Annotated in this window: 50 protein-coding genes (1 of these 50 running past the window's edge); 22 read left to right on the top strand and 28 right to left on the bottom strand. The window is 59.6% G+C overall.

Annotation, left to right across the window (positions count from 1 at the left end; translation table 11 throughout):
* The 17 genes from HB630_RS20200 to HB630_RS20120 all read left to right on the top strand — a co-directional run.
* Positions 1–63: the final stretch of an acyltransferase gene (locus HB630_RS20200; protein ID WP_213774051.1), read on the top strand. The gene continues 1158 nt to the left of window position 1, outside the view; the window shows 63 of its 1221 coding nt (coding positions 1159–1221); the start codon falls outside the window, past its left edge; the stop codon is at positions 61–63.
* Between the two features lie 518 nt (positions 64–581).
* A complete protein-coding gene (locus HB630_RS20195) occupies positions 582–2000 on the top strand; it encodes an outer membrane beta-barrel protein (protein WP_213774050.1) in 1419 nt (472 codons plus the stop codon).
* A complete protein-coding gene (locus tag HB630_RS20190; RefSeq protein ID WP_213774049.1) occupies positions 1981–4296 on the top strand; it encodes a polysaccharide biosynthesis tyrosine autokinase in 2316 nt (771 codons plus the stop codon). The genes HB630_RS20195 and HB630_RS20190 overlap by 20 nt, the downstream gene beginning before the upstream one ends.
* Positions 4293–5681, top strand: a complete 1389-nt coding sequence (locus tag HB630_RS20185; protein ID WP_249780945.1) for a VpsF family polysaccharide biosynthesis protein — start codon at positions 4293–4295, stop codon at positions 5679–5681. The genes HB630_RS20190 and HB630_RS20185 overlap by 4 nt, the downstream gene beginning before the upstream one ends.
* Before the next feature lie 14 nt (positions 5682–5695).
* Positions 5696–6775, top strand: coding sequence for a glycosyltransferase (locus HB630_RS20180; protein ID WP_213774048.1), 1080 nt, complete (start codon positions 5696–5698; stop codon positions 6773–6775).
* Positions 6776–6800: 25 nt separating this feature from the next.
* On the top strand, positions 6801–7874 hold the full coding sequence (locus tag HB630_RS20175; RefSeq protein ID WP_249780944.1) for an acyltransferase: 1074 nt from the start codon (positions 6801–6803) through the stop codon (positions 7872–7874).
* A gap of 3 nt (positions 7875–7877) precedes the next feature.
* A complete protein-coding gene (locus tag HB630_RS20170; protein ID WP_213774047.1) occupies positions 7878–9317 on the top strand; it encodes an oligosaccharide flippase family protein in 1440 nt (479 codons plus the stop codon).
* Between the two features lie 251 nt (positions 9318–9568).
* Entirely contained in the window at positions 9569–10363 is a 795-nt protein-coding gene (locus tag HB630_RS20165) for a WecB/TagA/CpsF family glycosyltransferase (RefSeq protein ID WP_213774046.1), read from the top strand.
* Entirely contained in the window at positions 10360–11640 is a 1281-nt protein-coding gene (locus HB630_RS20160; protein WP_213774045.1) for a glycosyltransferase family 4 protein, read from the top strand. The genes HB630_RS20165 and HB630_RS20160 overlap by 4 nt, the downstream gene beginning before the upstream one ends.
* Before the next feature lie 9 nt (positions 11641–11649).
* Positions 11650–12876 (top strand): glycosyltransferase, encoded by a 1227-nt coding sequence (locus HB630_RS20155; RefSeq protein ID WP_213774044.1) that lies wholly within the window; start codon positions 11650–11652, stop codon positions 12874–12876.
* 8 nt (positions 12877–12884) lie between these two features.
* Positions 12885–13292, top strand: a complete 408-nt coding sequence (locus tag HB630_RS20150) for a hypothetical protein (protein WP_213774043.1) — start codon at positions 12885–12887, stop codon at positions 13290–13292.
* Between the two features lie 9 nt (positions 13293–13301).
* Positions 13302–14408, top strand: a complete 1107-nt coding sequence (locus HB630_RS20145) for an endo-1,4-beta-xylanase (protein ID WP_249780943.1) — start codon at positions 13302–13304, stop codon at positions 14406–14408.
* 123 nt (positions 14409–14531) lie between these two features.
* Positions 14532–15275 carry a hypothetical protein gene (locus tag HB630_RS20140; RefSeq protein WP_213774041.1) on the top strand — a complete coding sequence of 248 codons (744 nt, stop codon included), beginning with the start codon at positions 14532–14534 and terminating at the stop codon, positions 15273–15275.
* A 10-nt stretch (positions 15276–15285) separates the two neighbouring features.
* Positions 15286–15582, top strand: a complete 297-nt coding sequence (locus tag HB630_RS20135; protein ID WP_213774040.1) for a hypothetical protein — start codon at positions 15286–15288, stop codon at positions 15580–15582.
* A gap of 323 nt (positions 15583–15905) precedes the next feature.
* Positions 15906–17990, top strand: a complete 2085-nt coding sequence (locus tag HB630_RS20130) for an FUSC family protein (protein ID WP_213774039.1) — start codon at positions 15906–15908, stop codon at positions 17988–17990.
* The gene (locus tag HB630_RS20125; RefSeq protein ID WP_213774038.1) at positions 17987–18184 is read left to right on the top strand and encodes a DUF1656 domain-containing protein; all 198 of its coding nucleotides are present in this window, start codon (positions 17987–17989) and stop codon (positions 18182–18184) included. The genes HB630_RS20130 and HB630_RS20125 overlap by 4 nt, the downstream gene beginning before the upstream one ends.
* A 15-nt stretch (positions 18185–18199) precedes the next feature.
* On the top strand, positions 18200–19102 hold the full coding sequence (locus tag HB630_RS20120) for an efflux RND transporter periplasmic adaptor subunit (RefSeq protein WP_213774037.1): 903 nt from the start codon (positions 18200–18202) through the stop codon (positions 19100–19102).
* Positions 19103–19271: 169 nt separating this feature from the next.
* Here the strand turns inward: HB630_RS20120 and HB630_RS28685 are convergent, their stop codons facing one another.
* The 19 genes from HB630_RS28685 to HB630_RS20030 form a co-directional block, all read right to left on the bottom strand.
* Positions 19272–19433: an invasion associated locus B family protein gene (locus HB630_RS28685; RefSeq protein WP_276571618.1), complete on the bottom strand. Its 162-nt coding sequence runs from the start codon at positions 19431–19433 to the stop codon at positions 19272–19274.
* Entirely contained in the window at positions 19394–19900 is a 507-nt protein-coding gene (locus HB630_RS20115; protein WP_346656115.1) for an invasion associated locus B family protein, read from the bottom strand. The genes HB630_RS28685 and HB630_RS20115 overlap by 40 nt, the downstream gene beginning before the upstream one ends.
* A 100-nt stretch (positions 19901–20000) precedes the next feature.
* Entirely contained in the window at positions 20001–20705 is a 705-nt protein-coding gene (locus HB630_RS20110; protein ID WP_213774451.1) for a hypothetical protein, read from the bottom strand.
* Positions 20702–21508 carry an energy transducer TonB gene (locus tag HB630_RS20105; protein ID WP_213774036.1) on the bottom strand — a complete coding sequence of 269 codons (807 nt, stop codon included), beginning with the start codon at positions 21506–21508 and terminating at the stop codon, positions 20702–20704. Before HB630_RS20105 ends, HB630_RS20110 begins: the two co-directional genes overlap by 4 nt.
* Positions 21505–22011, bottom strand: coding sequence for a TonB system transport protein ExbD (gene exbD / locus HB630_RS20100; protein WP_213774035.1), 507 nt, complete (start codon positions 22009–22011; stop codon positions 21505–21507). The genes HB630_RS20105 and exbD overlap by 4 nt, the downstream gene beginning before the upstream one ends.
* A 4-nt stretch (positions 22012–22015) precedes the next feature.
* The gene (exbB, locus tag HB630_RS20095; protein WP_276571617.1) at positions 22016–23101 is read right to left on the bottom strand and encodes a tonB-system energizer ExbB; all 1086 of its coding nucleotides are present in this window, start codon (positions 23099–23101) and stop codon (positions 22016–22018) included.
* A 21-nt stretch (positions 23102–23122) separates the two neighbouring features.
* Positions 23123–23446, bottom strand: a complete 324-nt coding sequence (locus tag HB630_RS20090) for a hypothetical protein (RefSeq protein ID WP_213774034.1) — start codon at positions 23444–23446, stop codon at positions 23123–23125.
* 350 nt (positions 23447–23796) lie between these two features.
* The gene (locus HB630_RS20085; RefSeq protein ID WP_213774033.1) at positions 23797–26202 is read right to left on the bottom strand and encodes a TonB-dependent receptor; all 2406 of its coding nucleotides are present in this window, start codon (positions 26200–26202) and stop codon (positions 23797–23799) included.
* Between the two features lie 224 nt (positions 26203–26426).
* Complete coding sequence (locus HB630_RS20080) at positions 26427–27362, bottom strand: FecR family protein (protein WP_213774032.1); 936 nt, start codon at positions 27360–27362, stop codon at positions 26427–26429.
* A gap of 98 nt (positions 27363–27460) precedes the next feature.
* Positions 27461–27967, bottom strand: coding sequence for a sigma-70 family RNA polymerase sigma factor (locus tag HB630_RS20075; protein WP_213774031.1), 507 nt, complete (start codon positions 27965–27967; stop codon positions 27461–27463).
* Between the two features lie 140 nt (positions 27968–28107).
* On the bottom strand, positions 28108–28314 hold the full coding sequence (locus HB630_RS20070) for a hypothetical protein (protein ID WP_213774030.1): 207 nt from the start codon (positions 28312–28314) through the stop codon (positions 28108–28110).
* Entirely contained in the window at positions 28311–29507 is a 1197-nt protein-coding gene (locus HB630_RS20065; RefSeq protein ID WP_213774029.1) for a PepSY-associated TM helix domain-containing protein, read from the bottom strand. The genes HB630_RS20070 and HB630_RS20065 overlap by 4 nt, the downstream gene beginning before the upstream one ends.
* 195 nt (positions 29508–29702) lie before the next feature.
* A complete protein-coding gene (locus HB630_RS20060; RefSeq protein WP_213774028.1) occupies positions 29703–32156 on the bottom strand; it encodes a TonB-dependent siderophore receptor in 2454 nt (817 codons plus the stop codon).
* Positions 32157–32275: 119 nt separating this feature from the next.
* Positions 32276–33232 (bottom strand): FecR domain-containing protein, encoded by a 957-nt coding sequence (locus HB630_RS20055; protein WP_213774027.1) that lies wholly within the window; start codon positions 33230–33232, stop codon positions 32276–32278.
* 101 nt (positions 33233–33333) lie between these two features.
* Complete coding sequence (locus tag HB630_RS20050; protein ID WP_249780942.1) at positions 33334–33843, bottom strand: sigma-70 family RNA polymerase sigma factor; 510 nt, start codon at positions 33841–33843, stop codon at positions 33334–33336.
* Positions 33844–34038: 195 nt separating this feature from the next.
* The gene (locus HB630_RS20045; RefSeq protein ID WP_213774025.1) at positions 34039–34743 is read right to left on the bottom strand and encodes a TonB family protein; all 705 of its coding nucleotides are present in this window, start codon (positions 34741–34743) and stop codon (positions 34039–34041) included.
* Between the two features lie 680 nt (positions 34744–35423).
* Entirely contained in the window at positions 35424–37871 is a 2448-nt protein-coding gene (locus HB630_RS20040; protein ID WP_213774024.1) for a TonB-dependent siderophore receptor, read from the bottom strand.
* Between the two features lie 158 nt (positions 37872–38029).
* Positions 38030–38989 carry a FecR domain-containing protein gene (locus HB630_RS20035; RefSeq protein ID WP_213774023.1) on the bottom strand — a complete coding sequence of 320 codons (960 nt, stop codon included), beginning with the start codon at positions 38987–38989 and terminating at the stop codon, positions 38030–38032.
* A 96-nt stretch (positions 38990–39085) separates the two neighbouring features.
* Positions 39086–39589, bottom strand: a complete 504-nt coding sequence (locus tag HB630_RS20030) for a sigma-70 family RNA polymerase sigma factor (protein WP_213774022.1) — start codon at positions 39587–39589, stop codon at positions 39086–39088.
* Positions 39590–39936: 347 nt separating this feature from the next.
* On the opposite strand from HB630_RS20030, the gene HB630_RS20025 reads away from it, so the two are divergent.
* Positions 39937–40560, top strand: a complete 624-nt coding sequence (locus HB630_RS20025; RefSeq protein ID WP_213774021.1) for a hypothetical protein — start codon at positions 39937–39939, stop codon at positions 40558–40560.
* A 382-nt stretch (positions 40561–40942) separates the two neighbouring features.
* Here the strand turns inward: HB630_RS20025 and HB630_RS20020 are convergent, their stop codons facing one another.
* Genes HB630_RS20020 through HB630_RS19990 form a run of 7 tightly spaced genes read right to left on the bottom strand, consistent with a single transcriptional unit; the run spans position 40943 to position 48993 of the window.
* Positions 40943–42835 carry a GMC family oxidoreductase N-terminal domain-containing protein gene (locus HB630_RS20020; protein WP_213774020.1) on the bottom strand — a complete coding sequence of 631 codons (1893 nt, stop codon included), beginning with the start codon at positions 42833–42835 and terminating at the stop codon, positions 40943–40945.
* Positions 42771–43592 carry an SDR family NAD(P)-dependent oxidoreductase gene (locus HB630_RS20015; protein WP_213774019.1) on the bottom strand — a complete coding sequence of 274 codons (822 nt, stop codon included), beginning with the start codon at positions 43590–43592 and terminating at the stop codon, positions 42771–42773. Before HB630_RS20015 ends, HB630_RS20020 begins: the two co-directional genes overlap by 65 nt.
* A gap of 36 nt (positions 43593–43628) precedes the next feature.
* On the bottom strand, positions 43629–44432 hold the full coding sequence (locus HB630_RS20010) for a glucose 1-dehydrogenase (RefSeq protein ID WP_213774018.1): 804 nt from the start codon (positions 44430–44432) through the stop codon (positions 43629–43631).
* A gap of 31 nt (positions 44433–44463) precedes the next feature.
* Positions 44464–45183 carry an ABC transporter ATP-binding protein gene (locus HB630_RS20005; RefSeq protein WP_213774017.1) on the bottom strand — a complete coding sequence of 240 codons (720 nt, stop codon included), beginning with the start codon at positions 45181–45183 and terminating at the stop codon, positions 44464–44466.
* A 20-nt stretch (positions 45184–45203) separates the two neighbouring features.
* Positions 45204–45959, bottom strand: a complete 756-nt coding sequence (locus HB630_RS20000) for an ABC transporter ATP-binding protein (protein WP_213774016.1) — start codon at positions 45957–45959, stop codon at positions 45204–45206.
* Entirely contained in the window at positions 45956–47803 is a 1848-nt protein-coding gene (locus HB630_RS19995; RefSeq protein ID WP_213774015.1) for an ABC transporter permease, read from the bottom strand. The genes HB630_RS20000 and HB630_RS19995 overlap by 4 nt, the downstream gene beginning before the upstream one ends.
* 14 nt (positions 47804–47817) lie before the next feature.
* Complete coding sequence (locus HB630_RS19990; protein ID WP_346656121.1) at positions 47818–48993, bottom strand: ABC transporter substrate-binding protein; 1176 nt, start codon at positions 48991–48993, stop codon at positions 47818–47820.
* Between the two features lie 366 nt (positions 48994–49359).
* Between HB630_RS19990 and HB630_RS19985 the strand changes: the two genes are divergently transcribed.
* From HB630_RS19985 to HB630_RS19970, 4 genes are all read left to right on the top strand, one after another.
* A complete protein-coding gene (locus tag HB630_RS19985) occupies positions 49360–50280 on the top strand; it encodes a LysR family transcriptional regulator (protein ID WP_213774013.1) in 921 nt (306 codons plus the stop codon).
* Positions 50281–50352: 72 nt separating this feature from the next.
* Entirely contained in the window at positions 50353–51969 is a 1617-nt protein-coding gene (locus HB630_RS19980) for an FAD-dependent oxidoreductase (RefSeq protein WP_213774012.1), read from the top strand.
* 334 nt (positions 51970–52303) lie between these two features.
* Positions 52304–53389, top strand: a complete 1086-nt coding sequence (locus tag HB630_RS19975; RefSeq protein WP_213774011.1) for an ABC transporter substrate-binding protein — start codon at positions 52304–52306, stop codon at positions 53387–53389.
* 266 nt (positions 53390–53655) lie between these two features.
* Positions 53656–54501: a recombinase family protein gene (locus HB630_RS19970; RefSeq protein WP_213774010.1), complete on the top strand. Its 846-nt coding sequence runs from the start codon at positions 53656–53658 to the stop codon at positions 54499–54501.
* A 954-nt stretch (positions 54502–55455) separates the two neighbouring features.
* On the opposite strand, the gene HB630_RS28680 is transcribed toward HB630_RS19970, so the two are convergent.
* Together HB630_RS28680 and HB630_RS19965 are read right to left on the bottom strand one after the other, a co-directional pair.
* On the bottom strand, positions 55456–55590 hold the full coding sequence (locus tag HB630_RS28680; protein ID WP_276571616.1) for a hypothetical protein: 135 nt from the start codon (positions 55588–55590) through the stop codon (positions 55456–55458).
* Positions 55591–55643: 53 nt separating this feature from the next.
* Positions 55644–56336, bottom strand: coding sequence for a cyclic nucleotide-binding domain-containing protein (locus tag HB630_RS19965; RefSeq protein WP_213774009.1), 693 nt, complete (start codon positions 56334–56336; stop codon positions 55644–55646).
* Positions 56337–57671 lie beyond the last annotated feature (1335 nt).

Below are 57671 nucleotides of genomic sequence, written 5' to 3'. Positions count from 1 at the left end.
CGAGTCCTGTCCGGACGATTTCCGATATCATCATCGCTGAAACCGGATGGAACAAGCCGATAGCCACCTTGCATTGCTGCGGCGTGTTTTCCCAAATCATTGTTCCCGAACATCCATCGATAAATCGCGATGGCGATCGTGTCCGCATTTGCAGGAAGCGGGTGTTGCCGTTTCGTCAAACCGGGAACCGACGCCTGCGCTGATATCGACATTCATCAAACCACGATCGACGCATTCACGCAGACGAAGATCTGTGCATCTGCACTTCGTTGAGGCGATCGAACGCACATTTATTAATTAGCTGACACGATGCTCTCGCTTGTGTGAGCGCGATCGGCACCGATCGCCATAGTGTCGTCTCTTTAAGATGAAAATTGTTTTGCGATGCGGAAACTTTTTTTCTGTCACTCACGTTGTTGACCGAGAAGAGTCCTTCCGATCTGACCGCACGCGCTTTGGGGTGATGATGAGCTGTGTCGGCCGGCGTCTCCGTAAGTGGCTTCGCGATGTTTTTTTGGGCAGCGGCTGAAAGCCGACGATGTCGAGTCGTGGTGATTGCCGCCTCCCATAAAGGACAAGTGATGAAGTGTGCGTTTGTATTCTCGCGCGTAACGGCGGGCAAAACTATCGCTCGTCCGGCAAAGTCGCTGCGCCGCCCGGGCTTGACGCTTGCGCCTGTACCGGCAGCGGCCGTCCTGCTTGGCCTCGCTACGCCGGCGAATGCACAGGTGATTCCGACCACGACCGAGGAAGTCACGCCGCCCTGGAATGCACAAAGGATATTCGAGCCATCACCATTGCCGGTCCTGACGGATCCGGAGAACCGCGAACCGATAGCCCCCGAGGACATGCCGGTGACGACGAGACAACAACCAGGATATGAGCCGGTCGGAATTCGCTACGACTCCTGGATGTTCAATCCGTCGTTCAAGGCTGGCGCCTTTTACGACAATAACGTCTTTTCCTCGAACTTCCTGAAGCGCTCAGACATCGCTGCGGTGTTCGAGCCTTCCCTACGCGCGCACACGCTGTGGGAACGACATGGCATCGATTTGACGCTCGATACGCAATCGACGGTCTACAACGCCAATCCCGGGCTCGACCAGACCAATGCCAGCCTCAAAGGCAACGCCTGGTACGAGATCGCCGACGATCTCGCCGTTCTGACCGACTTCCAGATTGCTCATCTGAATGTCGGTGTCGGCTCGCTGAATTCGCCGGCCGGCGCGGTTCAGCCGACGCCCTACAATCTTTTCTCCGGCGACGTCAGTATCCGCAAGGAATTCAACCGCCTGACGACCTCGGTTGGGATTCGCACCGACTCCTACGATTACGGATCGACGCGGGCGCAGGATGGAACCGTCATCAATGAAGACAGCCTCGACGGCCAGATCTATTCCGTTCACGGCCGCGTCGATTACGCCATCTCGCAGACCTTCGGCTGGTTCGCCGGCGCGGAAGGCAATGAACGCAACATCCGCGGCACGCCCTCGCAATCGCTGGACTCACAAGGATACCGCGCGCTGTCCGGCGTGACGCTCGGATTGACCAATCTCGTCAGCGGCGAATTCGGCTTCGGCTATGTGCAGCAGCAATTCGTCGACCGGACGATCGGAACCATCGACGGCCCCTCCTACCGCGCCATGCTGACATGGCGCCCGACGCGCCTGCTCGATGTCCACTTCAAGGCCGAGCAGCTCGTCACAGAAACTTCCCAGACCAGTTCCACCGGCGTGCTCGCCAATGCCCTGCAACTGGGGGCGGATTACGAACTGCGCCGCAACGTCATCCTGTCGGTGGCCGGCGGTTACGAGAGTGACCGTTTCTTCGGCATCGTCCGCAAGGATCATGTGATCACGACCGACGCCCGCGTCAAATACATGCTCAATCGCTACGGCTCGATCTCCGTCTATCACCGCTACACGTCACGCAACAGCGACATTCCCATCTTCAGCTTCGACAAACAGCAGGTAGGCATCAATGTTACAGCGCAGTTTTGACCAGCCCGCCGCGCTGGAGGAACCGGCTGCGCCGGCTGCCGAGAGATGGCCGCAGCCGACCGTTGATCTGCGCGAGATGGCGCGAATTCTGCGCCGGCGCTGGAAGGCGGTCGCGACGCCGGCGCTTGCCCTGACCTTGCTGGCGCTGATCTACGTCCTGATGGCCACGACATTATATACAGCGACCTCGACGGTTTTTGTCGACCCGCGGCGCGCCAGCGCCATCGAGATGAACGAATCGTCGATCTCCGCGTCGAATTTCGGAACCGACGATGCCACCATCGACAGCGAAGCGCAATTGATCCAGTCGATCGCGATCCTGCAACGCGTCGTTGAAAAGCTGAAACTGACCGAAGATACGGAATTCGCACCGCCGCCCGGCGCGCTCGATTTCATCAAGCGGATTTTCAAGAGCGCGAGTTCGGAAGGAGGGGCGAGTCCGGAGGATGCTGCCAAAGCCAGGGCGGTGGACATCCTGCAACGGCGCCTGAAGGTGGCACGCCAGGGAACCACGTTCCTGGTCGACATCAATATCAGCTCGCAATCGCCGCGAAAGGCCGCGCTGATCGCCAACGCCCTCGCGGAGGCCTATTTCGAGGAACAGGTGCGCGCCAAGAACGACGCGACCAAAATCGCGTCGAACTGGCTGAACGGACAGATCGACGCGCTGAAATCGCGGGTCGTCGCCTCGGAAAAGGCGGTCGAGGATTACCGCGCCGCCAATAATCTCACGATGTCGCAGGGTGTCACCGTCAACGACCAGCAGCTCTCGGATCTGAATAACCAGTTGATCGCGGCCCGCGTCCAGACTGCGGAGGCGCGCGCCAAGTTCGATCAAGCCAAACAATTGTCGAAGAGCGGAGACGACGCAGGCGGAATCAACGCAGCAATTTCCTCGGACGTGATCGCCAGGCTGCGCACGCAATACGCCGACATCGCCAAGAACGAAGCGGATCTGTCGAGCAGATACGGCCCGCGTCATCCGGCCGTCGCCAATGTGCGCGCGCAATTGCGCGACACCCAGCGCCTGATCAACGAGGAAATCCATCGGATCCTGGAAAGCACGCAGCATGATTATGACGTCGCGCGCTCACGCGAGGATTCCCTGCAACAGAGCCTCGACCAGTCGCAGGGCGTGTCGACCTCCTCGGGTCAGGCCCAGGTACGCTTGCGCGAATTGCAGCGCGAGGCCGAGGCCAACCGCACACTCTATGAATCCTATCTGGCCCGCTACAAGGAAACCATGGCGCAACAGAGTCTGGAACTTCCGGACTCGCATGTGGTCACCAAGGCCAGCATCCCGATCGCGCCGTCCTGGCCCAAGACCCTGCTGATCGTCGGCGTTGCCGGAATGCTCGGCCTCGGTGCCGGATGCGTTCTCGCCTTTCTCGCCGACTATCTCGACCAGCGGGTGAAGACGCTCGAACAGGCGGAGCAGATCGCCGGCGTGCCGGCGCTCGCCGCGGTTCCCCTCGTCGCCGCCGGCGAACTCGCCCGCCGGGCGAAGCGCGGGCGGAGCGAGCTCGGCCGCTATGATCCAAAAGCCACGACGCTGTTGCCGGCGCCATTGCAGCCGCCGTTGATGCGCTACGCCATCGAGGAGCCCGGTACATTCTTTGCGGAAGCGATCCGCGCCATCCGCCTCGCGCTGCAACGGACCATGAGAATCCAGCCGGTGAAGGTGGTGCTGGTGACATCCGCGTTGGACAATGAAGGCAAGACCACGCTGGCCGCGAATCTCGCCCAGTCGTTCGCCCTGCTGGGCATACGGACCATCCTGATCGATGGCGATCTTCGCAATCCGCAAACCACGCGCGCGCTCTGTCCGCACGCCGAGAGCGGACTGCTGGAAGTCGCCATGGGCCGGACGCCGGTGGAACGGGCCGTCCTGACCGACCCCAGCACGGGGCTCTCGATCCTGCCATCGACCGCCGTCAAACATGCCGACATCATTACGGAACTGATGTTCTCCGAAAAGATCGTCGATATCATCGATTACTTCCGTCACCGCTACGACCTGATCATCATCGATTCGCCGCCGCTGGTGCCGCTGGTCGACGGCCGCGCCCTGGCTGAACTGGCTGACCGCATCATCCTGGCGCTGGCCTGGGATCAGACTCCGAGCGAGGTTCTTTCTTACACCATCGATCTGCTTGCCCCGGTCCATGACCGGATCCTCGGAACGGTGCTGACGCGCGTCGACCTCAGCCGGCTGCGCTTCTACGATTATTATCACAGCTCGGCCTATCTCAAGCCTTACGCCACTTCCGCGCTCACCGCGGAGGCGGCGCAATGATCCAGGCCGGTTCCGCCGCCGGATCGGCTGAACTTGCGACGGCGAATTTACGCCGCGGTACCGTCATGCGCCGGCCGCCCGGCACCGCCGGCAGCAGACCGACAGCAATGGTGCGGCTGATCGACCGGGTCATCACCGGACTGATGCTGCTGGCCGTGACCTGCATCTTTACGGTTTCCTCGGCGATGCTGACGAACTGGAAGATCCATTACCTGACCGCCGGCGGAAATTTCAACGAGAAGCTGCATCCGGCGACGTATTTCACGTTTCTGGCGTTCTTCCTGCTGCTGATCCGCGACGGCGATCCGATCGGCGGACTCGAGCGGATGTTTTCCGGCGCGAGGATCGTCCTGGTCTATTTGCTGTGCTGGCTCAGTCTGCTGGTTGAGATGCTGGTGCTCGAGCGGCCGTTTACGGTGATCATCGACACCTTCCTGCTGCCGCCCGTGCTGTGCCTGGTGATCTGGCGGCTGGCGCCGGTGCAAAGAAAGCCGCTGGTGTGGGCGCTCCACGTCACCATTCTGCTCAACATCGTCCTTGGCTATTACGAATATTTCTCCGGCCACCGCTTGATCCCACTGACGCTCGGCGACGTGGTCGTCCTGGGCGAATGGCGCTCATCGGCCCTGCTCGGCCATCCGCTGACGGCATCCGGCGTCGTCGCGGGCTATATTCTGGCGCTGGTGTTCCGCCCCGCCATTTGTCCGCCGGCCGTCCTGCGGCTGGCGCTCGTCACATTCTCGCTTGCCTCATTGATGGTGTTCGGGGGCCGGACCGCGCTCGTCACCGTGTTGTCCGTCATCGGTTGCGCCGCCGCGCTCGGCGTTTTCCGGGTGGTGCGGGGCGGCCGTGTCCCGCTGCCCAGCGTGATCGCGGCGCTCTGCCTGCTGTTCGTTGCAGCGGCAGCGATCTTCGCCGCACTCGATGTCGGATTCTTCGACAAGATGTTGCTGCGATTTTCCTCGGACAAGGGCAGCACATTCGCACGCTTCGCCACCTTCGACCTGCTTACCCATTTCGATTGGAATGAACTGGTTCTCGGCCCCAATCCGGTCCGGGTGGCCGCGCTTCAGAATACCTATGGCCTCAAATTCGGCATCGAGGATTTCTGGGTCTCCTGCATCCTTCAGTTCGGAATCATCCATACGATCCTGCTCTCGGTCGGATTGACCGCCTTGTTCACCGAGATATTGCGGCGCGCCAGCGGAGCGGCCTGGGCAATCCTGCTGCTGATCCTGACGATCGCGGCGAGTTCAGTCAGCTTCTCGTCGAAAAACATCCAGCTCGCCCAGTTCATCGTTCTGATCACGCTGTTCCTGCCGCGCGAGCGTGTGCCCACATCCGCGACACGTATCCACGTCAAGCCACGGCCTGTTCCAGTCTAGCCCCAGGACAAATCATGCCGATCTATGTCGATCATACCCATCTCGGGCGTCACCTCACCGGTCTGGAGCGCGTCACCCTCGAGCTGTTTTCCCGCAGCGCGCTCGCGCCGCTCGACGTCGTTCCCGTCACGGCGCACGGCGTGGGGCAAATGGTGCTGAAGCAGACCTTCGGGCTGCCGTTGCGCGCAGCGCCATCTTCCTCCGTCCTGCTGTGTCCCGGCTTTCCGCCGAGTCCCCTGCTGCGGCCGTTTGCATCACGCGTCCTTCCCTACATCCATGATATTTTTCTGCTGTCGCGGCCGGGTGACCTCAACCACCGCGCCCGGCTCTATATGGCCGCGCCGTTCAGGCTTGCGCTGCACACCTATCCCCGCTTTCTCGCCAATTCGCGCGATACGCGGCAGAAACTCGCCGCGCATTGCCGTCCGGACGCCGCCATTACGCTCTACCGGCCGCCGGTTCGCAATGTCTTCGACCTGAACACCGCCGATCGTTGCGAACGCCGCGCGCAACCGTTGCGGCTGGTCGCCCTCGGCACGGTGGAACCGCGAAAGAATTTCGTGGCGGCGGCAAGGATCGTCGGCGCGTTGCGTGCCAAGGGATTTCCCGGTGCGACGCTGGATATCGTCGGGCGACGAGGCTGGGGTGATGATTGGCAAACGCTCGAAACACATCCCGCCGTGACGCTGCACGGCTACCAGTCAAGCGAATGCGTCAGGCAGATGCTCGAGGCCGCGGACATCTTCATCTGCACATCGCACGAGGAGGGGTTGGGCCTGCCGCTGCTGGAGGCGCAATATGGCGGCCTTCCGATCGTCGCGCCAGATGCCGCTATTTTTCGCGAGGTGCTCGACGCCTCCGGCATCTTTGTCGATCCCGCCGATCCGGCGGCCGCAGCGACAAAAATCGCGGGCTTCCTGTCCGACCCCGAATGGCAATCCCGTTACATCGCCCTGTCCGTGCAAAACCTGCGGCGCTGGAACGCGCTGGCGAGCGCCGACCACGATGCCGTCATCGGTCTGATTGCCGAACTCGCGGGAGATCAGATGACAAATCGCTCTCTGCATCGCGGGGGCCGGGTTGTCGAGCACTGATCATTTACCTGCCGGACGGTACCAGATGACTTCCTTGGCGGCGCGGGCTTCCCTTCAGTCGGCCTCCGATCAGTGTGCGCGGATAAAAGCAGCGAGCCGCGATCCCGGCATCGACACGATGCGCGGCATCGCCATCCTGATGGTGATCGGCATTCATTCGCTGCGGCAGCCGCTCGATTCGTGGGAGGTCGCGGCCGATGCGGTCCTGCGGCCCTGCGTTCCGGTCTTTCTGTTCGTCTCCGGATATCTCACGGCACTCTCCGGCAAGGTTCCGCTTTGGAAGCGGCTGAAGGCAACGCTCATCCCATACGCGATCGCATTCGTGGCAGCCTACATCTACATGGCGTTGGACAATCCCGGCATGGACCACCGTCCCCAGACGACGCTGGCCCGGTTCGTCCTCGCCTATGTGTTCGTCTATTATTATGTCTTCGTCTATGTCGGCTGCACCATTGCGCTGTGGCTGATCTTTTCCGCGGCCTCATCCGGCATGGAGCAAGCGGAACATGGCAAGAAAACAGAACACGGTCTTGCTACCCTGCTGCTGCTCGCCGTCCTGTTCGGCCTGATCGCCGGAAGCTATCTCGATCCGCTGCTGTACCGCCTGGGATTTTCCGACGCCGTGGTCGAGGAAGTCCGGATGCGCGATATTCCGTTCTGGTTCTCCTTCACCGCGCTCGGAGCCTTGGCCGGCGTCTGCGGCATCCGGCCCGGCCTGCCCGGCATGCGTGCGTGGCTCGCCGGGGCAACTTTTCTTGCCTACATTATATATGTCTCCGTACGGCTGTTCGGCCTGGGCGATGCCGCCGATTACGATTCGATCGCGTTCTTCGGCTACGCCGCGCTGCTCTGTATCCTTCTGCTGGCCCTCGAGGTTGAATCGCCGCTGGTCGCTTCGCTCGGTTCCGGCAGCTACTTCATCTATCTCTGGCATATCTTCATCGTGATGATCCTGCGCGGCTACACGCCGTTGCGCCAGTTGGGGCCGATGGCCGATTCGGCGATCACCTATGCCGTTGCGGCGTCAGGCAGCGTCGTTGCCTTGGTGACGATCAGGGAACTCGCTTCGCCCCGCCTCTGCCGCTGGCTGGGGGCGTGATCGATGCTGCTGCGGAATACACTACTCTATTTGCCCGCCCAGATCGCCGGACCGCTGGCTCAGCTGGTCGCGATGATCGTCTGGACCCACGTCGTCGACGAACCGACGCTGGGTGTCATCACGCTGGTCACTGCGACCCATGAGCTGCTGCAAATCGCCTTTCTCGCCTGGTGGTCGCAATACGCATTGCGCTTCTTCGGGCGCTACCAGGAGCAGGGCGACGCGGCGCGCTTCTACCGCACCGAAAATACGGTCCTGCTCGCGTCCGTCATCATTCAGAGCATCGCCGTCGTCGCTATTCTCCTTCTGGTGATCGCTCCCGATGCCGCGTCCGGACTCGTCGCCGCAACCATCAGCTACGTGATCACACGCACCCTTAATCTCTATATCGGCGAACGTGCCCGGATTCGTCACCAGATCGGCATCTACTCCATTCAGCAGGTCATGGGCCCGGCAGCCGGATTCGTCATCGGGCTGATCCTGATCAAGCTGATCGGGCGGTCGGCCGAATGGCCGTTGGCGGGCTACGCCCTCGCCCAGCTTGCCGCCGCGATCATCGTCCTGCCCCGGATCGGCTATGGCCGCGGATTCTGGCCGCTCGATCGCGAGATCGTCGATCATGCGCTGCGTTACGGCGTTCCGCTCATCATCGGAGGCGCGCTCGGCTGGATCGGCCTCAATGCATCGCGCTTCGTGGTCAACGAAATGCTGGGAGTCGCCGCCGCGGGACTGTTTGCCGTTGGCTACGGCCTCGGTCAGCGCGCGGCAACCTTCGCCGCCATGCTGGTAACGGCCGCCGCCTTTCCGCTCGCCGTGAAGAGCATGGAACTGAACGGAAGCAAGGTCGCCATGCGCCAACTTGCCGACAACAGCGCGCTGTTGATCGCGGTCCTCGCGCCAAGCATCACCGGTATCTTCATGCTGCGCGCGGAGATCGTGCATCTATTGATCGCGGTTCCTTTCCAGAAGGTGACGCTGGCGATTCTTCCGCTTTCGGTTCTGGCCGGCTCGATCCGGAGCTTGCGCGCCCATTTCGTCGACCAGACATTTCTCCTGCATAACCGCACCGGATTGCTCGCCGTAGTGGCGACCATCGATGCTGCCGTAACCGTCGTGCTCAGCTTCGCCTTCGTCCACACTTGGGGGCTGACCGGCGCTGCGGGCGCGACCGTCGTCTCGGCCCTCGCCGCCGCGGCCGCCAGCTTTGCCATCGGATTCTCGAAGTTCGGCCTGACACTGCCGCTCGATCATCTAGCGCCGGTTGCGATAGCCACCTCCGGGATGGCAGCCTTGCTGAATATTCTTCCCGAAGCGCCGTCGCTGATGTTCCTTGCCGCGCACATCGCCGCTGGCGCGGCGATGTATATCGCAACGCTTGCTTTGTTCTATGCACCCTCGCTGTTCCGGATATGGCGCGTACATCAGCAGCATTCTGAATCCTGATGTGACGACGGAACCAAACGCATGCTTGATGATCGGCACATCTCAATCTTCAATCGACGAATGCGTTGCTAATAACTTCAGCACGTCGCGTGACAACATCGCCATCGTTGCGTCGCAATAGTTGGATTTTATGGAAGCTGTTCGTTGAGGATGAATCCTTTCGACATTTGGTACCCACCGCGCAGCCGCGGACACCACGTTTTTAATTTTTTGCATGCGTACCTTCTCACAAATGTCATCGGGAGATCGACATGCTGGACACGCACGCGCAACGGCCACGCAGGCTCACCGTTGATGGAATCGCCATCAACGTCCTTTCCCTCCCGGAAGCGGTTTCGTCGATCGTGTCCGCCGCACAAGGCGGAGATAATTTCAGCGTCTGCACGCTCAATCTCGATCATGTCGCACAACTGCAACAGCGGCCGGACTTTCGCGCCGCCTATCGCCGCGCCCGGTTTGTGACCGCCGACGGTTTTCCGATCGTGATGCTCGGCCGGCTGCTGGGAAGCCGGATCGAGCGAACAACTGGTGCCGATCTGGTGGTGCCTGTCTGTCAGGAGGCGCGGATACGGCACCTTCCGGTATTCATGCTGGGTTCGAACGAACGAACGCTCTCCCTCACGGCAAGCCGTCTGACCGAACGGTTTCAAGGGCTTCAGATCGCCGGCTACTACGCACCGGGTGCAAATTTCGACCCTTATTCAAACGAAGCGAATCTCGCGATCGACAGGATCCGCGCTTCCGGCGCCAAGCTCTGCTTCATTGCCCTCGGAGCGCCAAAGCAGGAAGTGTTTGCCGCGCGCTGCCTCGATGAGCTCAATGGAACCGGACTGCTCTGCATCGGCGCCGCGCTCGACTTCATCGCGGGAACACAAACCCGCGCACCGGCGATCACGCAAAAGATCGGGCTCGAATGGGCATGGCGGATGCTGCACGCACCGCGCCGGCTGGGACCGCGCTATGCGCGTTGCATGGCCGCCGTTCCGCGGTTGGTGGTTCGCACCATCCCCCAGATTGTCAACGCACGGATGAGGAAGGCGGCATGACCTCCACGCTGACATTGTCGTTGCGCGCGCGCAACGCGAACTACGCCCGGCCCCGCTACCAGATTTGCCTGATTCATCCGTTCGATCCGCGCGGTGAGAAAGTCGGCGGCCTCGAGACCTACATCCGGGATTTCATCACGTTCCATCCGGCGGATACGGATCTTCTCTTCATCGGCGTCGACTCCACCGGCCGGCTCAGGCTCGGCGAGATCCACCGGCTCACCTTTCGGGGACGAACATTCGACTTCCTCCCCATCCTGCACTACTCGGACATGCAGGCGCGCGAAGCCGCCCGCAGCATTCGAACCTCGCTGACCGGACAGTTCTTCATGGCGCTGCTGCGCTACTTCGGTCCCATCGCCAGACTGATCCGTTCGCGGCAATGCACAATCGACCTGCGCCGCGTCGAATTCTCCTGGCTGCCTGTGGTGCTCCGATTACCTTTCGTCCAGATGATGCATGGCGAGGGCGCGCCGAAGCTTCAGATGGACTCCCTGCTCCGCAAATACTGGTTCGTTCACCATGCGGGCGAGCGCTTTGCCGTCGCGACCAGCGCAAAATTCCTTTGCGTCAATCCGTTCATCACGGAGCGGTTGCAGAACACCTATCCGCGGCGAAGAGACAAGATCGACACGCTCTGGACCTGGGTCAACACCGACATATTCCAGCCAAAGCCGCTGCCCCGCGATACCGCGCCGTTCCGGATCGTGTTCGCAGGCCGGCTCGACGAATTCAAGAATCCGTCGCTGATGTTCCGCACCATCGATCGCCTGCGGACTCGGCTGAATGGCAACGTTGAATTCCATTATATCGGCACCAGCGATCCGCATCGCTTCGCCGAATTCGTCGCGATCGAGGACATCACCATCCTTCACGGGTTCAAGGATGCGGCGGGAATGGCGGCAACGCTCTCCAATGCACATGCCGGTATCCTCACGTCCGAATTCGAGGGGATGCCCCGTTTCGTTTTGGAAACGCTGGCCGTCGGCCGCCCGGTCGTCGCCGTGCATCTGCCGCAGCTCGAATCCGCCATCCGCGACGGCGAGAGCGGCTTTCTGGTCAAGCGAAGCGGCCCGAATAATGACGACATGGCGGAAGCGCTGGCACAGCGATTTTCCGATCTGCGCGACGCGATCGACGCCGGCAAGATCGACCCCGTCCGAATTGCCGCCGCCATCTCGGACTTCACGCCGGGCAAGCAGCTCGCACGCGTCTTTCGCTATCATCGCGAAATTCAGGACTCACGCGGCATGACGGTCGCCTCGTCGGCGCATTGAGGTATCGCGGTGAACATTCTCCTGCTCACCAGCGAATTTGCGCCCGTAACCGGCGGGATCGGAACCTATGCGCGCGAGATCGCCACCGCCGCGACCGCGCTCGGCGCCGACGTGACGGTAGCCGCGCCCGGCTATGGAAAGGACAACACGGCGGAAGACCGCCGCCTGCCGTTCGAGGTCCGGCGTTATCAAGGCGGGTTGCATTCGATGCGGGACCTGCCGTCCAAGATCATGCTGGCACGACGCCTTGTCGGATCGGAACGCTACGATCTGGTCCATGGCGCCGATTGGCCGTTCTTCATTCCGGTCGCGCTGTCGCGTGGCCTGACGCAGGCGCGGATCATGATGACCGTGCATGGCACCGAGATCAACGAGACCCAGACACCCCTCAAGCGTCTCGCGATCCGATGCGCCGGCGTGTTCGGACCGCGGACCACGATAGCTGCCAACAGCCGGTACACCAGCGAACTGTTCCGCCGGCGATTTACCGTCGACACGCAACGCATCCACGCCATTCCGCTGGGCGTCTCGGATTTCTGGTTTGGCGAGCGACAAGCACGTGCCGTGACCCGCGCCGCGCATGGTATTGGAGCCGACCGGATCGTCATGGTCACGGTAGCGCGGATCACCCGGCGCAAGGGGCATCTGGCGACGCTCTCGGCGCTGCGCACGCTTCCGCAGGAATTGCGCGGGCAACTCACATGGCTGGTGATCGGCCCGGACGGCGAGGCGGACTATGTAAAGGAACTGAGAGACCTCGCCGCGAACGCCGGTTGCGATATTCGCTTTATCGGCCCGCTGCCGGATCAGCAGATCCGCGACATCTACGGCGCGGCCGATTTCTTCTGCCTCACCGGCGTTCCCGAATCCTCCGGCCGCGTAGAAGGATTCGGCCTGGTCTATCTCGAGGCCGGCGCGGCTGGCCTTCCAAGCGTGGCGACTGACATTGGCGGCGTGTCCGATGCGGTTGTTGCCGGCCGCAGCGGGCTTCTCGTATCGCCATCCCCCGCGGACATCGCACGCGCGATCGCACGGCTCACCGAAAACGGCGAGACACGGTCCGCGCTCGCGGCCGGCGCCATCGCACATGCCCGCAGGCTGTCCTGGAAACGCTGCGCCGCCGAAACCTACGGCTTGACGCCGACGACAAGGCGCGACGCCGACAGCGCCTCGGCTCCGCTGTCCGCGATAGAGCGACCCGCCGTCGATCCCGCGCTGCACATTAATCCGGCTTGAGCGAGGACATGAAACAACTGGCTTTCATTGCCGTCCTCCTCACACTCGGCGTCCATGCCGCGCGGGCCGACAGTTGCGACAAGAGCCGTAACTATCTGCTCAGCGATCCCGACGGCGACCTGACCGTTCCGCCGACGACCTATGACGATCTGTTCAAGAAGTGCCTTGCGACCATTGCCATGACGAACGTCAAGGACGCCTACATCCTGAAGGACGGCGGTATCGCCGTGGTCCCGAAGCAGGACAGCGTGGCGGCAACGGCCGCAACACTGTCGCAATTCTGCGAAACCTATCCGCGCGCCACCCTGCACTTCCTCACGGCGAAGGAACGCGTCCGGGTCAAATCGATCGAGGGCATCGTCAAGATATCTTCCACGTCGTCGACATCCTGCCAGAAGATCAAGGGCCTCTCCTGAATGATTTCCATGTCTCGCCGCCGTCTCCTGCAAATGACCGCCGCCGGCCTCGCCGCTGGCGGCGGGCGACTGTCCGCGGGGGCGCCAACGGCAAGTCTTGCTTCGATCGCCGCCAGGAACGGATATGTGTTCGGCGCTGCCGCCGCCGAGGAGGTGATGGACAAGGACCCGGCCTATCGCGACCTCTACGTCACGCAAACCAGGATCGTCACCACCGACATCGCGCTGAAGATGGGGCGGGTCGCGCCGCAGCCGGGGCCGAAGCATTTCGAAAATGCGGACCGGCTGCTGGCTTTCTGCGATCAGCACAAGATCGCGATGCGCGGGCATTGCCTGATCTGGAACGAATGGGTTCCGGTCTGGATCAAGAGCATGAGCGGCGACGAACGGCGCGCGTTTTTCGATTCCTACATCGATGAACTCGTCACGCGTTACGCGGGACGGTTGCAATCATGGGACGTGGTCAACGAGCCGTTCTGGCCCGGACATCGCGCGCCCGGCGGCTTCCGGCTTGGCCCGTGGTACGACGCCTTCGGCACCGACTATGTCCGGCGCGCCTTTGAGCGGGTCGCGCAGCTCGATCCCAAGACAAAACTGGTCTTGAACGAGGCGCAGACCGAGCGCGACGACGAGGTCGGACTGGCCGTCCGTCGCGGGCTATTGAAGTTGGTCGCCGATCTCAAACATGCCGGCGTCAAGCTCGACGTGGTCGGCCTGCAGGGTCACTTGCAGCCGCAATACCCGCACGACCCGGCCCGGTTCGACGAATTCCTTCATCAATTGGCCGATCTCGGCGTCGACATCTACATCACCGAATTCGATGTCTATGACGGCACCTTTCCGGATGACATCGCGGCCCGCGACGCGGCGGTCGCCAGAACAGCGCAGCAATTCCTGGAACCGACGCTTCGCCATCCGGCCGTCAAGGCGTTTATCACCTGGGAACTGGCCGACAAATATTCGTTCTATCGCGGCATGGCCAAGGACAAGACGCGCCTGTCCCGGCCGCTGCCTTATGATGACCAATTACAACCCAAACCATTGTGGAACGTGATCGCGCAGTCATTCGAGAATGCCCGTCGAGCCAAGGCTTCCACAGAGGGCCAGGCTCGCTAGACCATGATCCGGAAAAGTGGACACCGGTTTTCCGAAAAAGATCATGGTCAAACAAAAACATAGAGCGGGATGACGATTCGAAGAAAAATCATCCTGCTCCAGGGAGCCAGAGGGAAACAAAACATGCGGCTTTCAAAGGCAGTCACCGAGACCGCGTTATTGCTGAAGCGCCATACGCCGCGCTTCTACGCATCGATCCGCAACAACGCTCCGCCCGGGCTGCGTTCGATCATCAACGAGCGCATGACCGTGGACAGCCTTGGCACCGACGATCCGAAGCTGGTCTTCACCAATATTTTCCAGAGAAACTGGTGGAACAACGGTGAGAGCCGCAGCGGCTGGGGCGCCGAACTGCAACGAACGGTGTCGATCAGGGCCGAGCTCGAGAAATTCGTGCAGCGCCAATCCGTTCACTCGCTGCTGGACGCGCCCTGCGGCGATTTTCACTGGATGCGGCACGTCCATTGGCCATCCGGCTTCCGCTATGTCGGAGCCGATATCGTTCACGACCTCATCGTCGAAAACCGCCGCAAATATCCCGGCACCGAATTCATGGAACTGAACGTGCTCAGCGATCCGCTTCCCGCGGTCGATAGCTGGCTCGCACGGGATCTCATGATTCATTTCCCGGACGAGGCCGTCCGGGCGGCGCTCGATCAATTCCGGAAATCCACCATTCGCTACCTGTTGGCGACCACCTACCTCAATGCGCGGCAAAATGCCGACATCAGGTTCGGCCAGGTACGGCACATCAATCTGTGCGCGCCGCCGTTCAGCCTTCCGCAGCCATCCGAGATCTTGCGCGAGGACGACGATCCGCAGACCGGGCGCGTCATCGGAGTCTGGCGCCGGTCTGATATCCGGTAGCGCACGCTCGATGACGCTGCGCAGGGAATTCCTCGTCCTCCTGATGCTCGGCGCCAGCAGCGCCTGCCCCGCGGCCGACGTCAAGCCATCGCCTTCGGAGGCGCGGCCGTCGATGCCATTTTCCGGCACCGCCATCATGCAGGACGATGGCGCCATCACCCTGCATCTGCGCCTCACCAGCGACGGCAAGGACATCGACGACAGCCTCACTTACAAGACGACCGACCGCGGCTATGACGATATCGTTCGGCATCTCGGCGGCCTCAATCCCGGTGAAACGAAAAGCTTCAGCCCCTGGAAGGACTGAGCGGTGACGGGCGGCGCCAGCGGGGCAGCACTTCACCCAAAACCGCGATAATGCGAATAAAATCGTAGAATTCCGGCAGCAAGAGCGCAATCGCTTTTCCTCCACACCGGCCAAAGCTTGCGATATCATTTATTCCTATGACGTACGAACGCCGCGATGCCGAACGGCGTGCCAACCGCCACCGTGCAAAAGCACGCCAGCCATGCGGCAGGCGCTGCCACGCTGATTCCGGTTAGCTTCCATCGCCAAGTTGAAGTTGGCTTGCGGCGTCCGCTCTAATAGAGATGTCCATCGATTTTCGAATACCCCGCACCGGGACCGTGATGATTCTACAAAAGCCGACGTGGCGAGAGGTGGTTTTCTCCTTCAAGAGCTTCTTTGCCGCGATGTTGGCGCTTTATATCGCGTTCCGTCTCGACCTTTCCGAGCCGATGTGGGCGGTTACCACCGTCTATGTGGTATCGCAGCCGCTGGCCGGCATGGTGTTGTCGAAATCGATGTATCGCGTGCTCGGCACGGTAATCGGCGCCATCGCATCGCTGGTTTTCGTCGCGCTGTTTTCCAACAGCCCCGAACTGTTCTGCCTGGCGCTTGCGCTGTGGATGGGGCTTGGCACCGCCGTCTCGGTTTACCTGCGCGACGCGCCGCAAGGATATGTCGGCATGCTGTCCGGCTATTCGGCTGCGCTGATCGGGCTCGCAGCGGCGCTGGCGCCGGAATCGGCGTTCGACATCGCGGTCGCGCGTTGCCTCGAGATCACGCTGGGCATCGGCTGCGCAACGCTGGTGCATCATCTGGTTTTTCCGCAGCGGGCGGGCGACAGCCTGCGCAAGGCGCTGAACGCCGCGCTGCCGGACATGGCGCGCTGGGCCGGCGATGCCCTGCGCGGACAGCAGAGCGAAGCCCAGGGCCTGATCGACCGGCGGCGCATTCTCGCCACCGTCGTCTCGCTCGACCGGCTCCGCATCTTCGCAATCTTCGATACGCCGCCGCTGAAAGCTTTCGATCCCGCGATCCGGCAGATCGAAGGCAAACTGCTCTCGCTCCTCGCCCTGCTGATGTCGGTATATGATCGCTTCGCCGTACTGACGCGGGAACGTCCCCCGACGGCGTCGGAGCTTCGTCCGCTGCTTGAACGCGCCGCCATGCACCTGGCGCAATCGGCCGGGGCCAGGACCCCTGCCGATTCGGAAATCGAAAGCGCCGACGAATTGGCCCTGCGGGCCGAGATCGCATCGCGTCTTCCATCGGTGCATGATTTGCGGCGCGACCCGAATGCATTCCTCGTTCGCAGCATTTTGTTGCGCCTGACCGACGTCATCGATCTCTGGCGCGATTCCGTCTGGCTGCGGACCCATGTCTCCAGCGGCACCCGCCTTCAGGGAAGCCCCGCCAGCCCGGCGTTTCATCCCTATCGTGATCTTCCAGCCGCCCTGATCGATGGCGCGGTGACGGCAATCGCGGTGATCGCCGCGAGCGCGTTCTGGATTTTGTCCGCCTGGCCAGGCGGTCCGACCGCGGTGACGTTTACCGCGATCATCTGCGCGATCATGGGCGGCCGCGACGATCCCAGCGTCGCCTCGGTCTCTTTCCTCCGGATGAGCGTGGTCGGCGCGTTTTTCGCGGCTTGCTACCTGTTTGTGGTTCTTCCGCCGCTGACGGGATTCGCTTCGCTGGTCGCCGCGCTCGCCCCGTTCTATCTGGTCTGCGGCCTGCTGCTTGCCACGCCTTCCACGGTTCAGATCGTGATGCCGCTGATCTTCACCGGCGGCGGCCTGATGGCGATCACCAACAGCACGGTCTATGACTTCGAAGCCTTCCTGAACAATGCCGTCAGCTATGTGGTCGGGATCGGCATGGCGGTCGTCGCGCTCCGCCTGTTGCGGCCGCGGGGCGCCGGCTGGGCGGTACAGCGCCTGTCGCGCGGCCTGTTTCACGATCTCGCGGCCGCCTGCCTCGCCTCCGGGATCGACAACCGCGCGGCGTTCGAAAGCCGGATGTTCGACCGCATCAACGCACTGTTCGCGCGCCTCGATCCGATGATCGCCAAGGACCGCGCGGTCATTCAGGGAAGCCTTGGCGGCCTGCGGCTCGGCCTCAACGTCCTTGCGCTGCGGACATGGCTGCCCGAATTGCCGGCTGCCGCGGCGGCGCCTGTCCGCAACGCATTGACAGCGCTGGCAGGGCATTTCATGGAGATCGCGAAGGGCCGCGGCGACAAGCCCTTGCCGCTTGAACTTCTGGAAGCGGCGAGCCGGCAGGTTTTTGCGTTGGACGAAAGCGCCTTGACCGTGCGCGCGGCCGAAGCACTGTTCAGCGTCGCCATGACCATGCGACAGCATTCGGAATTTTTCGGAGAACCCTCGGGCGATGATGCGATCGATGGAATCGCCGCGGTGACCGCGTGATCAGGGAAATCAATATCGGCGGCGTGCTGTTCGCTCCAATGCTGGGCTACGCCCTGGTGGCGGCGCTGATATGGTATGCGCTGCGCTATTTGCTGATGCGCTGGAGGCTTTATCGATTCGTCTGGCATCCGCCGCTGTTCAACACCGCTCTCTACGTCATTTTGCTCAGCGTCCTCGTGGTCGCCACACTCTAGGCCCGGATTTTCAAGATGCCCGATCGTTCCTCCTTCTCCCGCATTCTCGTCACGCTCACGGCGCTGGTTGCCGCGGTCGTGGCCGGATGGTTTCTCTGGCAGACCTATGAGAACAGCCCGTGGACCCGCGACGCGCGCGTGCGCGCCAATGTCGTGATGGTGACGCCGGATGTCTCCGGCGCGGTGGTCGATCTGCGTGTCGTCGACAATCAAACGGTTCAGGTCGGCGACATCCTGTTCGTCATCGATCCCGCGCGTTTCCAGCTCGCGCTCTCCGAGGCCGAAGCGGCTTTGGCCGGCGCGCAGAGCCTGCGCGACCAGCGGCAGGATGAATATGAGCGGCGCAAAAAACTCACCGCCGTCGCGATTTCGGACGAAGCGCTCACCCAGGCTCACACGGCGGCGCTCGCGGCGCAGGCGACCTACGATCAGGCGCAGGTCGCGGTCAACGTGGCCAAGCTCAATCTCGCGCGCACCCAGGTGCGGTCTCCGGTCAACGGCCACATCACCAACCTCCTGCTCGACCGCGGCGACTACGCCACCGCCGGGCACGCGATCCTGGCCGTGGTGGACAGCGATTCCTATTACGTCGCCGGCTATTTCGAGGAGACCAAGCTGCACGGGATCCGGATCGGCGATCGCGTCTCCATCCGCCTGCTCGGGTCCAGTTCGGAGTTGCAGGGGCACGTTCAGAGTATCGCGCGAGCGATCACCGACCGCGACAACGTGCTCGGAAGCGACTTGATCGCCAACGTCAACCCGACCTTCAACTGGGTCCGGCTGGCGCAGCGCGTCCCGGTACGCATCGCCATCGATCGCGTGCCGGATGGCATCACCTTGAGCGCCGGCATGACCGCCACCGTGATCGTGACGGGACCGGACGACACGGCGCAGGGCAAGCCGCGGTCACAGCCTTAAAACCGGTTCGGCTCTGTCCGGACCATCTCTGGCGCTTCATCGAACGCGAACCGGAATCCACTTCGCTCGAGCACGCTATCATTTGCGACATCGCTCATTCCGACGCGACGAGCATTTCAAGCGAAATGTATCTCTATCGAATATATCGAAGCGGTCGGTCTTTGCCGTCTCAGCTTCCGAGTTGCACGGCACGGTCAAGAGCCGCGGCGAATCCATTGAGCGAAACGTTGAAGGTCACGGGCTCGCCATTCGCCAGATTGAGCGATGCCACGGCAAGGATTTTGCCGATCTTCATCGCGTCGGTAGCAACCGTCGGGAAAGAGACCGGCAACAGGCAGCCTTGCGGAACGCAGGTCGAGAACCGCAGTCCCTGACCGAGATTTTGTCGTCCAGTTTAAGCAGCGCGCCGGTATCGAGCTTCAATCCGAACGGCATCAGAATGGTGCCTTCAGTCTTGCCTTCCTTCGGCGTCTGCAGCTCGATCGCGAAGGAGCGTTGTCCGGTCTGGCTGTTGCCCTGGGCTTGCGACAGCACGCATCGCTTTTGACCCTCGACGACACGGCAATCGACAGTCCAGTCGGCATAGGTTTCATTGATCGACGACGCCCCGTTGGGCAGTTGCGCCGCGGGCGTCGGCACACTGGCTTGCACAATGGACTTCGTGGGAGGCCTTGCCGGAGATTTCGCTGGCGGACGCTTGGCCTGGTCCGTTTTTGGAGCCGCAGCGTCGGATTGATCGTCTGCGGAATTCTGTTGGGCAAACACCATGTTCGTCGCAGCAAGCATGGCGAAGATCACCGCAGCGAAAGTCAGAAGGCGCGAGCGATGCATGGAAGGAAACCTTTGGAGGCGACGCTTTGAATAATGGATACGACGGCAGGCATCGGCGAATTGCTGGTTAGTGAAGCGATTCCGAGAGTGATGGACCGCTCTCATAATCGGAGATCGGCGGAGACTCATGCCGCTCATATCTGTTCCACGGCTCGACAGCCGGTCGCGCCGCGCCACGCTGCGCCGAACCGGCAGCTGCGCCGCCGACCTCAGGCCGCCAGGAGACTCGATCAGAGCCTTGGGAGGAAACTTGGGATAGGTGCCGTGGATTGTAACGCCTGTCGCGGCAGACCGCCTCGGCGACCGATTCGCTGGATCGGCGCAAGCGATACCCCTCGGCCGCCAACCAGTTCTGAACACGGGTCACGGTCGCGCGACCGACACCGCGCTCACGCAACAACTCCGTTTTCGTGTAAAGCGAACCAATCTTCGCAAGATATCGCATCCTGGCGGACATCGTGCGGGCGACAAGCGCGGCGTAGGATCCATTTACGAACAGGTCGATGACGCCCTGTGGCAAAAGCACGAGGCCGGACCTGCTTGATCGCCGCCTCGCCTGCTGTCGGTCCCGCAGGCACAGGTCGCGCGCGGCGACCGCCGTGACGCCAAGCTGGATCCCGATTGAAACATAATCGTGTCCCGCTTCCTTGAGCAATACTGCCTGGGCGCGCAACCGGGAACGCGACAACGCATCAAGGCCTTGTGGCATGCACGTCATATTTCCCTCCTGTCGTTCCTGCCTTGGAATGAGAGTTTTCGTTTTCAGTTTCATCGATTGAAGCGGATCGGTACGGCGAGCGTAATCGATCCACCGCCGACATCCGGCGGCGGCTCGGGCACGGGGCTGGCCCGCCGCGGCAACGAGACCGCCTCTTCGTCGAGCGCGGCATCGCCGGACGACCGGACCAGGCGCGCCGACAACACTTGCCCGGAGCGGCTGATCGTGAACGCGATCATCGTCGTACCGGCGCCGGCAGCGCCGGACGGGAAACGCTTATAACGGTTGAGATGCGCCATCAGTGCGCCCTTCCACGACGCCTGGGACATCGACGGCATGGCGGCCGCGCCGGCGGCGGGAGCAGCCGACCGGTCCGCGCGCTGCGCCGACGAGGTCGGCGGTGCGGTGGTCTGAGGCGCTCGCGGCCTATCGGGATCCCGCGGCTTCTTGCGTTCGACATCTTTCTTCGGCGGCGGCTTCTTTTTCTCCTCCGGCTTTGGCGGCGGAGGGGGCGTCAATACCGCTTCGGCGTGATCGAGCTTCGGCAGCTCAGGCAGCTTGATGTCCGGCTTGTCTGGAATGTCCGGCGTGGTTTCGGGCTGGGCTTCGGTCATCTGCGGGCCCGGTGCAATGTCTTGCGGCGGCGCCTCCGGCGCGACCGCAATCGGCGCCAGTTCGATCATCACCGCAGGCGGCGGCTCTCCCGGCGCGGCTTCGGCCGGAGTCCAGTTCAGCGCAAGCCAGACCACGCCGCCATGCGCGGCGGCGATGACCAGAGCTGCGGCGCTCCAGTACAACACCGTCAACGCCGGGACCTTCTGCAACCAGCGGCCATCGGGATCGCGCCAATCGATCATCGCTTGGCACCGTTCGCCGGAGTTGCCGGCGGGATCGCGCCGCCCGCAAAAGGCGGCTGGCCCGCCGCCGCGCCGCTGCCCTGTCCAGTGTCTTCGAGGCCGACCAGCGCGATCTTGAGATAGCCGGCGTCGCGCAGGAGATTCATGACGGCCATCAGGTCGCGATAACTGACCGCGCCGTCGGCCCGCAGGAAGACGCGCTGGTCGCGGTCGTTACCCGTCTGCTGATCCAGCGTCGATTGCAGCGTCTCACGCGCAACATCTTCGTTGCCGAGCGCCAAACTCAAATCCTGCTTCACGGTCAGGAACACCGGCTTGTCGGGCCGCGGTTGCGGCTGCGCGTTCGAGACCGGCAGGTTCACCGCGACGTCGACGGTGGACAACGGCGCCGCCACCATGAAGATGATGAGCAGCACCAGAATCACGTCGATGAACGGCGTGACATTGATGTCGGATACCTCGACAAGATCACCGTCCTGCGGGTCTTTCAGTGTAACCGCCATTGGATTATTCCGCGGGACGCAGATGAGACGCTGCGCGGGCGGCGGATCGCTCCGGCTGGCCCACCGCCGGTCCTGAAGCAACCGGGGATGACAGCGCGGCGCTCAGCGCCTGCCGCTCCAGATCGCGCGACAAATGCTGCAACACCTCGCCCGAAGCATCCGACAGCAATGCCCGATAGCCCGTGATGGCACGCGCGAACACATTATAGATGATGACGGCGGGAATCGCGGCGACAAGCCCGATGGCGGTCGCGAGCAGCGCCTCGGCGATACCCGGGGCCACAACGGCGAGATTGGTCGTCTTCGACTGCGAAATGCCGATGAATGAATTCATGATGCCCCACACCGTACCGAACAGGCCGACGAACGGCGCCGTCGCGCCGATGGTCGCGAGCAGGCCCGTGCCGCGCGCCATGCCGCGTCCAGCCCTCGCCTCGATCCGCGACAATGCGATCGCAAGCCGCTCCTTGATGCCCTCGATTGACAGGTCGGTCGAGCGCCTGGTTTCGCGCACCGCTGCCTGTACCAGATCCGCGACCGGGCCTTGCCGCGTCCAGCCGGCCTCGATCTCTATCCGCGCCTGCTCAAGGCTCTCCGCACGCTGCAGTTTCCGCGCCGCACTTCGTGCCCGGCGCTTGGCGGCAATCAGTTCGAGACCCTTGGCCAGCCACACCGTCCACGTCGCCAGGGATGCAAACGCCAGCCCAACCATCACAATCTTCACGATGATGTCGGCGTTCTTGAACATCGACCAGGGGGACAGATCCTGCGGCAACGACGCCGTCACCGCAGATGACGACGACACAGCTACCGGCAGCTGACCGGCCGGCGCCGAACCCGCTCCGGCGTTCTCGCCGGAGTTCTCGACAGCAGGCGCAGCCGCCGCCGTGGCCGGCATTGGTGAAGCCACGGTGCCCTGCGACATTACCGCGGGCCCGGACACCGGCGCGTTGTCCTGCGCCGCGACCGGCGTGGCCAGCAGCATGACAAAGATCAATCCCGAGACCTTGCGCATCATCTTGCCGCACGTCGTCAAACTGTTCCGCCGTCCCGACATATCCACGATGCTGGCGATGTTCATGCTGTGCATTGGTTCTCTCATCTTGCCTTTTTAGAGCTGCAACGCCGGCCAGCCAGTTGGAGCAAGCCGGCGGGCCTGCGATCTGCATCCGGAGGAACGATGCCGTGCATGCTTGTGCAATTCGTCCTGCGCCGTGCCGTCTAGCGCGCCGCCGACGCTCACCACGCCAAGGCCGACAAAGCTTCCCAGCAGGGACCAGATGCCGTCGTTTGCACCGGTCAGGCCCTGATTGACGGTCGCGAGCAGCCATGCGGCGGCAAGCCCGCCGACCGTCCCGGTCAGGGCCGCGAACAGCGCAAGCGACCAGAACGGCCGCATCGCCTCCCGAACAACGTTGGGGGGTCCGGCCTCCATCAACACCTCATCAGAGGCATGAGCGACCGCAATGCGAGCGTTTGGACGACAATTTCATGCAGCAATTCAATCGTTTAGAACGCGACCCGGTACGAAGACGGGAGCTGTTTCCCGGCCGCATCCGAAGGCGTGTCCTGCTGTTCGCACCCTTCCGGGAGCTGCGCGCAACTCCCACATTGTTATGACGACCGAGACCGCCTTTTCCCTCATGTTCGGCGGCATATTTTTTTGAAAATATGCAAGCCATTCATCGGCCCGATTCCGGTTCGAAATCAGGCCCGCGATCCTCCCTTCCGTTCACCCGATGGTCAGATTTGCAGCCCGGCAAATCCATCCCGGCCACCTGAACGTCAGAAATCGAAAGTTGTCGAAACGAGGTAGGTCCGGGGAGTTCCCAGCGCGAGGCCATAGTCAGGAGCCGAATTGGCCCAGTAGTTCTTGCCAAGCAGGTTCTGAATATCCGCTCTGATGGTGATTGGTTTGCCGTTCGGCCCCTGGAACGTATAGCGCGCGCCGATATCGAACCGCGTCCAGTCCGGAATCTGCTGCGTGTTGGCGTAATCGGCATATTGCGACGACGTATAAATCGCGCGCGCCGTCAAAGTGAGGCCTGGCGCGAATGGCGTGTCCCATTCCCCGCCAAAGTTCAGCTGGACCTTCGGGACACCGGGCGCATCCTTGCCCTGCGTGGTGGGGTCCGTAGTTTCAGTCAATGTCGCATCAATGAATGTGACACCGCCCAGCAGGCGTATGCCGTTTGTGACCTCACCGAAGGTGTTGATTTCGATGCCGCGATTGCGCTGCTGCCCGCCAAGGGCGTAGATCAGGGTGACCGGATCGGTCACCGCACTCGGCTGCTCGATTTGAAACGCGCTGAGTGTGGCGGTGATCTTCCCGAAATCGACCTTGGTGCCGACTTCATACTGCTTTGACCTGTAGGGCGCCAACGACGTTCCGGCGTTCGCTGTTCCGGCCGGGGCGATCGATCCTGGCTGAAGGCCTTCGATATAATTTCCGTAGAGCGACACGTTGCTCAGCGGCTTGATGACCAACCCAACAGCCGGGCTTGTGGCGCCCTCGTCGTAAGACGTGGTGACGGCCTGCGAAGTTCGATCGTAGTTCGCGGTTTCGACCTGCTGCTGCCTGACGCCCAGGGTCAACTGAATACGTTCGTCCAAAACCGACAGGGTATCGGCGGCAGCGGCGCCTGACAGGACTGTGGTAGCCGTGCGCGGCGTGCTGCCGGTGGATCCGGGAAAGCCCGGAGCCGGTCCCCAGTTCGGGCTGTAAAGATTTGTCGCGATCGTGGGCCCAAAGAAGATGTTGCTGCCGTTCAACTGGTCGTACCAGCTTCCAATGAACGACACGGCATGGTGGATCGGGCCGGTGTCAAACGTTCCGCGCAATCCACCCTGGGCGGTGCGGGTGTCGGTGCGAGCCGGAAACAGGTAAGGAGAGGTCTCGATGGCGCCTCCGATCCCGGTGATCGAGGGCTGTGCGGCCAAGACCGTAAAATCATTGTTTCTCGCGCCGACCGAACCGAATACCGTCCAGTCCGACGTAAGATCGTACTCAGCCCGGACGACGCCAAAGACGTTCTCGCTGCTCCAATAGGACCACGGCGGAAAAACATTCTTCGAAAGATCCGGAGCCTTCGGCACCGGAATGCCCGGATCGATGTAAAACGGCTGGGCTGGGGAATCAAATCTGTCGTTCTGATAGCCAAGATCGGCGGAAGCCCGGAACCGTTCTCCGCGATAGTCGAGGCCGAGGACTGCATCGCCAAACTGCTGGGATTGACCATTGACGGCGGTGTCGCCGTCCTTGAACGTCCCGTTGAACCGAACACCCCATTCCTTGTCATCGCCGTAACGTCGTCCGACATCGATATGCGTTCCGAACTGCGAGATCGAGCTGTAGGAGGTCGTCAGGCGTGTGATCGGATCATCCGTCGCACGCTTGGGTACGATATTGATCGAACCGCCAATGGCGCCGGTTGGAGAGAGACCGTTCAGCAACGCCGATGGCCCCTTGAGAACCTCAACTCTTTCCGCAATATCCGGAGATACGAATTCGCGTGGCAGCACGCCGTAGACGCCGCCCAGCGAAATGTCGTCTGAGAACACTTCAAAGCCACGCATATAGAAAATATCGGTATAGCTTCCTTGCGACCAGATGCTCCTGACGGATGGATCGTTGTTCAGGACATCGGCGATGCTGCGCGCCTGCTGATCCTCGATCGTCTTCGCCGTAAAGCTCGTTGCGTTGAACGGCGTATCCATAACGCTGCGGTTGCCCAGCATGCCTAGCTGGCCGCCGGTCGCGACCTGCCCACCGGCATAGGCCGGTGGCGGAGCGCCGAGCGTGGACGTGCTCGACGCCCCCTGGACATCGATGGTGTCGAGATTGATTGCGCCCGCGGGTGCGGCGCCAGCGGCCGTCACACCTGGCCGCTGCACCGTGACGGTGTTGGCGTTGTTGAAGCGATAGGTGAGGCCAGATCCTGCAAGCAGACGGCCCAGCGCCTCGGACTGCGACAGCGTCCCCTGCACGCCGGGCGAATTGACGCCGCGCGTAATGTTGGTATCGAAGAACAACTGCAGCCCCGCGACCTTGGAAAAGCGAACCAGCGCCTGCGACAGAGGTTGCGGCGGAATGTCAAAGGACTGCGCGGTTGCCGTGCCTGGCTGCGATTGCGCGATCGCCGGCGATCCGGACAAATCGATCAGCGCCGTCGTGCATAATAACGCAAACATCGCCACCGGCCGCCTCGAGCCCCCTGCCCGCCTTGGCGCCCATTTGACCGCACGCGCATCGCCCCGTTCATTCCGCATCGCCCCACCTTGTCGTCACGGCTTCCGGCCGCAGGTGCGGCCATCGCTCTCAATGGGGTTGACACTTGGCGGACGCCACCTAATGACCCGGCTTCGGCCTTTTCAGCAGATCATTTTTAGAATGCCCCTAAACGGGACGGTGCATCTCAGGAGGCGCGGTAGACGATCGCGATGTAGTTCGTCGCCTGAAGCACGCGGATCGGCAAGGTTTCCGCGATCGTCTGCAAGGCGCTGTCCGCCTGCCTGGTATCGAAAATCGCGGTGACGGGAATATCGCCGATACTGCTGTCGGCCAGCACGATGCGGCCATGCCGGTAGCGCTCCAGCTCCGCCAGCACACGGCGCAACGGAACGTCCTGAAACACGATGCGGTCTTGCCGCCACGCTTCCGACGTATCGAGATCGGCCGGGCTTACCCCGCCGATACCGCCGCTGCCGTAGCTGACCTGAAAACCCGCTCCGACGTCAATGCCGAGCGTCGAACCGGCGCTCACCTGCACCATGTGCTCGCTGACCGTCACCGTGACGACATCGCCGACGGACTTGACATCGAAGCGCGTGCCAAGCGCCTTGATGGCGCCGCCCGCGGCCCCGACGATGAAAGGCCTTTGCGGATCGGCCGCGACATCGAAAAAGCCCTCGCCGCGATACAATTGCAATCGCCGCGACGACGCGGAGAAATTCACCGAGAGCGCCGAATAGCTTCCGAGCTCGACGATGCTGCCATCCGCGAGCGTGAATGTACGCCGCTCACCGATATCGGTGACGTGATCGGCGAACAGGTCACGGCGGCCGAAAGCATAGAGGCCGGCGCCTCCCGCCAGCACGATCATGCCACCCGCCAACAGATGGCGGCGGCTCAGGACGGCCTGCGAGCGCCGAAACTTGTCGAACTCCGGCTGTGCGATATCAAACCGATCCCACAGCGCTTGGGCGCGGGCCCAGGCGGCGGCATGGCTTTCGTCCCGATCGAGCCATGCCAGAAACCCGCGACGGTCATCGTCGCCGACGGTTTCATCCCGCAGGCGGACAAACCATTCCAGCGCCTCCCTCATGATGGGATCGGCCGCATCGTCCTGCATTCCCTGCCACCTGCATAAACCGGCCGGTGCCCGTACACCGCCCCTATCCACTATGACACCCGGAAACAGATATCCAATGGAGCGCGGGGCGCGATTTTTTATCGCTGGCCGACCAGCCGGTCGAGGTCAGTCAGCGCGCTGACGATCTGGGAGATCACGGTATTGCGCGATATGCCCTGGCGCAGGGCGATCTCGTCATAGCTCATGCCTTCGAATTTGTTCAGCACGAACGCCTCACGACGACGCGGCGGCAGAGACATCACGGCGTGGAGCACGCGCCTCAGTTCACAGCGATAAAGCGCGATGATTTCGGGCGACGCGGACGTGTCCGCAATCTCGTGAAATTCCGCATCCGGAAGTTTGACCTCGGCGTGCCGCGCGGTGTCGCGAATATGATTGAAAGCAAGGTTGCGCGCCGCGCTGGTCAGATAAGCGGGGCAATTGGCGAAGTCGTCGCGATCGGCCTGGCCCAGCAGCTTGACGAAGGCCTGATGGACCAGATCCTCCGCCATCGCCCTGTTGCCGACCAGCCGGCCGACAAGCCGCTTCAGCCGGCCGTGCTCGGACGTATAAAGACCAGCCAGATCAACCGCATGGGCGCGCATCACGTTCACTCGAACAAAGCTTCGAAGCGATGGCGATGCCACCGCCTCCGGGCCGCTCCTTCGCCAAGTAAGGGATGGATGATTGTCGCGCAAATGCAATAATTTAGATGCCCTCTAAATTTGTCGGACCATGGTCGCACCTATTCATCGGCGACCACAACCGCGCGCCGGCGCATCCAGACACAGGCCAGAATGACAACAAGCGGGCTCGCAAGAGCGGCCCATGACAAGGCCCACCAGATGCCGCCTTGCCCGAGCAACGCTGACAGCAGGCCGAACACCGTCAATACTGCGAGCACCATCGGCCAGCGCCACACGCGGCTGGCCGAGCCACCTCTTCTGTTCATTCGGCGGCTTCCCGGGATAGCGCGGGCAAGGATGCCGCATGGCTCGCCACCAATTCCGCATCGGCCGCCGCGGCGGGCGAGTTGCGCCGCGATAGCCAGAGATAGAGCCCGCTGCCAAGCACGATGATGGTCACGAGGTCGAGCAGCGCCCAGATGATCTTCAGCGGTAGCCCGCCGTAATCGCCGAAATGCAGCGGCCGCGAAACTTCGAGAGCACGCAGGTACCACGGCATCGCGACCACACCATCCAGCTTCCCGCTGCGCGCATCGACCAGCACGGGACTGAACAGCCGCGATGTCAGCGGCTGCTGCCCCTTCGCCCACAGCAAATAGTGATAGGGCGAGCCGAACTGCGCGCCGGGGAACACCACGCTGCTTATCGTCATGCCGGGAAGTGCGGTCCTCGCGGCATCGAACGCCGCCTGCGGCGAACTCAATTCGGACTCTGCAGGCACCGGTCTGCCGCGCAGCGGAGCAAGCATGGCCCTCACATCGGTCTGCTGCCACAGCGCGAACAATGGCGTCGACAGTTCGTTCATGACGCCGGTCGCCCCCACCACCAGCGCCCAGGCCAGCGTGACCACGCCGAGCATGTTGTGCAGGTCAAGCCATTTCAGCCGCGGCGAACGATCGGCCCGCACCGTGCCAAAATCGAGCTTGCGCATGAACGGCCCATAGATCACGACGCCGGAGACGATCGCGACCACGAACAGCAGCGCCATCGTTCCCATGAACAGTTCGCCGGGAAGCCCCGCGAACAGATCCCTATGCAGGCTGAGCATGGTGCCAAGGAATGTCAGGCTCTCCTGGCTGAGCGGCTTCGACTGCTTGAGCACCTGCGCGGTCCGCGCGTCGAACTTGATCCAGTGGCCGGACTTGCGATCCGCGTTGAACGCCGCCCAGGACGGCGCCATGAACACCACCATCTTCGGCTCGTCGTCATCGACGAATATCGAGACGATGATCTGGCCCGGATACATCTGCCGGCTCAAGGCCGCGACATGATCGAGACTGGTATTGGGCGTGCCGGCCGGCACGCTGGCGTAGGGAAGACCGTCATCGAGCCAGTCGCCGATTTCGTCATTGAAAACCAGCGGCAAGCCGGTGACGCAGATCAGCAACAGGAACGCCGTACACACAAGGCTGGACCATTTGTGGACCCAGAACCATTTTCGAAATGTCACTCGTGTCATGAGATGTCTTTACCGAAGCCCGTTTGACTAGCGATTATCACGCAACGCCGCCACATACGATCAGGATTCTGTTCATTTTTGCACGGCACGGACCGGCATTCATTAGAACCCTTCAAAGAACTTCATCCATCCGCCCCTTAACCTGCTTCCAACCTCACGACCGGTTTTCAAGTCCGCCTGGACGCGCCATGCCTATCACCACCGATATACCAACTTCGCCAGCACCGTTCGACCCAGGCCGAAATTGCAATTCGTCAAACTCGCGCAGGAGGCGACATATTCCTTGTTGAACAGGTTCGTCGCATTGATCGATGCCTGATAATTCTTGAGCGTCGGGGTGAGCGTGCCGAGGTCGTATTGGACGGCCAGATCGACCAGGGTGTAGTCGGGAACCTCAAACGTGTTCGTTGTCGTTCCCCAGCTGGATCCGACATAGCGGACACCGGCGCCGAGCTGCAGCCCTGTCAACGCGCCCGTGGTGAATCGATAGGTTCCCCACAGCGACGCCATGTTCTTCGGAATGCCGGTCGGAACCTTGCCGAGATTGGTCGTGGTGCTCTGGGTGACGAGCGCGTCGTTGTAGGTGTAGGCGCCGATCAGCTCGATGTTGTCGGTCAGATTCGAATGACCTTCCAACTCGAGACCACGCGACCTGATTTCGCCGGTCGCAATGCTGAAGTTCTGGTGGTTGGGGTCCGTCGTCGCGACGTTCTGCTCCGTCAGATCGAAGACAGCAGCGGTAACGAAACTCCTGGAGCCGGCCGGCTGATATTTGATTCCACCTTCATATTGCTGGGCAGTCGTCGGCGGCAAAAGAGCATAGGTATAGGTCGTCGATTCATCCGGCTGGAACGAGGTCGCGTAGCTGACATAGGGGGCGATGCCGTTGTCGAATTCGTAGACAGCGCCGGTGCGCCAGGTGAAGGGATGATCGTTCTGCAGCTGGGTGGAGTCGGATATCAGCTCGTGATCGGTGGCGCTGTACCAATCCTGCCGGCCGCCAATCAAAAGACGGAGGCCGCCGATCTTGATCTGATCCTGCGCATAAAGGCCGAGCCGATCCTGCCCGATATGCTCAATTCCGGAATATGCCGGCGTGGCGATGTTCATGCCATAGACCGGCGCAAACACGTTCAGGCCTGGCGCCGCCCCCAGCCCATAGGCTTCCGTTCCCGTCGTTCTTGCATAATCGAGGCCGACGAGAATCGTATGTTGCAGCATCCAGGTGCTGATATCGGCCTGTAACTGATTGTCGATGGTCAGGTAATTGAGATTTTCATCGTTGACGAAGGAATACCGATTGAGCGTCGTCTGGTTTGCCGCCAGACCGTTGCCGAATACATTTTTTAAATTGTCGTCGACGGTGAGATAGCGGAAATTTTGCCTTACCGTGAAGATATTGTCGAAACGGTGCTCGAACTGATATCCGAAGGACTCCTGGGTCCGGCTGTGCCTGTCTAAGCTGGAATCGCCGGGATCGAGATTTAGGGGAATCTTGCCGTTGATATTCGGCAGCACCGTTCCTACCGCCGGCACGAAATTGTAGAATCCGGCCTCCGGATCATATTGGTAATTTGCCTGTACGGTCAGCTTGGTGTCGTTATCAGGACGCCAGGTGACCGAAGGCGCGATGGCGACGCGCTGATTGTTGACGTGATCGACCTGCGTGCCGGTGTTGAGCCCCTCGCCCGTCAGGCGATAGAGAAACTGTCCGCTTTGGTCGACCGGGCCACCGATGTCGAAACCGCTCTGGATCCGGCCATAGCTTCCGGTCTGGAGAAAGATCTCATGCAGAGGCTCGGCCGCCGGCTGCTTGCTGACGAGATCGACGACGCCTCCGGGCGAAGCCTGGCCATAGAGCACGGATGCCGGGCCGTGCAGAACCTGAATGCTCTGCAGAAAATAAGGGTCGACCGCGACAACGTTGTAGCCGGTCGAGCCGGTGTTTGCGGACGGAAGCCGTAATCCGTCGAGATAGGTGTCCATCAGAAATCCCCGGCCATAAAGATATTCGAGGCCAGTCTCGCTGACGCCGCGCTGCTCGGGGAGTACGCCCGACGTGTAACGCAACGCCTCCGGAACATTCTGGACGTTCTGGTCGTCCATCTGCTTTCGCGCCACCACCGAAATGGATTGCGGCGTTTCGATCAGGGGCGTGCTGGTCTTCGTTCCGGCGACGCTCCTCGTCGCGACATAACCCGCCGTGCCGTCGCCGTCGCCGCCCTGCACATCGATGGTATCGAGCGGGATGGCGCCGGCCGGCGCAGCGCCCGTCACCGGGCCGCTGCCGGGCTGCTCGATCAGCACCGTGCGCGCGCCGGTGAAGCGATAGGAGAGCTTGCTGCCGGCCAGAAGTTGCGCGAGCGCGGCGTTCGGCGTCAACAGTCCGGACACCCCGGCCGTGGTCAGGCCGGAAGCGATCGACGGAACGTAGCTGATCTGGATGCCAGCCTGACGGCCAAATGCCACGAGCGCCGCCGAGAGCGGGCCGGCCAGAATGGAGAACGCGCGCTCCGCATTCGACGTCGGCGCCGAAGTTTGTGCTTGCGCCTGAGCAAATCCGGCTGACAGTGCCGAGCTTGCGGCGAACAAGGCCAGCGCCGCCTTGTATCCGAGATAACGACGCCCCAACGCCCCCGCAAAACGCATCTTCGGCCTCTCCAATCAATTCCATGGCAGGCTTGCGATGCACCGCTTTCGCGCATTCATGCAGCCTCCTTAGTCTCGACGGAAAAGCCGCGTCAATTTCTCCTCTGCACGCGATATTTTTAGAGCGATGTCAAAACCGTCAGCCACGGCGACAGATGCATGACCCTGCCGCCATACGGGCCGACCACGGCCGCCAGCGCGGCGTCCGGATCGGCGAGATCGAACAGGCCGCTCACCGGCGCCGAAGCCAGGCTCGATTGCGGGATCACGATCTCGCCTCGGCGCCAGCGGCCGATCTCCGCCACCACCGAACGAATCTGCTCCTGATCGGCGACCAGAAGATTCTGGCGCCAAGCCGCCGTCTGGCCAGGACCGCGGACACCACGCTGAAGCTGGCCAGAGGAAGGTCCGGCCGCGATCCATTCATTGGTGCCGAGCGTCACGCTGTCGCTTTTGAGCTCTTCATCTAGCGTAACACGGATTTGTCCTTCCTCGACCCCGGCGAGGCTGCGGCCACCGTTCTGCCTGATCTCGAACACGGTGCCCACGGCCGTTGCCAGAAGCTCACCGGCCCGCGCCTCGAAAGGCCTGTCGAACTCCTTGACGACCTCGCAGAGCGCCATTCCCTCGAGCAGATTGATACTTCGGATGGCTGGCGTAAACGCAATCTCGACCGCGCTGTCCGGGCCGAGCGTCAGCCAGCTTCCATCCGGAAGTTGCTGCCGCTTGATCTCTGCGATTTCGGTAACGGCGTCGGAGCGCCAGCGACGCCAGATGTCGGGCCCCTTCAGAATGGCCGATCCAGCCAGGACAACGCCCAATCCCGTCAACACATCCCGCCGGCTGGTCGCGCGATTTTTCCGCGCGCTGCCGGCCCGCTTTTTGGCGCCGACCGCGTCACCGGTGAGCCGATAGACCCGCCTCGCCTCGTCCCAGGCAGCGCGATGCTCGGCGCTTTGCGCGCAAAAACGACGTACCGTCTCGCGCATTGCTTCACTGTCCGGCGCGGACTGCCAGTTCAGCAGCAGCGCCATGGCTTCGTTCCAGATGTCTTCGCTCTCGGCCGGCGCCGCCATGGCGGGATATCGATCCAGTATAGGAACATTGCTGCAAGTCAGGCGGGACTCACGTCATCGTAGACGGTATAGGTTCGGTAATTTCTCGCGTCGAGCGAAGATTATTCGATACCTTGGGCGCGCAGACGGTCGCGAACGGCGCGATAGCCCTCCAGGACCAGCCGGCCGGCGTGGGCGTTCGACATGCCCAACGTTCGGGCGATTTCCGCCAAGGTGTGCTCGCCAAGGCGATGCATCTCGAACGCCTTGCGTGTCCGCTCGGGAAGCGAAGCCAATATCTCGAAAGTTAGCAGCAAAGCCTGCCGGTCCGCGACCACCGTTTCCGCCGACGGCGTGGAATCGGCGAGCGCAAACAATTCCGCATCTTCCAGGCTGACCAACGGTCGCTGCTTGCGGCGGTGATCGATCGCCAGGTTACGGGCGACACGGGCGAGATAGGCTTTTTCGTCGTTGATGATAACCTTGGCCGAGGGCCCCATCAAATTGACGAACGTGTCCTGGATCAGATCCTCGGTCGTCGTCCGGTTGCCGACGATACGATTGATCAGGCGTCGAAGCTTGCTCTGCTCCGACACATATAGGCCTGCTAGATCAATCGCCCGGGCATTCATGCGAGTTGCTCAAGAAGTCATACGAAGATCGGCGCGTCCGTGAGATCTTCACATGATCCCGCTCGATCAAGCGGTAGACGATCGGCCATTAATCCGCAAATCCGATAGTTTATATTGTTTCTAAATTTCTTCGCGAATAAGCCGCAAGCGCTTGCCATTGCTTGCCGCGACGGCCGCGCAAGCGCAGCCCGTGTATTATCTCACGGTAAATCGGACCGGAACGACAAGCTGTGCCGTCTGGCCCGGAATGTCCTCCGGAATGGCTGGCAATGGCGAAGCGCGCTCGATCATTGCCTGGGCCGCCGCATCCAGTTCATTTGATCCGGAACTGTGGACGACGAAGAAATCAAGCACGCGGCCGTCTCGATCGAGCGTGAAGCTGAGCAGACAGACGCCGTCCTCGTGCCGGCCTTTGGCGGTTTCGGGATAGAGCTTGAAACGTTCGAGATGGGCGAGAAGCCTGCTCTTCCACGCCGACGGAAGATCCGTGACCGATGCCGTATATCCGAACGTCTGCCGCGCCGGCTCGACCGTCGGGCTATCCATGCCATTGTCGCCCCGCACCAGACCATTAACCGATGCGTCAGAGCGGACATCGATGCGAACAGGGCGATTAGACGCCTTATTGTTCCGCGCCGGTTTCGGCAATTGCGCCGGTTTGACTTGCAAATTTTTGGGCGCCGCGTCCTGGCCGATCGGGCTCGGCGCAATTGCCGCCAGCGGTGACGCGACGGGATTTTCCGCAGCCGCATTCGAGGGCGTGGTTGCGGCATCGTCTGCTGCTCGCACATTGTCGATCGTAGCGGCGTCGGGTTGCGGATCGGACAGGCTTTCCGGAACAGAGGACGACGGTACAAGATCCGCGAAGATCGCCTGCGGCGGGCTGCCCGTGGAAACCATTGGCCTGGCCGCCCATATCGGCATCATGGCGAGCGCCACACTGATATGGCCGGCTAATGCAAGACCGGGCGCAACGCATTGTCCGAGAACGCCAAAGCCGGACCGCCGCTGTTGCCGAACTGCCGGAGCCAACCTGTTCACATCCACCTCAAGCCCGGCCGCTCAGCCTGCATGGTCAGAAGCGTATCGATCGGTTGCAGCGTTGCGACGGCCTTGAACGCCGATCGCAACAACGCGATGTCGAGCATTTCCTGCTCCGTCCGTCATCAAGACGCCATAACCGGACGTCCCAAGCAACCTCTACGGCTTAGCGAAGTGACGCTCAAGGCGTCCGGGCCGAACCGGGATTAGAAGCTCTCGAAGACATCGGACGCCGTGTCGTCCGTGACCTGTTACGGCGGCCCGCAGATCCGCACCGCCGCAGCTTCGTTAAAGCCTTGATTGCTATTTCAGGAATCGAATGTCGTCGGGAGAAGACAGGTTCGCGGCGCGCCATGAGAGATACCGTAGCGCGTTGAATTGGGGTGCAGAAACGCCGACGGTAGCGCTCCCACTGCTCGTCAGGCGGCAGCTAGAACCTCGGCCCGAACCAACGGGAACAATTGATCGGCGCATCTTTTCCATTCGTCACAAGTATAGACGCCATCGTGGTTATAATTCCAGATCAGCGGCTCCTTCACTCACCAGCGATATTTCAAGGTCGCGAGAACGTTGCGGCGCAGTCCGTAATAGCAACCATTTGTGCAGAAGCTTATATATTGACGGTCGAACAGATTTGTTACGTTGAGGGCCAAGGACAATCCCTTAAGTGACGGGTTCTTCGCGCCAAAATCATAGCTCGCCATCGCGTCGAACACGGTAACAGCAGGCATGGTATAAGTGTTCGCCGTATTTTCCGTGTTACCCAAGTAACGAGCACCTCCGCCGAGCTTTAAACCGGCCAGCATACCATCTGTGAACTTGTATGTTGCCCAGAGATTCGCGCTGTTTTCGGGTATCGCGGCAGGCCGGAAGCCAACATCCCCGTTGTTGGATTTTGTCGTCTTCGCGTCAATGTAAGCATATGACGCGATTAGATCGACATGTTCAGTAAGACCCGCTCTCGCGCTGAGCTCGAAGCCCCGAGAACGTATCTCGCCTGTCTGAATTTGATTGTTATTGTTATTCGGATCTTGCGTCAGAACATTCTGTTGGGCGAGGTCAAACACGGCCGCTGTGAAGAGCGCGTTCATAAACGTGGGCTGGTATTTTATTCCGGCCTCGTACTGCTGCCCCGTTGTTGGCTTGAACGCCGTGTCGCTTGCGTCAGTCCCGATGGTCGGTAAAAACGATGTGGAATAACTCACGTATGGAGCAATGCCGTTGTCAAAGAGATATAGGAGGCCCGCATTCCACGTCGTGGCAGCGTTCGACTGTGTTTGAAGGGCGTCATTGTTGAGAAGATTTGTCGTTGAAGAACTGGCCCAATCTTCACGGACGCCGAGCGATGCTCGCCAACCGCCGAGAGCGATTTGATCGCGCGCGTAGATACCAAGATCGTCAAGCTTCTGGCGGGTATCGATATAGGTGTCGGCCGACGTATATGCGGGGAGAGGTTGATAATAATTTGGGTTGAGCAAATCGAGCGACGGCGCATCAGCGTCCGTTTCTTTGTCGGCGAAGTCGACGTGCTGATAGTCTAGCCCGAATAGAACCTTGTGATGCAGGCTGCCGGTATCAAAAGATTTCTCATCCTGGTTATCGACCTGAAAACTATCGTAGCTGTTTATATCCTGGAATTTGTCTCGGACGATCGTTGTACCGGTGATGGAGTCATCCTGAACGCTGTCGAACAACCAGCTTGTGTGCATATATCGGAGGTTCTGGCGAACCGTCCAGCCGTTGTCGAACTTGTGCTCAAACGAATAGCCAATGGAGGCTTGCTTGCTCTCCAGTTTATTAAAGCCCAGGTCGCCGGTGAAGAAATTATCCGGGATTCTATAACCGGCAGCGTTCGGCACAAACGACCCCGCAAACGGACGCTTGTTCCAGAATCCGACATTTGGATCATATCGATAGTTTGCGAAAACCGTGAGAGTTGTCGAATCGTCCGGCTTATAAGTGATGACCGGAGCGATAGAAAGACGGCTGAGATTGGTGTGGTCGACCTGGGTGCCGCTATCGAAGCCAACGCCCGTAACCCGATAGAGCCAATGCTTGTCTGCGTCGAGCGGGCCGCCCGTATCGAAACCGCTCTCAATCCGCCCGTAGCTTCCCCCTTGAACAAACACCTCATGAAACGGATCGTCGGTCGGCCGCTTCGTAGTTAGCGCAAGAATGCCACCCGGATAGCTTTGGCCGTATACGGCGGCTGTTGCCCCTTTCAGGACTTCGGCACGCTCAAGCATGTATGGATCGTAGGCTGGCTGCACGAACGTTCCGACGGGAGTGGCAAGACCGTCGACATAGTTGGTGGAAGTAAAGCCACGGGTTACGATTTGATCGGATTGTTTTGAATCCGAGTTATCTTCGCCGACAACCCCTGCGTTGTAATACGAGACGGCTTGTCCGACATTAAGCGGCTGCTGGTCGTCCATTTGTTGTCGCGTGGTCACCGAGATTGATTGGGGCGTCTCAACAATTGGAGTGTCAGTTTTTGTGGCCGTCACGCTTCTTGTCGCGACATAGCCGACACCAGGGCCAAAAGGCGATTGGGCACTGTTGCCCTGCACATCGATCGTATCGAGCGGGATGGCTCCCGCAGGCACCGCGCCGGGGCCGCCGACATTCGCAGCATTTGCGTTGATCAGCCGAACCGTGCGTCCACCTGCAACCTGTGCGGAAAATCCTGTACCGGCGAGCAATCTGTTCAAGCCATCGCGCAACGCGAAGGCGCCCGATACGCCTTGCGTCCGAATCCCGGCAGGAATGGCGCCGTCAAAGACCAGGTCGATATTCGCCGCTCGCGAGAACGATACGATTGCGGTCGAGAGCGCCTGGGGCGGAACTGCAAACATGATTTGCCGTTCTGAGCGCCTTGCAGATGCCGTCGGCGGACTTGCCGACGGCCCTGCTTGCTGCGCGAAGGCCGGTGGCATCGACATCAAGAGACCCGCAAACGCGGTCGATCCCAGCAGGATCGCATGCACCCGCCACTTTCCGGCACCAAGCAACAACAGATTCCGCCGTATCATCCCAATACCCCGCCCCGTGACCAAGCCGGCCCTTATGGTCCGAACTTCATCCACTCAGACGAAGGACATCGCGCGCTTTCTGATGGCGTAATGGCTTTTCTTTTTGGAATCGATCAAACCGCGAAAACGAGCGTCAGATAGGGCGTGAGCTGCACCAGCCTGATCGGAAGGGCGGTTTCGAGCGTGGAGAGAATGTCGCCGGATTTCTGAAGGTCCACGATCAGCGTGACCGGCCGCGCCTCGAGCGCCGGACTCATCACGATCAACCTGCCGCGCCGCCAACGGTTCAGCGCCGCAACCACGCGCGCGAATGGGGCGGACACGAAAACCAGCCGTCCCTCCCGCCATGCCAGTTCCGTGGCCGGATCGATTGCGGCTGGAGCGCCGATGCTGTTGCGGCCGTAAGCCACCTGCGTTCCGGCTTCGATCCGGACATCCTCGGCCCCGAGACGGACGTCGACGGCGTGCTCGGCAACCGTGACGCGCACGTCGTCGTCTGAGACATAATCGATATTGAACTCGGTCCCCATCGCCATGGTCCGTCCCGTCCCCGCCTGCACCACGAACGGCCGAGTTCGATCCGGCTCTGCGGAAAAGAACGCCTCGCCCGCCAGCAGCGTGACCAGTCGCAGATCCGGACGAAAATCAAGCGAGAACGCGCTGGCCGCCGACAGGTCGACGGTAGACCTGTCGGGCAAGGTAATGAGGCGGCGCTCGCCCGTCGCAGTGCGGTAATCGGCCAAGGGAAACTGCCGTGAGATCGCCCACGCACCGCCGCCGACGGCAAGCGCGACCACGGCCTTGCCGAGCGTCCGGCGCGTCATCTGCGCACCCGATTTGCGGCGGCGAGCCTTGGCGACTGGCAGATCGGTCACGCCTGCCCATAAACGCTCGACCTCTTCATAGGCGGCACGATGGCTCGGATCCCGGCGCATCCAGGCCCGAAACGAGGCGCGATCGGCATTCGCCACCTGATCGGCATGCATAAGCGCGAACCAGGCCACGGCCTCGCGCGCGATCGGATCGAGATCATCAAGGTCTTGATTGCCGGTCCAATCCGAATTCGGACCCATGAAGGCGCGCTCCTGCTGTCGGCGACGGAAAGCAGCCGTCTTCCGTCTCCCTCTTATCTAGAGACGATTCAAAGTGCGAGATTTCTGATGGTGAAATTACGAGAGCGCGCGATCAAGCGCGGCCTTGAGATGCATCATCACCCGGACCATCTGGCTGAAAGCCGTCTTGGTCGGAATGCCGAGTGCCCGCCCGATTTCATCAAAAGTCTGGCCGTCAACGGCGCGCCGCAGGAAGACCTCGCGCGGGGTGACAGGAACGGCGTCCAGAGCGGCCTGAACGACAGCCAGTTCCTGCCGCGACAGCACGATCCGCTCCGGGGACGGAGCCTCGTCAATGAGCTGGCCAAGCACGTCGTCCGCGTTGTCGACACAAGGCAATAGGCGCTGCCGCCGCGCAAGATCGATCGAAAGATTATTGGCCGTACGGAAGATATAGGCCCGCACATTGTCCACCGGCGTCGCGGGCGCAGCCGTCAAGACGCGCAGAAAGGTTTCCTGCACCAGATCCGCCGCCGTGTCGGCCGATGCGCCGCGGCGGCGCAGAAAACGCCCAAGCTCTGCATTATGCCGCCGAAACAGGTTTTGAATATCCCAGATCACGGCCCGAACCCCTTCGCATCGCCGGACACGAGACATCCCCAAGAACAAGTTGCGCGGCTGCTCCTTCCCGATTAATCGAGAGCCAATTCCGCTGCAATCGGAATGATCTAGAGTCGTTCTAAGCTGGCGACATAAAGCATTATGTTGGCACCTCTCAAATTATTCCGCAGCAGAAAGTAGGCTCACAACAGGGCGCGGGAACGCATCGCGTTTTATCAATGATACAAATGCGCGGGATGGGATTACGCCAATATGGTCGGCAGCATGCCGGCGCGCACCGAAGTCGATTGAATGGCCGCAGGATATCGACACATCGTCACGCTTGGGTGGCAACAATGGACTGCATTATGACAGCGCCGCTGTTGTTACCCATAGCGCTTACGAGCGAAGTGGATACCAGTTGGCGTGAGGAAAACGCGTCGAAAAAAGAATCTAGAACTTCGGTTGTGATTCAATCAGCAGCTGCCATGCTCTGGCGTCATGCTTTCCCGCTCTCGAGATCATTCGAACCTTATAGCCGGCTGCGCAGAAACCGCCGTCCCTCCGCAAACACCAAGAATAACTCTGATACAGAGGCGAAAAAAACAACGCGCGTCTGCGCGGCTGGGCGGCGACAGTCAACGATTGGAAGATGGACTGCGCTCTCGACTCCAGCCCGGTCCAGCCGCTTCTACCTCGCGAAAGCTGCAAACGTCCGCTCAGGACTTCCTTCGTTTTCCTTGGACGAGGGAAGCCTGAACATGACCAAGACAAGGAAGAGACCGAAGAACCAAGCGCTAGGCCCAATGTTCTTCGCCGATGCAGCGGCGTTACACCCTCAAGCATTGAAGAATAAAACCATAAACTCGGAAATGCTCTCGACCATTTCCGCGCAACGCTGCGACGATACTTGTGCGCAGATCGAGCAGCAAACAGAACACGAACGGAAATGTTCGCAGTTTTGTACGCAAATGGCGCGCCACTCAGAATAAAACTACAAACTCTTGGCCAAAGGCGATCTGATTTATTGATTTTGCTTTGTAAGTTTGGTTGCGGGGAGGCGCAACACCCGATCTCTTCGAAATGGTTTTCCAAAAAGCGAAACGCGCCCCTTCCAGATCGCCTGCGCCGATATCGCATGAATTGGCGATTGCGGGGAGACGTCCGTGACAAACGCTCGGGCTTTCTCACCGCATTCCAAAACCGCTCATTGTGCGGATCCGTCGCTATCTTAACGACCAAATAGCGGCCTGTTCAGCGCCCTCTAAGCAAGTTCAAACCAGGTAACTTGCAATTCGCGACCTGGAATGGAAACTGATTGATGATCGGCGCCGACAGTCCGCAATTCCGTTCACCTCTCCGACCAGAGAGCGCTTAGCTTGACGAATTGGGCCAGCGGATTGAAGCGATCAGGCCGTCCGAGATTTTTTCGGCTGCCATAATCACTGGAATATTAGTATTCGCGCGCGGGATGTTCGGGAAAATCGATGCATCTCCTATCCGGAGATTGCGGATACCGTAAACCCGACCTTGTGGGTCCGTTACCGCCATAGGATCCGAATCGCTTCCCATTTTACAGGTGCCGCATGGATGCCAAACACTGCTCGCATTGAGCGAAAGATATCTCTCCAGATTCGAAGGGCTATCGAGAAGTGCGTTCAACGGCGGTGCGTTAGCGATCAATCTCCTGATGACAAACCGCCGTATTTGATCTGGACCGTCCAGTGATCGCCCTAATGCACCCATTATAGCCGCGTTATAGCTATTAATCTGGGTAACAAATCGAACGGCTGCGCTCCAACGAACTGGGAAGGAGTCGTGAACAATGCCGCGGTTCTCCATACCTTTAACGACTTGCGCGAGTTTCCTGAATCCGAATGCGAGACGAGCAACGTCGCGTTCGTCGGAAAGCAGGTTCACCTCCACTCTTGGAGCGGCATGAGGATCTGCGCTGGCTATCGTAACGCGACCCTTTGAATGCGACTTGTTTAGCCAGAGGTAGAAATAAGCCAGCCGCCGTCCTACACCATGCCAGGCGGACATCGCACCCGTATTTACGTAGAGGTCCGACACATCGTGCTCTTCTGTGCCGGATGAGAAGCGGAGTGCAATTTGACCAGATTTCGGTGACAAGCTCGACCGGAAAGCTGGGTCGACAAAGGCGCAGATGTGAGTTCCTGGATGCTCGCGAAGATTGCTTCCGACCCCAGGCGAATGGTGAGCAACCTCGATTCCCAGAGTTCGAAGGTCCTCGCCAGGTCCGATACCAGCGCGTAATAACAGACTAGGCGTTCTGATCGCGCCAGCACAAAGAATTACCTCATGTGCTAGCGCACGCAGCCGCTTTCCGCCGCGCTCATATTCAACACCGACGGCCACCCTGTTCTGCACGATCAATCGCGTAACACACGTTTCGGTCAGCAGCTCGAGATTTTCGCGTTGCCTCACCTCTGCAGTTAAATACGCCATTGAAGCGCTAACGCGGGCGTTCGATTCATTCGAGTATGCAATCGCGAAGTAGCCGTCTTCGAACCGGGCGTTCTGGTCGCAAATGTCGGAAAAGCCGTGATTTTCGAGGGTTGCCGCGAGCTCTCTTGAAAATGGCGGCCAATTATCGCGCATGACCCGGCTGACTGGAATTGGCCCGTCGTTGCCGTGCAGCGGCCCGGTATAGTCAAGGTCATGCTCCAGCTTTTTGAAATAAGGAAGGACCCTCTCCCAATCCCAGCCGGTGGCGCCTAGTTTCGACCATCCGTCATAGTCGGCCGGAATTCCGCGATTGGCCACTTGTACATTGACGGTGGACCCGCCACCGATCACCCGTGCCTGTTCGTAAAACCTGGTCTTTGACCTGTTGGCGAATGGGATCACGCGCGAGTTCGGCCAAAGGTAACGAGTGCCGTGGAAAATAACCGCGGGAGACGGGCTCAAGATCTCCGGAGGTTCAGCTCCGGGGCGTAAGTCGGGTCCTGCCTCGATGAGCAGAACACGATTTCTTGGAATGGCTGAAAGCCTATTTGCCAACACGCATCCTGCTGAACCACCACCAACGACGATGTGGGTCCATTCTTTTTCTTCACCAAGCACTTTCCGTTCCAATATTAGCGAGCCCAAATAACGGCGATGCCGCACCCCGAATTTGATATCGGCAGACTTGTTGATGATCCGCGCTTCGCAGTCTTGGCGCCGGATCCTTGTCTGCTCAAACGGAGGTCCATCCACCGTCTTGTACGAATACTTGCCCTGTGATGAAAGACGACGCGTCACTCGCCAAAAGGACCACAAGGCCACGGAGCTCCTCCGGAAAGCCCTTGCGTCTCATGGGGGTATTGTCCGTGATCGCCTTGTCAAAGGCGCGGACAACATCGTCTGAGGCCGCTGCTCTTCGGCGGGCTCCGAGGTTGGTGCCTTGATGCCAGCCCGGCGCTATTGCATTACATCGTATGTTGTCACCGGCATACTCCGCTGCGATTTGGCGCGTTAAGCCAATGAGGCCAGCTTTTGCAGCGCTGTAGCTCGCCGCGATACCCGGAAAGCCGGGAAAAAAACCGGCTAGTCCCATAATCGAACTGATATTGATGATCGACCCGCCTCCTCGCGCCAACATCGCTGGCAGCAATGCACGTGTACTACGAAACGTCCCATTAAGGCTGACGTCAAGCACGAGGTTCCACGTTTCATCGTCCAATTCATGAAGCCTGCTCGGCGCGCTCGCGATACCTGCGTTATTGATCAAGATATCTACCGGGATCCGCTCGACGACGATCTTCTGTGCGAACTCTTTGACCGACGAAGTCTCCGTCACATCGACGCAATGCGGCGTCGCTTCCCCGCCGTTTGCAGTGATCAGTCCCGACGTCTGTTGTGCAGACGCAAAATCGCGATCGACACAAAGAATGTCCGCACCAAAGGCCGCCAACACGGTGCTGAACACACGACCAAGACCCGATCCCGCGCCGGTAATTACCGCAGTCTTTCCTTTTAAGTCGAAAATCTCAAGATGGGACGCAAGGCTTGCTGACAATTTCAAGACTCCAAAGTCTGAACCGGCCCAGTCACGCTACTGGGCGGTTGCCCCACCATCCACGGTGAGCTCGCTACCGGTCATGAAGCCGGAACCATCGGACACCAGGAAAAGCACCGTGGCAGCAACGTCCTCCGGACTGCCAATGCGGCCTATCGGATAGCTGTCGATCCACGACTTACGCGCCTCATCGATATTTCGACTTACGCCGGTGCGAACGCGCCCCTCGAACAGCCGCTGCGCCATCTCCGTATCGATCAGCCCGGGATGTACCGAATTGACACGAATACGGTACCCTCGGCGCGCAAAGTCGAGCGCCATGGATTTTGTCAGCTGGCGCACGCCACCCTTGCTCGCGCCATAAGCCGCCATGCTCGGCACGCCGACGATGCCTGAAATCGAAGACATGTTGACGATCGAGCCGCCTTGAGGCGTGCCAGCGGCAGTGGTGCGCATCAGCGGAAGGGCCGCCTTGGCCCCAAGGAAGATCGACTCCAGATTGACCGCCATGACTTTACGCCATTCCGCCAGCGTCGTTTCTTCCAGCGACTTGACGACGACGGTTCCCGCGCAATTCACCAGCGCGTCCAGGCGGCCATGCCGACGAGCAACGCCCTCGATGACGGCCGCCCAACTCGCCTCCTCGCAGACATCCAGGACCGCGAATTCGATCGGAAGATCGGCAGCCCTCAGCGACTGGACGCCGGCCTGCCCCAGTTCCTGATTGAGGTCCGCTGCGATTACGATCGCACCGGACTGCGCAAGCTGGCGGCAAATCGCCAGTCCCACTCCTCCGGCCGCGCCGGTCACCAGCACTACACGGCCTTCGTTCGGCGCCATGATCTGCCTCCATCTGTCATCGCTTGAAGCATTAGAATTCGAGGTATGCTTTCTGCACGCTAGCGTCATTCGCCAACTGCTCGATCGTGCCGGAATAACGCACTTCTCCTCGCTCCAGGATATAGGCCCGGTCGCTGACCAGCTTGGCAAAATGCATGTTCTGCTCGCTTAAGACGACAGAAATTCCTCTTGCCTTAAGGTTGATAATCATATGCGCCATCTGTTCAACGATCTTGGGCGCTATCCCCTCGGATGGCTCATCCAGCAAGACGAGGATCGGATTTCCCATCAGAGTGCGCGCTACAGTCAGCATTTGCTGCTCGCCGCCGCTCATCCGCTCGGCTGGACGATTCAACATATTCCCGAGGTTCGGGAACACCTCAATCAATTGATCAACAGTCCAGCTAGGCGATCCAGGCCGAGCGGATTGGCGCCCTACTTCCAGATTTTCCGCAACCGATAAGTCCGTGAAGATACGGCGATCCTCCGGAACCCATCCCAGTCCGAGGCGCGAAATCTTATGGGGTCGGAATTTGCTGATATCGGTCTGGTTAAAAATAACGCTGCCCGACCTTTGAGCCAGCATTCCGGCGATTGCCTTCAGCGTCGTCGATTTACCGGCGCCGTTTCTTCCCATTAGAGCGACGACTTCTCCAGGGTGAACGACAAACGAGACATCGAACAAGATACGCGCTCGGCCGTACGATGCGCTCAACTTATTTACTTCCAGGATACAGTTGGCCGATTTCATCGCGCCCTACTTTTCAAAGACTAGATCTCAAACGTCTTGCCCGTGCCAAAGTATGCTTCCTGGACGGCAGGATCATTGCGAATGCTCTGCGCGTCGCCGGCCGCGATGATGGTGCCTCCAGACAACACAATCAGCCGATCGGCGTAAGAGAATACGACGTCCATGCTGTGCTCGGTAAATAGCACCGACATGCCGCGCTGTTTGACGAGATTGCAGGTGAGTTGCATAAGCTCATGCCGTTCCTTTGGAGCCATTCCGGCCGTTGGTTCGTCCATCAGGAGCAGCTTGGGTTTGTTGGCCAGGGCCATCGCGATCTCGAGGCGCTTGACGTCTCCGTACGCGAGAATGCTCGCCGGACGATCGGCTTGTATATGCATACCGACGCCCTCGAGAAGGTTAAGCGCTTCGCTCCGGAAGTAATGCGAGGTCGATCGCCGAACCGGGAGCAAGCCTCGCCCCTTGGAAAGAAGGGCCAACTGGACGTTTTCGACTACGGTCATTGACCCATAGACCGCGGCGACCTGAAATGTACGCCCCACGCCGTGTTGCCAGATCTGCCGCGCGTTCAGCCCGACCAGTTCTCTTCCGGCTAGGATGATGTTCCCGGAATCCGGACGCAGCTGTCCATTCAGGACATTGAAGCAAGTCGATTTTCCGGCGCCGTTCGGTCCAATCAATGCGAGCAGCTGCCCCTCATCAAGACTAAAGTTTACACCTCGCAGTGCCTGCACGCCGCCGAACGTCTTTGAAATATTCCTCACCTGCAGCAGGCTCATCGCGCGGCTCGCTGCTTAACAAAACCCGCGATTCCTTGCGGAAACAGGACGACGAGCAGAATGATTGTAAGGCCAAGAACGAGCTGCCAACTATCGCCAAGATAGCGCATGATCTCTGTCTTGACGCCGAAATAGGCAGCAGCCCCGACGATTGGTCCGACGAGCGTCTGGACACCGCCGATAAGGATGACCACCAACGCGTCAATGGACTGCGATACGCTTAAGCCGTCCGGAAATGCTCCGCCCTTTTGCAGGGCCTGCAATCCGCCCGCCAAACCGCCAAAGCCACCCGAGATGATTAGTGCGATCCAACGATGGAGACGAACGTCGATGCCCAATGCTTCCGTTCGCAACACAGAATCTCGAGCCGCACGTAAAGCATATCCAAACGGCGCAAAGACCAAGTGCCGCATGATCAAGACCGCGATGAAACAAATCGAGAGGACAAGATAGTAATATGCCGTGATCGATGCGAAGGCGGGACTACGATAGAGACCTAGAATTCCGTTGTCTCCGCCGGTCAGATCGACCCACTGCAATGCAATCGACCACATGATCTGCGCGAAAGCTAGAGTCAGCATGGCAAGGTAAATGCCGGACAGCCTAATGCAGAACCAGCCGAATATCGCAGCCGCGACCACTGCGGCAAACGCAGCGATCGTTAGTGACGTCAAGGTTGGCACGCCCAGCAGACTCGTCGCAAGCGCGACGGCATAGGCTCCCAAACCGAAATAAGCCGCGTGCCCGAGCGAAGGCAGACCGCCGATGCCCAAAACAAAATGTAGGCTCGCCGCATATAGCGCCAGAATCAGAATCTCGATCAGTACCGTCTGAAGATAGCTGCCCACAACCATAGGCGCCACCAGCAGCACGACCAGAACACCTAGCCAGAAAACATTGAACGACAGACTTCCGGGCTTAATCGGCAATTCGATCGCCAAGATGCCCTTGCGCGCGGCCCCTTCTGGCTTGCCGAGAAGCCCATACGGTCTGAAGACCAGGACGACGGCCATCACCAGCGACATGAGGACCAGCGTGATCTTTGGAAAAATCATAATGCCAAATGCATGGAGCAGCCCAATCAACAGCGCAGCGAGATAGGCGCCCAAAACGCTCCCCATTCCTCCAACGACGACGACGACGAAAGTCTCCGTCAGAACGGATAGATCCATCTGCAGATTGATCGTGTCGACCGGAATCCTGAGCGCTCCGGCGAACGCGGCAAGCATGGTCCCAAGAAAGAAAACAACCTGGAAAAGCACTCTATCATTCACTCCGAGAGCACCGACCATATCGCGATCTTGCGTTGCGGCCCGGATCAATACGCCCCACCGGGTCCGATACGAAAGCAACCAAAGTAGTCCAAGGACCACGGGCCCCATCAGGATCAGGACCAGATGATACTCCGGGAACGACCTTCCAAAAAGGCGCAGGGATCCCGTGAGGCCGGGAGCACGGGGCGCGAATAGCTCTTCGGTGCCCCAAATCTTCAGCGTGACGTTCTGGATGACAAGCAAGATTCCAAACGTCGCAAGTAATTGCACAAGTTCGGGTGCTTCATAGATCCTTCGAAGCACGAGCGTCTCGACCAGCACTCCCACCAGGCCAATCACCAACGCGGCACAGACGATGCCTCCCCAAAATCCGATGACCGTCGGTGGAAATAGGGTCGTCAAGCTAACCGCCAGATAAGCTCCAAGCATATAGAAGGAGCCATGCGCGAGATTGATGATGCGCGTGACGCCAAAAATAACCGAGAGCCCGGCGGCGACAAGGAAAAGAAACGAGCTATACGAAAGGCCGTTCAGCAGCTGAACCAGAACGTCGCCGATGCCGAGACTCATAGTCAGCGTCGACCCTACTTCGACGCCTCGGCGGGGCGCCTGGCTTTGACGAAATCGTCAGACGGCTGGAGATCCTTGCCGCTCGCGTATTTCCAATCCGTCATGAACCCACGCCCGTCCTTCATATCGAGCTTACCCACGTAAAGGCCAAGGGTCGATTGCTGGTCTTGTGGCCTGAACATGATTGGTCCGAAGGGGCTGGTCACTTCCATCCCCCGAAGTGTCGAAATGAGCTTCTCAGGATCGGTACTTCCCGCTTTGCGGATCGCCTCAATCGTTGCCTTCATCGTTGTGTAACCGACCACCGAGCCATACCGCGGGTAGTCGTTATACTTCTTCCGATAAGCTGCGACGAATGCGTCTTGCTCCGGAGTGTGGATCTGCTCCCATGGGTATCCCGTAACGATCCATCCCTTCGGAGTTTCGGCTTTCATTGCATCAAGGTATTCCGGATATCCGGTCTGCAGGCTGACCACATCCCGGCCCGTAAAAAGGTCGCGCTGATTGCCTTCGCGAACGAACCGATTGAGTTCGGCACCGAAAAGCATGTTGAAGATCGCGTCGGGCTTCACCGCAGCGAGCGCCTCGACCGTCGATCCCGCCTCCAGCTTGCCCAATGCAGGCCACTGCTCGCCGACAAATTCGACGTCCGGGCGCTGAGCCTTCAATTGCTCTTTGAATTGCGCAACACCCACCTGACCGAGTTCATAATTATCCGCAATCGTTGCCCAACGCCTGGCCGGCAGCTTGGCGGCCTGGTCTACGACCATTTTGACCTGCATGTAGGTCGAGGGCACCACACGAAAAGTATACCTATTGCCCTTTTCCCAAATCAGCTTGTCGGTGAGAGGCTCGGCTGCGACAAATACGATCTTGCTGCGCAGCGCGAAGTCCGACATCGCAAGGCCAATGTTCGAAAGAAACCCTCCTGTCAGCACCTCGATGTGCTGGTCATTGAGCATCTCGTTCGCGATCAGGATCGTTTCGTCGGGTTTTCCGCTATCGTCGCGTGACGTCACTTCGATAGGACGGTCGTTCGGACCTCGCGATGCATTTGCTTCCTCGACTGCCAGCTCCCACCCCATACGATACGGTGTCGTGAACTGCGGCAGCGCCGCATAGCTGTTGATCTCGCCAATAAGAATTGGCTTTTCGTCGGCCGCCTGCGAGGGAACCGCGACCGTTGCCATCGCCGAAGAGGCAGCTATGAACATCAATAAACGCGCGCGCAAATTCATCAGATTGTCCTTCTTGAAGACAAGTAAGCTGGCGGCTCTCCGCCATGCGGATCGGCTTCGTGTCACGACACAGGCAATTCAGATGCCAACTCCCAGCCGTAATCATAACTACTGCCGCATAGGTACCCACGGCCTACGTCAGGCGACGGCGCCCCGACCGAACGACAGCCGAACTAACTGGCGCCTGCCGGCGCCAACTTGTCAGCCAAACGCTAACCTACGACTGTAATGCGGAAACAGAACCCGGCAACATTCGATTCTGATATACATCAAATCCAGCGAATGAATTGACAGTTCCGGTGGCGTTGGATTGAAATCATGATCGAAATGAAGAAGGTCGACCTCAATCTGCTTCTGGTCTTTGATGCACTACTCCAAGCCAAGAACGTTACCCAGGCGGGAGCGCTGGTGGGCATAAGTCAACCGGCCACAAGTTTCGCCCTATCGAAACTGCGCCAATTGTTGAACGACCCTCTGTTCGTGAGAACGCCGCAAGGCATGCAACCGACGCCGCAAGCTCTTGTCCTCGCAAAGCCGATACAACAAGCTCTGAGCTTGATTCGAAATGACGTGCTACAGCGCACCGAGCTCAACTTACTTACAACGACGCGGCGCTTCACCATCGCGATGACGGACGTAGCGGAGATGGTATTTCTTCCGCGGCTACTTCGATTGCTTAAAGAAGAGGCGCCTCTGGCGAATCTTAAGACAGTGATCATGTCGTCCGCCGAACTCGAGATCGCGCTGGAAGCCGGGGCGGTTGACCTTGCGATAGGCCTATTTCCCGACCTCAAACGCGCATCATTTTATCAGCAACGGATTTTCCAACATCCATTCGTCTGCATCGTGCGTTCGAATCACCCTACTATTGGCCGACGGATGAGCATGCAACAGTTCCTTGAGGCATCGCATGCCGTCGTCGAGGCCGAGGGACGCAACCATGAAATCTTTGAACAGGTGCTGCAACGCCGCGGATTGAAGCGCAGGGTGCTGCTCAGCGTCCCGCATTTTTTGAGCATCCCGATGGTGATTGCCGACTCTGATCTCGTGGTCACCGTTCCGTACGTCCTCGGCGAAGTATTCTCGCGATCTACAAAGATTCGTCTCGTGCCGCCTCCGGTCAAGGTCGCGAACTACGACGTCCGCCAATATTGGCATGAACGCTATCACAAGGATCCGGCAAATCGCTGGCTTCGGACTGCAATTGCGGAACGATTCAAGAAAGGTCCGGATCTTTAGGCGCGGCCACCAAGGGACGCCGGTGCCCGTTTCTGTCGGCAGGGACAAGAAGATTATCAAAGGGGATTTTCAGTGAAGCAGGCAGAGCGAGATTTTGACGTCATCGTGGTCGGCGCCGGCTTTGCCGGACTTTACGCTCTTCATCGATTACGCAGTGCCGGTTACTCGGTTCGCGTGCTTGAGGCCGGCGATGGGATCGGCGGCACGTGGTTCTGGAACCGTTACCCCGGCGCGCGCTGCGATATCGAGAGTATGCAGTATTCATATTCCTTTTCCGAGGAGATCCAGCAGGAATGGAATTGGTCACAACTCTTCGCACCTCAGCCTGAAATATTATCATATATCAACTATGTAGCCGACAAGCTTGATCTGCGGAAAGACATTCAGCTCAACGCGCGTGTCGCTTCGGCGACGTTTGACTCAGAAAACGCTCGGTGGATAGTCACCACCGCCCAAGGCGACACCCTCCTTGCATCGTTCTGCGTAATGGCAACGGGCTGCCTGACGGTACCTCTCGAACCTAACATAGAGGATCTCGATAAATTCGAGGGCGGCCTGTACCGAACGTCCCGCTGGCCGCACGAGGGAGTGGACTTCGCTGGAAAGCGCGTCGCTCTCATTGGAACCGGCTCGACAGGCATCCAGGCCGCACCAGTGATTGCCGAGGTCGCAGAGCACCTTCATGTATTTCAGCGAACACCCAACTATTCCTTGCCGGCGGGCAATCGGCCGATGGATCCCGGCTATCTCAAGGATTGGAAGGAAAACTATGTTGATCGCCGCCGCGCCGCGCTTGCAACGCGAAACAACACGCTGAACAACGCTGGCAAGCGGAGTGGCCGCGACGCCTCACCCGAGGAGCGCGAGCGCGAGTTTGAGGCGCGGTGGCAGGCCGGCGGCTCCTCCAGCGGAATCGGCTTCATGTATACGTTCACGGACATGACGCGCGACCAGTCCGTCAACGATCACGCATCCGACTTCATCCGGCGCAAGATCGCCGCCACGGTCGAGGATCCCGTGACGGCAGACCTGCTGACGCCAAAGCATTATGGCATCGGTGGGCGGCGCATTTGCGTCGACACCAATTACTACGAGACGTTCAACCGGTCGAATGTGACCCTCGTCGACGCCAGGCGAGATCCGATTAAGCGGCTTACAAGAACCGGCCTGGAAAACGTATCAGGGACCACCTACCCGTTTGACGTTATAGTTCTCGCGATCGGGTTCGACGGCATGACAGGTGCGCTTCTGCAAATGGACATTACCGGGCAAGCCGGCCTCAAACTAAGCGAGCACTGGAAGAATGGGCCTCGAACTTATCTCGGCCTCGCCCTCTCCGGCTTTCCGAATATGTTTCTCATCAACGGCCCGGGTAGCCCATCCGTGCTATCCAACATGGTGACATCGATAGAACAGCACGTTGATTGGATAACGGCCTGCATAGGGCATGTGAAAGCTTCCGGTAAGAATACGATAAACGTCTCTAAGACGGCAGAGGCTGACTGGTTTGACCACGTCAATGAAACGGCTGCAGGTACACTGATTCCGAATTCCGATTCTTGGTACCTCGGCGCAAATGTACCCGGAAAACCTCGGTTCTTCATGGTCTATCTAGGCGGCGCCGCCAAATACAAGGAAATCATCGATAAGGCTGCCTCTGGTGGCTATGAGGAATTCAACCTCCGCTAAGTTCAGAAAAAGCGGAAGGGATAACGATGAGCTTTGACGTAACGCGTCAATCTGGCCCAAGCGCCGTTCGCCAACAAGCTGCACGCGGTTGCGGCTAGACGATCTGCGGACAGTCTTCTGCGAGGACGCAGCCTGCACAACCGCTAAGGATTATGCGAGTCCATGTCTAGGATAGATCGTGTTGGTTGATGCTGTTCGCGGTTTGGCACACTGTGTGCATAGCAGATTCTTGTTTCGCCATTGACTATCCAGTTAACATGAAGAATGTTTTCTGCGGTCGATTTTTTGGAAGATCCGTCTGCAACGATGCTCGGATTATTAGCAGGACGTCACCATGAATCTCAAAAGTTTGTCTGCTGCACTGTTATTTCTGGCGACGTGTTTGTTTGGTGGCACCAGTTTTGCTGCAGAGAAAATACGCGTCCTTCTCCCGCAGAAATCGGTAGACGAGTCCTTGGCCCTGTTCATCGTACCCAAGTATCTTGGCTATTATGAGCAGGAAGGTCTGGATGTGGACCTGCTCTTTGTCGGCGGATCCAACGAGGCCGCGATCCAGGTCGCAACTGGCAATGCCGAAATCGGTGAGGCCAGTCCAGCTCAAGCCGTGATCGGGATGGAGGAGGGGTCACCCGCTGCGATGGATATCCGCTATTTCTATGATGCGGGATATCGAAACATCTGGTCGATCTCCGTGCCTGCGGACAGCCCGATCAAGTCAGTCGCGGACTTGCGAGGCAAGAAAATCGGAGTCACCGCGCTCGGTAGTGCCGGCACGACCTACGGCAAGGCGTATATCCGGGCTGCCGGTCTCAATCCGGATTCTGACGTGTCCTTTATTGCCATCGGAGCTGGCATCCAGGCCGCAGCTGCCATCAAGCAGAAGGTTGTCGACGCAGTCGTCTTCTGGGATACCGGTGTCATTCAATTCGAGACGAATGGAATCCCGCTTCGCCCTCTCAAAGTTGCTGAAAAATTGGCGAATTTGCCTGATGTATCGCTCTTGGCGAAGAACGATATGATACGCAAAAATCCGAAGATGCTTATCGGCTTTGCTCGCGCCGTCGCCAAAGGTATCGATTTCTCACTGGCTAATCCATCGGCTGCTGTCCTGATAACCTGGAAGCTTTTCCCTGAAAGCAAGCCCAAGGAAACCGACCCTGAAAAGAGCCTCGATCACGGACTAAAAATGAGCGTGCGGATACCAACGACGATTGATCCGGCCACGAATGGAAAACATGGCCTCTTTATCGAGAAGAACTGGGCGAACGTGAGCGACTTTCTTCTCGAAGGAGGACAAATTCAAAAGCCAATTCCAACGTCGCGGATGTTTACAAATGCACTTATTGACGAGGTTAATCAGTATGACCGGGAAGCGGTGATCCGCCAGGCGCACGATTTTGATCTCAACTCAATTCGGTAAATGCCCAGCGTTCGCACGGTGCTCCGGCCCACTCAAGCCCTTACCAATCATCCAAGCACTGCAGAACGGAAGCGCGTTCTGATTGCCTTTCGGCAATTACGTTTGCATCGTGTTGACGTCCATCTATGGAAACGACCCGGCACGCTGCCGCGTCCTTCCCACATGAGGATGATAGGGGCTGGATAGTCGGAGAATCGCAAATCGTCTCGTTGTTTGGGGGGCGACGATTTGGCAGAATGTTGTGACACCATCTGGACCTCGGGCCGATGGCAAACTCGCTTGTTGTATGCAAGGGAACGAATTTAGCGAAGCGCAACAAAGCGCTTCGAGCTGCGCAGTACGTTCGAATGTCCACCGACTACCAGCGGAATTCGATACAGAACCAGGCTGCGGCGACATGCGCTCAGCAAAATAATTTGACGATCGTTCGAACCTACGTCGACGAGGGGCGCAGCGGTCTGAGGATCAAGCGGCGAGCATGTCTCATCGAACTTATCGATGACGTTCAGTCAGAGCGCGCGGACTATGATCACATCCTTGTTTACGACGTTAGCCGATGGAGACGTTTCCAGGACGTTGACGAAAGCGCTCATTACGAATTCATCAGCAAGCAGAATGGCATCAACGTCGCCTGCTGCGCGGAACAGTTTGATAATGACGGAAGCCTTCTGTCGAGCATCATTAAGAACATCAAGCGCGTGATGGCGGCGGAATACAGCCGGGAGATTTCGGTCAAGGTTCATACTGGTCAATGTCGAATAGCGAGCCTCGGCTATCGCGTTGGCGGACCTCTTACGTTCGGGCTCCACAGGAAGATGTTTGACGAGAACCAGCGTTCGAAGGGGACGCTGGAAAAGGGGCAGCACTGCTGGGCAGGCTCGTCGTCGCACTCGGCATCATCCACAAGCAAAGCCTCATGTACGGGCGCGTCAATGCTGACGTGGTATGCGCGAGCCGAATTTCCAGCTCGGCGGATTCGAATAGATTCTCTGGCTAACATCCGATTTGGCCGAGAAATCGCAGACGAAACTCGGACCGGCTGCGGCGATCAAGCAGGCCGAGAGCTATTCCTTCGTCGACGAGTGGCGCGCGTTCGGGCTGATGATCGCTGACTGCCTGGAAACGATCATTCATAAGATCGGCGAAGTATATCCAAAAGCGGGATCGCTGATTACGTTACATGTTCCCAGAGCGTGCCAAGATGCGTCGCTAACAGAAATAGCTCTTGAGCCGGGAGCATTTTCTTTGGGGGCGTATGTATTTAAAATAAAGGATGCTCGCGTCGTTAGTCTGCGATGACCGAATCGGCAACGACGCTGATGATCCAGCGCTTCGGATTGCTGGAATTAACTTCCATGACCGAATGGACCAGGCCCGTGAGGAGCGATCCATCCACTTTCACGATTGTTTTTGGCAGCGATGTTGGTGATAGCGACAGCGCCTCGCCACTTTTGAATCGATCGTTTCGAACGTCTGCATGCTTTACCAATTAGGAGAATGCGAAACCGTTCCTCGACCGCAGTTATTCCCGATCGTGCGCTCAAAATTATGGCTGCTCGGCGCGCCCACGGCGAACGACAAAGGACGCGACGGTTGAGCTATTTTGACCATACAGCACGCCGTCACATCGCTAGATTGCGGATGTGCATGCTAGCACGGAACTAACTCCAAGAACTTCTCACCCCCTGCATCGGGATCCTGCCCATTCCGGTGCAGGGTTTTCTTTGGCTAGGCCACACCCCGGCGCACCGGCGAGCTCGGGCCGGGCAAGAGATTGAAATGCCGCAGGGGCCGACGCCAAAACGGGTATTCGATCGCTCGCTGAAAGCTAGGCTGTGAAAACGCCGCAAGCTAACGCCCGGTTGATGACGGCCCGCGTGTTATTTTCTATTGCGGTCCCGGCGTTGACTGCTATCGCGGCCTATCTTGCGATCCGATGGGTGACGAGTATCCATCCCTAACGCAAAAGTTATGGCGGAGCGGCTTCTGACACCCGATTCACTCCGGTTCCACACTGGCGCGGAAATTGACGACGGTCAGGGTGCTTGGGATCGTTAGCTCTGGCCCTACCAGGCCGACAGCGCATAGGCCGATGCGAACGCAACAATTCCGATTACGATCGTCAAAGCGATCAGTTTTTCCATGCTGCAGATATGCCCCTGCGGCGCGACCGTACCCCCCTGATCGCGAGGTTGCGGCATTCGCTAATAAGCCGACGTGAGGCCGCCTCGATTGGAGGCCTCTTTCGCTCAAACTATGAGGGCTCGTTTTCTCTTATCTCAGGCCTGTCGTGCAGAACGGCGGTCAGCAGCGATCGGTGAACATGAATCGTGCCGTTGTAGTCGATCCAACCGAGCCTGCGGAACTTGTTCATGAAGAAACTGACGCGGGATCTGGTGGTGCCGATTATCTCAGCAAGCGCCTCCTGGCTGAGATTAATTGGAACGATCGGGGGGCTCCCTTCCTTGCCATAGTTTGCGAGAAATAAAAGGAGGCGGGCCAACCGCTTCTCACTCGAATTAAAAAGCTGATCGATTATGTCACCTTCAATCCTGCTGTTTCTGTTTAGCAGGTGGCTCATAAAGAATTTGGAGAAGGCCGGCTGATTCTCGAGTGCCTCCAGCATCGATTCTTTCTCGATGGATATTAAACGACAATCTGTCAGCGTCCTCGTCGTTGCCATCCGATGCGTTTGACCTCCGAGACAGCCCTCACCGAAAAACTGCCCAGTTTCCAAGATCGCAACGATCGCTTCCTTGCCTTGTTCGGAGGTGACTGTGACCTTCACCCGCCCATCTTGGATGTAGAAGACCGAATCCGCGTCCGCCTGGACAAAGATGTTCGTATTTTTCTTGTAGTCGTAAGTTGATCTCCCGGCGCCGATTTGTGCCAGGAACTTGCGAGGATCGCTTTCGACAGGCCTGACAGACCGCGGTGGTTTCTGCACTGCGCTTTCCTTGGAAAGGGCGGGAGCGCAAAACTCTCAGTCACCGATGAAATCCGAGAAAGCGGCACGGTGACCTAATCAATATGCACCGAGCCGCTCCGGAAAGATGGTCAATTTTGCACGTTCCCTCATGTAGCTGCGACAAATTGGCTGCTGACGCTAGTTCTTCCCTCCGCCGGGCACGGAAAAGGAGATCCCGCCGGGTGCGAATCGGCAGCGGCTGCCACGGCGGCGCTACCCGGTTTCGCTGATCCGGGCCTTTAGTTGGTGGCGCTGCTTTTTTAGAGAATCGCGTCTTGAGTTTTCGGCATCACTTTCCGCAATAGCATCTCGCGGCGTGCAAGGTGCTTTCGACCGCTGGGACGGAGACGATTGTATAGGCACTCCCGCATCGGGACCATGTCCCCGGACCGGCTGGGTTTCGAAGGGCGTGGGAACATCCTTCCTCCTCAATGGCTCCTCCGTGAGTGAATGCGGGCGGTACGCCGGACGATCTTATGAGACTGACCGTCTCGCTCCTCGCAAGAATTCCGTCATCAGGGTTGCCAACGTCGCTGCACAGGGACAGGTTCCGCAGAATGTCCTTGCCGCTACGAGCATACCGCCTACGCCGAGCCGGCCAACTTGTCTCTGGCGCCCGGATCCGCTGCGTCCTTTACGTTGGCGTTCGCAATTCTCCGCGGAGCCAGCCTGTCGTTTCCGGGGATTTCATCGGATCGATAAGATCGACCACGCGCTGATGAACATGATCGCAAGCGGAGCATTCGAATGTTCGGATGTCAAAGCCCGAAGAGCCGGAGTTGATATGTACCAGCGCGCTCGCTGTTTGGCATCGAGGGCATGGTGGACGTTGATAGATACTCATGGTTCGCGCCTTAACTCAGGCGGGAGCGTTATAGAACTCTCAGTCACCGGTATTTGCCGATGGGGGCGGCGATGCCACGAGCTTGCGATAGTAACTACGCCTGCTGCCGGTCAATATTGATTTGTCGCAATTTCTGCATCCAAAGCTTCGATTCTTGGTGCGGACGTCCGCAGTATCAGAACGATCAGTGATAAGTTCTGACACATGCAACATGCGTCAAACCTGATAGGTATGGTCAGCAATAGGGAAATCGGCTTGACACACGTCAACTATAAGCAAGATTTTTCATCATAATAGATGCTCGGGAGATTGGCAGGCAGCGGCCTCTTCAGGAATTTTGTTATGAACCCGGCAGTTAGCGAAATCGGCGCGGAAGAAATCTGGAAGGATCCGGTCGACCGGATTCTCGCACGGCTGGCGACCACCGACGCGGGCCTTGATGGAGCAGAAGCCCAGTCGCGATTGGAAAT

The organism is Bradyrhizobium sp. dw_78 (assembly GCF_018449525.1).
GTDB lineage: Bacteria > Pseudomonadota > Alphaproteobacteria > Rhizobiales > Xanthobacteraceae > Bradyrhizobium.
Note: the sequence above shows the minus strand (reverse complement) of the source record. Positions and strands in the feature narration are given on the sequence as shown.

Bases quoted from the DNA above. Each gene is read 5' to 3' on its own strand.
- HB630_RS20150 (WP_213774043.1), top strand. From the start codon at position 12,885: ATGAAACAACTGGCTTTCATTGCCGTCCTCCTCACACTCGGCGTCCAT.
- HB630_RS20185 (WP_249780945.1), top strand. From the start codon at position 4,293: ATGATCCAGGCCGGTTCCGCCGCCGGATCGGCTGAACTTGCGACGGCG.
- HB630_RS20140 (WP_213774041.1), top strand. From the start codon at position 14,532: ATGCGGCTTTCAAAGGCAGTCACCGAGACCGCGTTATTGCTGAAGCGC.
- HB630_RS20080 (WP_213774032.1), bottom strand. From the start codon at position 27,362: ATGCAGGACGATGCGGCCGATCCCATCATGAGGGAGGCGCTGGAATGG.
- HB630_RS20160 (WP_213774045.1), top strand. From the start codon at position 10,360: ATGACCTCCACGCTGACATTGTCGTTGCGCGCGCGCAACGCGAACTAC.
- HB630_RS20045 (WP_213774025.1), bottom strand. From the start codon at position 34,743: ATGGTTTCCACGGGCAGCCCGCCGCAGGCGATCTTCGCGGATCTTGTA.
- HB630_RS19990 (WP_346656121.1), bottom strand. From the start codon at position 48,993: ATGGCAACGGTCGCGGTTCCCTCGCAGGCGGCCGACGAAAAGCCAATT.
- HB630_RS20110 (WP_213774451.1), bottom strand. From the start codon at position 20,705: ATGAAACTGAAAACGAAAACTCTCATTCCAAGGCAGGAACGACAGGAG.
- HB630_RS20175 (WP_249780944.1), top strand. From the start codon at position 6,801: ATGACTTCCTTGGCGGCGCGGGCTTCCCTTCAGTCGGCCTCCGATCAG.
- HB630_RS19970 (WP_213774010.1), top strand. From the start codon at position 53,656: ATGGCAAACTCGCTTGTTGTATGCAAGGGAACGAATTTAGCGAAGCGC.
- HB630_RS20170 (WP_213774047.1), top strand. From the start codon at position 7,878: ATGCTGCTGCGGAATACACTACTCTATTTGCCCGCCCAGATCGCCGGA.
- HB630_RS20165 (WP_213774046.1), top strand. From the start codon at position 9,569: ATGCTGGACACGCACGCGCAACGGCCACGCAGGCTCACCGTTGATGGA.
- HB630_RS20180 (WP_213774048.1), top strand. From the start codon at position 5,696: ATGCCGATCTATGTCGATCATACCCATCTCGGGCGTCACCTCACCGGT.
- HB630_RS20135 (WP_213774040.1), top strand. From the start codon at position 15,286: ATGACGCTGCGCAGGGAATTCCTCGTCCTCCTGATGCTCGGCGCCAGC.
- HB630_RS20120 (WP_213774037.1), top strand. From the start codon at position 18,200: ATGCCCGATCGTTCCTCCTTCTCCCGCATTCTCGTCACGCTCACGGCG.
- HB630_RS20145 (WP_249780943.1), top strand. From the start codon at position 13,302: ATGTCTCGCCGCCGTCTCCTGCAAATGACCGCCGCCGGCCTCGCCGCT.
- HB630_RS20050 (WP_249780942.1), bottom strand. From the start codon at position 33,843: ATGAATGCCCGGGCGATTGATCTAGCAGGCCTATATGTGTCGGAGCAG.
- HB630_RS20000 (WP_213774016.1), bottom strand. From the start codon at position 45,959: ATGAGCCTGCTGCAGGTGAGGAATATTTCAAAGACGTTCGGCGGCGTG.
- HB630_RS19995 (WP_213774015.1), bottom strand. From the start codon at position 47,803: ATGAGTCTCGGCATCGGCGACGTTCTGGTTCAGCTGCTGAACGGCCTT.
- HB630_RS20190 (WP_213774049.1), top strand. From the start codon at position 1,981: ATGTTACAGCGCAGTTTTGACCAGCCCGCCGCGCTGGAGGAACCGGCT.
- HB630_RS20055 (WP_213774027.1), bottom strand. From the start codon at position 33,232: ATGGCGGCGCCGGCCGAGAGCGAAGACATCTGGAACGAAGCCATGGCG.
- HB630_RS19985 (WP_213774013.1), top strand. From the start codon at position 49,360: ATGATCGAAATGAAGAAGGTCGACCTCAATCTGCTTCTGGTCTTTGAT.
- HB630_RS20065 (WP_213774029.1), bottom strand. From the start codon at position 29,507: ATGACACGAGTGACATTTCGAAAATGGTTCTGGGTCCACAAATGGTCC.
- HB630_RS28680 (WP_276571616.1), bottom strand. From the start codon at position 55,590: ATGCCGCAACCTCGCGATCAGGGGGGTACGGTCGCGCCGCAGGGGCAT.
- HB630_RS20025 (WP_213774021.1), top strand. From the start codon at position 39,937: ATGACAGCGCCGCTGTTGTTACCCATAGCGCTTACGAGCGAAGTGGAT.
- HB630_RS20075 (WP_213774031.1), bottom strand. From the start codon at position 27,967: ATGCGCGCCCATGCGGTTGATCTGGCTGGTCTTTATACGTCCGAGCAC.
- HB630_RS20105 (WP_213774036.1), bottom strand. From the start codon at position 21,508: ATGATCGATTGGCGCGATCCCGATGGCCGCTGGTTGCAGAAGGTCCCG.
- HB630_RS20035 (WP_213774023.1), bottom strand. From the start codon at position 38,989: ATGGGTCCGAATTCGGATTGGACCGGCAATCAAGACCTTGATGATCTC.
- HB630_RS20010 (WP_213774018.1), bottom strand. From the start codon at position 44,432: ATGGCGCCGAACGAAGGCCGTGTAGTGCTGGTGACCGGCGCGGCCGGA.
- exbD (WP_213774035.1), bottom strand. From the start codon at position 22,011: ATGGCGGTTACACTGAAAGACCCGCAGGACGGTGATCTTGTCGAGGTA.
- HB630_RS20130 (WP_213774039.1), top strand. From the start codon at position 15,906: ATGATTCTACAAAAGCCGACGTGGCGAGAGGTGGTTTTCTCCTTCAAG.
- HB630_RS20005 (WP_213774017.1), bottom strand. From the start codon at position 45,183: ATGAAATCGGCCAACTGTATCCTGGAAGTAAATAAGTTGAGCGCATCG.
- HB630_RS20085 (WP_213774033.1), bottom strand. From the start codon at position 26,202: ATGTTTGCGTTATTATGCACGACGGCGCTGATCGATTTGTCCGGATCG.
- HB630_RS20070 (WP_213774030.1), bottom strand. From the start codon at position 28,314: ATGAACAGAAGAGGTGGCTCGGCCAGCCGCGTGTGGCGCTGGCCGATG.
- HB630_RS19975 (WP_213774011.1), top strand. From the start codon at position 52,304: ATGAATCTCAAAAGTTTGTCTGCTGCACTGTTATTTCTGGCGACGTGT.
- HB630_RS20195 (WP_213774050.1), top strand. From the start codon at position 582: ATGAAGTGTGCGTTTGTATTCTCGCGCGTAACGGCGGGCAAAACTATC.
- HB630_RS20090 (WP_213774034.1), bottom strand. From the start codon at position 23,446: ATGGAGGCCGGACCCCCCAACGTTGTTCGGGAGGCGATGCGGCCGTTC.
- HB630_RS20060 (WP_213774028.1), bottom strand. From the start codon at position 32,156: ATGCGTTTTGCGGGGGCGTTGGGGCGTCGTTATCTCGGATACAAGGCG.
- exbB (WP_276571617.1), bottom strand. From the start codon at position 23,101: ATGCACAGCATGAACATCGCCAGCATCGTGGATATGTCGGGACGGCGG.